This is a genomic window from Chitinophaga sp. 180180018-3, from assembly GCF_037893185.1.
Lineage (GTDB): Bacteria > Bacteroidota > Bacteroidia > Chitinophagales > Chitinophagaceae > Chitinophaga.
On sequence record NZ_CP140772.1, the window covers coordinates 57672 to 115342 of the forward strand.

General features: G+C 46.7%; 45 protein-coding genes (2 of these 45 cut by a window edge). 36 read left to right on the forward strand and 9 right to left on the reverse strand.

All coding sequences use genetic code 11. The features are described from left to right. The 12 genes from UNH61_RS00300 to UNH61_RS00355 form a co-directional block, all read left to right on the forward strand. Positions 1-2675 carry the 3' portion of a TonB-dependent receptor gene (locus UNH61_RS00300; protein ID WP_326990102.1) on the forward strand. It extends 547 nt beyond the left edge of the window, so only the last 2675 of its 3222 coding nucleotides appear in the window; the start codon falls outside the window, past its left edge; it ends in the stop codon at positions 2673-2675. Positions 2676-2706: 31 nt separating this feature from the next. Then, the gene (locus UNH61_RS00305; RefSeq protein WP_326990103.1) at positions 2707-4485 is read left to right on the forward strand and encodes a RagB/SusD family nutrient uptake outer membrane protein; all 1779 of its coding nucleotides are present in this window, start codon (positions 2707-2709) and stop codon (positions 4483-4485) included. Positions 4486-4628: 143 nt separating this feature from the next. Continuing rightward, positions 4629-6125, forward strand: coding sequence for an FG-GAP-like repeat-containing protein (locus UNH61_RS00310; protein WP_326990104.1), 1497 nt, complete (start codon positions 4629-4631; stop codon positions 6123-6125). A 456-nt stretch (positions 6126-6581) separates the two neighbouring features. Continuing rightward, on the forward strand, positions 6582-7484 hold the full coding sequence (locus UNH61_RS00315; protein ID WP_326990105.1) for an EboA domain-containing protein: 903 nt from the start codon (positions 6582-6584) through the stop codon (positions 7482-7484). A gap of 12 nt (positions 7485-7496) precedes the next feature. Next, the gene (locus UNH61_RS00320) at positions 7497-8483 is read left to right on the forward strand and encodes a TatD family hydrolase (RefSeq protein ID WP_326990106.1); all 987 of its coding nucleotides are present in this window, start codon (positions 7497-7499) and stop codon (positions 8481-8483) included. 54 nt (positions 8484-8537) lie between these two features. Beyond that, entirely contained in the window at positions 8538-9458 is a 921-nt protein-coding gene (eboC, locus tag UNH61_RS00325) for a UbiA-like protein EboC (protein WP_326990107.1), read from the forward strand. A 239-nt stretch (positions 9459-9697) separates the two neighbouring features. Then, positions 9698-10852 (forward strand): 3-dehydroquinate synthase, encoded by a 1155-nt coding sequence (locus UNH61_RS00330; protein ID WP_326990108.1) that lies wholly within the window; start codon positions 9698-9700, stop codon positions 10850-10852. After that, positions 10852-12066 (forward strand): metabolite traffic protein EboE, encoded by a 1215-nt coding sequence (gene eboE, locus UNH61_RS00335; protein WP_326990109.1) that lies wholly within the window; start codon positions 10852-10854, stop codon positions 12064-12066. The genes UNH61_RS00330 and eboE overlap by 1 nt, the downstream gene beginning before the upstream one ends. Positions 12067-12167: 101 nt before the next feature. Next, on the forward strand, positions 12168-13535 hold the full coding sequence (locus UNH61_RS00340) for an alkaline phosphatase family protein (RefSeq protein ID WP_326990110.1): 1368 nt from the start codon (positions 12168-12170) through the stop codon (positions 13533-13535). Positions 13536-13540: 5 nt separating this feature from the next. Then, on the forward strand, positions 13541-14134 hold the full coding sequence (locus tag UNH61_RS00345) for a hypothetical protein (RefSeq protein WP_326990111.1): 594 nt from the start codon (positions 13541-13543) through the stop codon (positions 14132-14134). Positions 14135-14248: 114 nt separating this feature from the next. After that, positions 14249-15586 (forward strand): Gfo/Idh/MocA family oxidoreductase, encoded by a 1338-nt coding sequence (locus UNH61_RS00350; protein ID WP_326990112.1) that lies wholly within the window; start codon positions 14249-14251, stop codon positions 15584-15586. Between the two features lie 250 nt (positions 15587-15836). Then, positions 15837-16619, forward strand: coding sequence for a sulfite exporter TauE/SafE family protein (locus tag UNH61_RS00355; RefSeq protein WP_326990113.1), 783 nt, complete (start codon positions 15837-15839; stop codon positions 16617-16619). A gap of 7 nt (positions 16620-16626) precedes the next feature. On the opposite strand, the gene UNH61_RS00360 is transcribed toward UNH61_RS00355, so the two are convergent. The 3 genes from UNH61_RS00360 to UNH61_RS00370 all read right to left on the reverse strand — a co-directional run bounded on the left by UNH61_RS00360 (position 16627) and on the right by UNH61_RS00370 (position 20532). Further along, on the reverse strand, positions 16627-16983 hold the full coding sequence (locus UNH61_RS00360) for an MmcQ/YjbR family DNA-binding protein (protein WP_326990114.1): 357 nt from the start codon (positions 16981-16983) through the stop codon (positions 16627-16629). Between the two features lie 282 nt (positions 16984-17265). Then, positions 17266-19050, reverse strand: a complete 1785-nt coding sequence (locus tag UNH61_RS00365) for a DUF885 domain-containing protein (RefSeq protein WP_326990115.1) — start codon at positions 19048-19050, stop codon at positions 17266-17268. Between the two features lie 114 nt (positions 19051-19164). Beyond that, positions 19165-20532, reverse strand: coding sequence for a DUF1080 domain-containing protein (locus tag UNH61_RS00370; RefSeq protein ID WP_326990116.1), 1368 nt, complete (start codon positions 20530-20532; stop codon positions 19165-19167). A gap of 312 nt (positions 20533-20844) precedes the next feature. On the opposite strand from UNH61_RS00370, the gene UNH61_RS00375 reads away from it, so the two are divergent. The 6 genes from UNH61_RS00375 (at position 20845) to UNH61_RS00400 (ending at position 29862) form a co-directional block, all read left to right on the forward strand. After that, entirely contained in the window at positions 20845-23823 is a 2979-nt protein-coding gene (locus UNH61_RS00375; RefSeq protein WP_326990117.1) for a TonB-dependent receptor, read from the forward strand. A gap of 20 nt (positions 23824-23843) precedes the next feature. After that, on the forward strand, positions 23844-25457 hold the full coding sequence (locus UNH61_RS00380) for a RagB/SusD family nutrient uptake outer membrane protein (protein ID WP_326990118.1): 1614 nt from the start codon (positions 23844-23846) through the stop codon (positions 25455-25457). 143 nt (positions 25458-25600) lie between these two features. Then, positions 25601-26182: a DJ-1/PfpI family protein gene (locus tag UNH61_RS00385; protein ID WP_326990119.1), complete on the forward strand. Its 582-nt coding sequence runs from the start codon at positions 25601-25603 to the stop codon at positions 26180-26182. A gap of 193 nt (positions 26183-26375) precedes the next feature. Further along, positions 26376-27260: an ATP synthase F1 subunit gamma gene (gene atpG, locus UNH61_RS00390; RefSeq protein WP_326990120.1), complete on the forward strand. Its 885-nt coding sequence runs from the start codon at positions 26376-26378 to the stop codon at positions 27258-27260. Positions 27261-27377: 117 nt separating this feature from the next. Then, positions 27378-28451 (forward strand): SMC-Scp complex subunit ScpB, encoded by a 1074-nt coding sequence (scpB, locus tag UNH61_RS00395; protein ID WP_326990121.1) that lies wholly within the window; start codon positions 27378-27380, stop codon positions 28449-28451. A 499-nt stretch (positions 28452-28950) separates the two neighbouring features. Next, a complete protein-coding gene (locus tag UNH61_RS00400; protein WP_326990122.1) occupies positions 28951-29862 on the forward strand; it encodes a hypothetical protein in 912 nt (303 codons plus the stop codon). A gap of 92 nt (positions 29863-29954) precedes the next feature. Here UNH61_RS00400 and UNH61_RS00405 read toward each other — a convergent pair whose 3' ends face one another. The 5 genes from UNH61_RS00405 to pheT form a co-directional block, all read right to left on the reverse strand. Next, the gene (locus UNH61_RS00405; RefSeq protein ID WP_326990123.1) at positions 29955-30569 is read right to left on the reverse strand and encodes a DUF1080 domain-containing protein; all 615 of its coding nucleotides are present in this window, start codon (positions 30567-30569) and stop codon (positions 29955-29957) included. A gap of 104 nt (positions 30570-30673) precedes the next feature. Next, positions 30674-32239, reverse strand: a complete 1566-nt coding sequence (gene rny, locus UNH61_RS00410) for a ribonuclease Y (protein ID WP_326990124.1) — start codon at positions 32237-32239, stop codon at positions 30674-30676. A 182-nt stretch (positions 32240-32421) separates the two neighbouring features. Then, positions 32422-32715 (reverse strand): cell division protein ZapA, encoded by a 294-nt coding sequence (locus tag UNH61_RS00415; protein WP_326990125.1) that lies wholly within the window; start codon positions 32713-32715, stop codon positions 32422-32424. A gap of 15 nt (positions 32716-32730) precedes the next feature. Further along, a complete protein-coding gene (locus tag UNH61_RS00420) occupies positions 32731-33039 on the reverse strand; it encodes a hypothetical protein (protein WP_326990126.1) in 309 nt (102 codons plus the stop codon). A gap of 31 nt (positions 33040-33070) precedes the next feature. Beyond that, positions 33071-35500 (reverse strand): phenylalanine--tRNA ligase subunit beta, encoded by a 2430-nt coding sequence (pheT, locus tag UNH61_RS00425; RefSeq protein ID WP_326990127.1) that lies wholly within the window; start codon positions 35498-35500, stop codon positions 33071-33073. A 567-nt stretch (positions 35501-36067) separates the two neighbouring features. On the opposite strand from pheT, the gene dnaB reads away from it, so the two are divergent. From dnaB to UNH61_RS00440, 3 genes are all read left to right on the forward strand, one after another. Beyond that, positions 36068-37636 (forward strand): replicative DNA helicase, encoded by a 1569-nt coding sequence (gene dnaB / locus UNH61_RS00430; RefSeq protein ID WP_326990128.1) that lies wholly within the window; start codon positions 36068-36070, stop codon positions 37634-37636. 141 nt (positions 37637-37777) lie between these two features. Then, the gene (locus UNH61_RS00435; RefSeq protein WP_326990129.1) at positions 37778-39133 is read left to right on the forward strand and encodes an MATE family efflux transporter; all 1356 of its coding nucleotides are present in this window, start codon (positions 37778-37780) and stop codon (positions 39131-39133) included. A gap of 41 nt (positions 39134-39174) precedes the next feature. After that, positions 39175-39876: a 16S rRNA (uracil(1498)-N(3))-methyltransferase gene (locus UNH61_RS00440; protein WP_326990130.1), complete on the forward strand. Its 702-nt coding sequence runs from the start codon at positions 39175-39177 to the stop codon at positions 39874-39876. Here UNH61_RS00440 and UNH61_RS00445 read toward each other — a convergent pair. Then, a complete protein-coding gene (locus tag UNH61_RS00445; protein WP_326990131.1) occupies positions 39873-40895 on the reverse strand; it encodes a quinone-dependent dihydroorotate dehydrogenase in 1023 nt (340 codons plus the stop codon). The two genes, UNH61_RS00440 and UNH61_RS00445, sit on opposite strands and share 4 nt — an antisense overlap. A 146-nt stretch (positions 40896-41041) precedes the next feature. Here UNH61_RS00445 and UNH61_RS00450 point away from each other — a divergent pair, with 146 nt between their 5' ends. The 15 genes from UNH61_RS00450 to glsA all read left to right on the forward strand — a co-directional run. After that, the gene (locus tag UNH61_RS00450; RefSeq protein ID WP_326990132.1) at positions 41042-41560 is read left to right on the forward strand and encodes an RNA polymerase sigma-70 factor; all 519 of its coding nucleotides are present in this window, start codon (positions 41042-41044) and stop codon (positions 41558-41560) included. Positions 41561-41659: 99 nt separating this feature from the next. Next, positions 41660-42637, forward strand: coding sequence for a FecR domain-containing protein (locus tag UNH61_RS00455; RefSeq protein WP_326990133.1), 978 nt, complete (start codon positions 41660-41662; stop codon positions 42635-42637). Positions 42638-42695: 58 nt separating this feature from the next. Further along, positions 42696-45341 (forward strand): TonB-dependent receptor, encoded by a 2646-nt coding sequence (locus tag UNH61_RS00460; RefSeq protein ID WP_326990134.1) that lies wholly within the window; start codon positions 42696-42698, stop codon positions 45339-45341. A gap of 10 nt (positions 45342-45351) precedes the next feature. After that, entirely contained in the window at positions 45352-46206 is an 855-nt protein-coding gene (locus UNH61_RS00465; protein WP_326990135.1) for a DUF4249 domain-containing protein, read from the forward strand. Between the two features lie 383 nt (positions 46207-46589). Further along, a complete protein-coding gene (locus tag UNH61_RS00470) occupies positions 46590-47432 on the forward strand; it encodes a hemin ABC transporter substrate-binding protein (protein WP_326990136.1) in 843 nt (280 codons plus the stop codon). A 13-nt stretch (positions 47433-47445) separates the two neighbouring features. Next, positions 47446-48498: an iron ABC transporter permease gene (locus UNH61_RS00475; protein WP_326990137.1), complete on the forward strand. Its 1053-nt coding sequence runs from the start codon at positions 47446-47448 to the stop codon at positions 48496-48498. Next, positions 48495-50342 (forward strand): heme ABC transporter ATP-binding protein, encoded by a 1848-nt coding sequence (locus UNH61_RS00480; protein ID WP_326990138.1) that lies wholly within the window; start codon positions 48495-48497, stop codon positions 50340-50342. The genes UNH61_RS00475 and UNH61_RS00480 overlap by 4 nt, the downstream gene beginning before the upstream one ends. A 202-nt stretch (positions 50343-50544) precedes the next feature. Continuing rightward, entirely contained in the window at positions 50545-51258 is a 714-nt protein-coding gene (locus tag UNH61_RS00485) for a hypothetical protein (RefSeq protein WP_326990139.1), read from the forward strand. A gap of 66 nt (positions 51259-51324) precedes the next feature. After that, positions 51325-51981 (forward strand): hypothetical protein, encoded by a 657-nt coding sequence (locus tag UNH61_RS00490; protein WP_326990140.1) that lies wholly within the window; start codon positions 51325-51327, stop codon positions 51979-51981. Positions 51982-52070: 89 nt separating this feature from the next. Next, positions 52071-52979 carry a hypothetical protein gene (locus UNH61_RS00495; RefSeq protein WP_326990141.1) on the forward strand — a complete coding sequence of 303 codons (909 nt, stop codon included), beginning with the start codon at positions 52071-52073 and terminating at the stop codon, positions 52977-52979. A 39-nt stretch (positions 52980-53018) separates the two neighbouring features. After that, on the forward strand, positions 53019-55112 hold the full coding sequence (locus tag UNH61_RS00500) for a TonB-dependent receptor (RefSeq protein ID WP_326990142.1): 2094 nt from the start codon (positions 53019-53021) through the stop codon (positions 55110-55112). An 11-nt stretch (positions 55113-55123) separates the two neighbouring features. Further along, on the forward strand, positions 55124-55822 hold the full coding sequence (locus UNH61_RS00505) for an HmuY family protein (protein ID WP_326990143.1): 699 nt from the start codon (positions 55124-55126) through the stop codon (positions 55820-55822). A 13-nt stretch (positions 55823-55835) separates the two neighbouring features. Next, positions 55836-56618 (forward strand): HmuY family protein, encoded by a 783-nt coding sequence (locus UNH61_RS00510; RefSeq protein WP_326990144.1) that lies wholly within the window; start codon positions 55836-55838, stop codon positions 56616-56618. Between the two features lie 217 nt (positions 56619-56835). After that, entirely contained in the window at positions 56836-57162 is a 327-nt protein-coding gene (locus UNH61_RS00515; protein ID WP_326990145.1) for a DUF6686 family protein, read from the forward strand. 274 nt (positions 57163-57436) lie between these two features. Continuing rightward, a protein-coding gene (glsA, locus tag UNH61_RS00520; protein ID WP_326990146.1) for a glutaminase A crosses the window boundary here: on the forward strand, positions 57437-57671 show its start. 767 nt of this gene lie beyond the right edge of the window; 235 of the gene's 1002 nt are visible here — the first part of the coding sequence; the start codon lies at positions 57437-57439; its stop codon lies beyond the right edge, outside the window.

Below are 57671 nucleotides of genomic sequence, written 5' to 3' on the forward strand. Positions count from 1 at the left end.
ATGGTGTACCGGTTTCCAATCTTACTGATGTAAATCCCAATGATGTGCAAACCATGCAGGTACTGAAAGATGCTGGTGCTGCTTCTATTTATGGCGCCCGTGCTGCTAATGGGGTGATCGTGATCACTACCAAAAGAGGCAACGGAAAAGTTAAAGTAACCTACGATGGTTACTACGGCCGCCAGGTGCCCAAAGGAGGAAATGTATGGCATATCCTCAATCCACAGGAACAGGCTAACCTTAAATGGATGGCTATTAAGAACTCCCCGGGAACACCATTCCAGGATGCTCAGTACGGTAGCGGCGCTACGCCGGTGCTGCCTGATTATATTGCGCCCGCCGGCTTGAAAGAAGGCGATCCAGGCGTGAACCCGGATTTGTATTACGTGGATCCCAACTATAAAGACCCTGCTGTATTGAAAACATTCTATCGTATCTCTAAAGCTAACAAACAGGGCACAGACTGGTTTCACGAAATATTCAAACCTGCTCCCATCACCAGCCATAATATTTCTGCTTCCGGTGGCGGCGATATCGGTAACTATTTCTTCTCTTTCTATTACTTCAATCAACAGGGAACGCTCACCAATACCTATAATAAACGTTATGCCGTTCGCGCTAACAGCAACTTTAATATAACTGATCACATCAGAGTGGGTGAGAATATGGAATATTCCATTATCAATAACCCCCAGATCGGTACCCTGGTGGAAGGTAGTGGTATAGGTATGGCATTCCGCGAACTGTCTATCATACCGGTTCGGGATATCAAAGGAAACTATGCCGGCTCCAGCGGTAAAGACCTTGGCAACGCCCGTAACCCAGTAGCTATACAAGACCGCTTTGGCAGAACAAAAGCAGTGGCAAACAGGCTGCTGGGTAACGTTTACGCAGAAGCCGACTTCCTGAAAAATTTCACTGTCAGAACAAGTTTCGGTGGTGAAGTATATTCATTCGATAATAATAGCTTTACACTACCCGAATATGAGAATGCAGAGAATAATACCGTAAACTCCTATACAGAAACAACCGGTAATGGTTACGACTGGACCTGGACCAATACACTTACTTATCACAAGAACTTTAGTGCAACACATGATCTGAAAGTTATGATTGGTACAGAAGCGTATGATAATTACTTCCGTACTTTAACCGGTACTACTACCGATTATTTTACTTTCGATCCTGACTTTGCCAACCTCAGCACCGGTACTGGTACGCCTACTAACGGAAGCAGCTTCGGCTCCGATGGTTTGTTTTCTCTCTTTGCCCGGGCCGACTATTCCTATAAAGACCGCTATCTACTGGGCGCCCTGATCCGTCGTGATGGCTCCAGCAGATTCGGCCCTTCCAACCGCTACGGTAATTTCCCGGCGGTGAGCGCTGCATGGCGTATTTCACAGGAAGAGTTCATGAGGAATATCCCCTGGATCTCTGACCTGAAGTTGCGCGGTGGATACGGTATCATGGGTAACCAGATCAACGTGTCGCCTGCTAACCAGTTTATCGCCTACGGCTTCGACAGAACATCTTCTTTCTATAGCATCAATGGAGCACCCACCACCAGCAAGGGTTTTATCAGACGACAGATCGGCAACCCCAACGCAAAATGGGAAAGCAACGAGAACTCCAATATCGGTGTGGATGCAACCCTCTTTAAAGGGAAACTGGAATTTACAGTAGACTACTACCGTAAGATAGTACGTGATCTGTTGTACAACCCCGAACTGCCTGGTGTATACGGCGCAGCTACAGTGCCTTATTCCAACGTAGCCAAAATGAGAAACAAAGGATGGGATATCAACATAACCGGTAATATCGATCTCACCAAAGATCTGAAATTGACTGCCACAGGAACACTGACAACGTATAACAATACGATCCTGGCCATTTCCGAATCTGCTCCATATTTCGATCTCGAAAGCCGACGCTTCGGATCTCCTATCATACGTAATGCTATCGGACATTCTATCAGCGAATTCTACGGATATAAGATCATCGGTTTCTGGGACAGTCAGGCAGAAGTAGATGCCGCTAACGCATCTGCCAAAGCTAAATTCCCCGACCTGAAAGAATACCAGGCCGGCGCCGGAATGGGCCGCTTTAAATATGCGGACGTGAACGGTGATGGTAAGGTGGATGCGAGTGACCGTACTTTCCTGGGTAATCCTAATCCTAAATTTTCTTATGGTCTGAACATCGGGCTTACTTACAAGAACTTTGATTTCAGCGCTTTCTTCTATGGCGTACAGGGTAACAAGATCTGGAATCAGGTAAAATGGTGGACTGATTTCTATCCTTCTTTCGTAAGTGCCAAAAGCAAAACAGCATTGTATGATTCCTGGACACCAGATCATAAAAATGCAAAAGCTCCCATTCAGGAAATCAGCTCTTACACCAGCACTTCAGGTGCCCCCAATTCCTATTATGTGGAAAATGGATCCTATCTGCGTGCCAAGAATATTCTCCTCGGCTATACGCTGCCGTCTTATATGCTGAAACGCATTGGCATAGAAAAGTTCAGGGTGTACGTGCAGGCGGCTAACCTGTTTACTATCACCAAATACACTGGTATAGATCCTGAAGTAGCTGGAAATACACAGTCATTCGGATTGGACGAAGGTGCCTATCCCAGCCAGCGTCAGTACCTGGTGGGTGTGAATGTTGTATTCTGATCCTTTTATTGAACTGTTAAAAAAGAAAGAAATGAAAACATTACGATATACAAGTCTTGCTGCAATTATGCTGGCCGGCCTGTTTGCCGCCTGCTCGAAGAGTTTCCTGGAACGTACGCCTAAAGGCACTTTAACAGAAGAAATCGTAGCCAACAAAGCCGGCGTGAATTACCTGCTGATAGGCGCATATGCTGTGCTCGACGGACAAGGTAACGGCGCTGCCGTAGGCGGTGGAAACCCCTGGGAAGCTTCGCCTACCAACTGGATCTATGGAAGCGTAGTGGGAGGCGATGCCCATAAAGGCAGCAATGCCGGCGACCAGGAGCCTATCAATGAAATCGCTAAAAGCACTTACACATCTGCCAATAACTTCTTCAACAGTAAATGGAAGGCTGTTTATGAAGGTGTAAGCCGCTGTAATCTTACATTGACCAAAATGCATCAGGCAACTGACATGTCGGCCGATGAAAAAAAATCAGTAGAAGCCCAGGCCCGTTTTCTCCGCGCGCACTATTATTTTGAACTGAAGAAATTCTTCAACAACGTGCCGTATGTATCCGATACTACAGCGGATCCCAGGGTGGCTAACGACAAAGATATCTGGCCATACATTGAGGCCGATTTCAAGTTCGCTGCCGATAATCTTCCTGCCGATTATGCTGCCAGTGGAGAAGTAAGCAGGGCGAATAAATCAGCCGCACAGGCTTACCTGGCAAAAACATATCTCTATGAGAAAAAATACCAGGACGCATTTACCCTGTTCCAGACAGTAGTAAATACAGGCGTTACCAGCGCAGGTGTGAAGTATGGCCTGCCTGCACGTTATGAAGACAATTTCGATGCTGCCAAAAAAATGGGGAACCCGGAAGCGGTATTTTATATAGAGATGACAGCGAATGATGGTACCAATACCATAGCCAATGCCAATTCCGGCGAAATGCTGAACTTTCCTTATGATCCCAGTCCCTTTGGCTGCTGTGGCTTCTATCAGCCTTCACAGGATCTCGTGAATTCTTTCCGCGTAGATGCAAGCGGATTGCCTTACCTGGATGATTACAACGATCATTCGGTGAAATCTGATAAAGGTATCAACAGTTCTCAGTCCTTTACGCCTGATGACGGTTTGCTTGATCCCCGCCTCGATTGGACAGTTGGGCGTCGTGGTGTGCCGTACCACGACTGGGGAAATCACCCCGGCGCATTATGGCAGCGTGATCAGTCGTACGGTGGCCCCTATTCACCGAAGAAAATGGTATACTGGAAAAAAGATCAGGATAAATACCACGATGCACACTCCTGGGCACCAGGTTCCGCGATTAACGTTCATCTGATTCGTTTTGCAGACGTATTACTCATGTATGCCGAAGCTGCCGCCCAGATAGGCAACCTGCCGGTAGCACTGCAGGCCGTAAATACAGTGAGAGACAGAATGAAGAATAATCCCACTCAGTGGCTGCATCAGTTCAATGATGCTACCCAGCAGTTCAGTCCCACCGTAATGGCAGCCAACTACCTGATCGGAGATTATCCGGTATTCCCGGATAAAGCCTACGCATTGAAAGCAATTTACTTCGAGCGTAAACTGGAGCTGGCAACTGAAGGGCATCGCTTCTTCGATCTCTCCAGATGGGGTATTGCTGATCAGGTACTGAATGCCTATTATGCTTCCGAGAAAAAAGCGGGATTCACTGACCTGAATGGAGCGATATTTACCAAAGGTAAAAATGAATACTTCCCGATTCCGCAACGTCAGATTGACCTTACATTACAGGCAGGAAAACCTGTACTGAAGCAGAATACAGGATACTAGTTAAGAATTGGTAATGAAGAATTAAGAAACAACGCGAAGGCCTCAGTGAATAGTAATAATTGCTAAGGTCTTCGTGCTGTTTCCTAATTCTTTTATCTTCGCTCTGTTGCTTAATTCCTCATTCCCAATTCCTGATTTTCTCTATGCGTATCTTCCTCCTCTCTTTACTACCTTTTTTATTTGGATGTCATCAGACTTCGCCGGATGCAAAAGGAAAAGCATTGGTAGAGAAATATTGTTCCGGCTGTCATTTGGCGGTATCACCGGATATGCTGGACAAAGAAACCTGGACAAACCATGTGCTGCCTGCTATGGCGCCGCGGTTGGGGATCAGGGTGTGGAGTGGTAACAAATATTATCCTCCTATGCCCGGAGAAGCGCCGGCACAGCTTTCCATTACGGAATGGACAGAGTTGGTGGCGTATTTCCAACGCTGTGCTCCTGAGAAGCTCATACCTGCCCGGCCGTCGGTGCCGTTGCAGCGCGACTGGGCCTGTTTCTCCCTGAAAAAGCCGGTAGTAAAGGATACGCAGACAGTAGCGGCTACTACGATGGTGGCCTTCCTGCCCGATGGAAACGGGATACTCAGCAGCGATGGAAATAATACACTTACCCGCTGGAATAAAGAGCTGCAACCGGTATATATCCGGAAATTGCATTCCCCGGCTGTAAGTGTCATTTATACACCTGATAGCACTGGCCAATCCCAGGCAGTGCTGACGGAAATTGGTCACCTGCGCGCACTGGATGTGCCCGCTGGAATTGTCACCAGGATTGATCTTGACAAACCGGATGTTAGCCAGACAGACCTCATGCCATTCCTGAAACGCCCGGTGCAGACGCTGGCTGCGGATTTTGATAAAGACGGACTTACAGATCTGCTGGTATGTGCTTTCGGTCATAACCAGGGTGGATTATACTGGCTGAAACAACTGCCCGGCCATCATTACAGGCAGATGCCGATATGGGAAGTACCCGGAGCAATTCACGCAGAACTGAGAGATTTTAACAATGACGGCTATACGGACTTTATGGTGCTGTTTGCCGCAGGAAATGAAGGAATATGGTTGTTTGAAAATGATAAAAAAGGTGGTTTTATATCCACAAATCTGCTGCGATTTCCGCCGCTATATGGATCTACAAGTTTCCAGCTGGCCGATTTTAACGGAGATGGTAAACCAGACATACTTTATACCTGTGGTGATAATGCAGATTTTTCCATGATCCTTAAACCTTACCATGGATTATATGTCTATCTGAATGAAGGAAATAACAAATACAGCCAGGCCTGGCATTATCCGGTCAATGGTTGTACTAAAGCTGTAGCGATGGATTTTAATGGCGATGGCAGACTGGATATTGTTTCTATCGCATTCTTCGCAGATTTCCGCGACCGTTCCGGGGAAAAGTTCATTTACTTTGAGGGAGGCAGCAAGCCGCTGCAATTTACACCACACTCGCCGCCACTGGAGCACGAAGGCCGCTGGCTTTGTATGGATGTAAATGATGTTGATGGAGATGGAGATCCGGATATTGTACTTGGAAACTATGCGCAGGGATTTATGATACTCGATCATTATAAGCCAGACTGGAAAGAGTATCAGCCGTTTATAGTACTACAGAATAATTCGAAGCGATAAATGCAGAGTTAAATGCAACGTAAAAATCGATTGTTTATTTGGAATAAAGGTAGAAATATGTATCTTACGGCCGTATTTTCTTTGCTACGCACAAAGGATACTTTTAGCGAGTCTTGGCTTATAGAGAACAGAGCACTAATATGTTAATGATCTTTTAAAGTACATCGTTCTTGTTCAGCGTTTTCCCGATATATACCTTATTTTCTGGCGTCCGCTGCTACAGCAGGGGGTGACATAAAGATATCCTGATGTATAATCAGGTTTTAGAATGGCGGAAGGAGAGGCAGTAATGCCTCTCTTTTATTTTATATAATATTGTCATTCAACAGCTGATGTGCACGGTTAGATATTCTTTTTTACCTTCTATCATAAAAAAAGCGCAGAATTCTGAAAATCCGGTTATTACGGATTAATTTTAGTCTGAAATAAGCATTATTATCTTAAAAGGATATCTCAGTGGCTGAATATGCATTCGATCAGATTAAGGTGAGCACGCTGCTTGGTACGATCATCAGGAATAATGGTAACGAAAAAGCCAACACCTGGCTGCAACAAAGGTTACAGCTGCAACAGGAAACCGGTGCCATTTCTCCCTTCAACCAGACTTTTACGGCAATTCCACGTTTCACAGGTAAAGCCATCATTGCAATTACCCGGGAAGAAGATGAACTGCTGCAACAGCTGTTGCCTTCTTTTTTCGTACATGGCTGGACGTTAGATCGTCTCACAAGGGTTTGGTGGTTGTTACAATTACCAACAACAGATAAAAGATTATATATAGATACAATAGAGCAATTGTTCAATGCAGCTGAAATGAATGAATTGGCTGCCTTGTATAGCGCATTGGCGCTTTTTCCATGGCCGGAAGAATGGACTGCCCGCACATCAGAAGGCATCCGCTCAAATATCGGCATCGTGCAGGAAGCAATCATGTTGAATAATCCTTACCCTGCCAGGTATCTTTCAGAGCTTGCCTGGAATCAGCTGGTAATGAAAGCAATATTCACTGACAAACCGTTGCACCTGATAACCGGACTGGATGAAAGGGCTAACGCCAACCTGGCTGCGATTCTGGTAGATTTTGCCCGGGAACGCTGGGCTGCAGGCCGCACCCTCGATCCGATGCAGTGGCGCCTGTTGGGAGATTATGTGAATGCAGAGAATTTTTTCGCCATCAAACGTGTGTGGGATTCCGAACATAGTGTGGAAAAAGAAGCGGCCGCATTGGTTTGTATGCAAAGCAATTACCAGCCTGCAAAAGAGTTGTTAGCTCAGGCGCCTGCTTTACTTGAGGAGATACAATCCGGCCGTCTTACCTGGAATACTATTGCAAAGAAAACATCAAAACAACTCATTTAAAACTGATCAGATATGTGTGGAATTCATGATTTAACAGAGAAAGATCTTCAACCGTTAACTTATACACCCGATTATCTTAATAAAATAAAAGGCATGCGTTTCTTTGATCCGCATGTGCATATGACCTCCCGTACTACCGACGATTATCAGGCAATGGCCGATGCCGGAGTGGTAGCACTCATTGAGCCCGCATTCTGGCTCGGACAGCCAAGAACCGGGGTAGATACCTTCCGCGATTATTTCAGCAGCCTGTTGGGTTGGGAGCGTTTCCGCGCTTCCCAATTTGGTATTAAACATTACGCTACCATAGGATTGAATTCCAAAGAAGCCAATAATGAAAAGCTGGCCGAAGCAGTAATGGAAATCCTGCCACAATTCATCTATAAAGAAGGAGTAGTGGGTGTGGGAGAAATTGGTTTCGATGATCAGACTGCACTGGAAGAAAAATATTACCGCGCACAATTGGAGCTGGCCAAAGAAGCCGGCCTGCCCGTGCAAATACATACCCCTCACCGCGATAAAAAGAAAGGAACCCAGCGTAGTATGGATATCGCCCTGGAACATGGTTTAGCGCCTCACATGATCATTGTAGATCATAACAATGAAGAAACAGTGAAGGAAGTACTGGATCGTGGCTTCTGGGCTGCGTTTACCATCTATCCGTTCACTAAAATGGGGAACGAACGCATGGTAGCGGTAGTGAAACAGTATGGAAGCGAACGGATCATGGTCAATTCCGCTGCCGATTGGGGTATCAGCGATCCGCTTGCCGTACCGAAAACAGCTGCCCTCATGCACGAAAGTGGTATTGACATGAATGACATTCATTTGGTAACTTACGCCAACGCTGTAAAAGCTTTTGCACAGAGCGGCCAGATTAACGAAGCGGATTTTGACTTAGCAGGAAATATCGATCAAAGTGAGAAATTTAACGGAAGCTCTATACTTCGGGGAGGACAACAGCCCCGGATCAATAAAAATACGACCATTATCCGGTAACAGCCAGACAGTATCATTTCTGCTGGCAATAAATCTTGAAAACCTGTTTACGCGGTGAGTTATATTGTTAGCAAATTGATAGGATATCTGCGCCTGATGAGGCCAGCCAATATTGTTACCGCCATCGCGGATATATTGGCCGGCGTGGCAATTTCCGGCTATTTCGTAAATGTTACATTCAGTACTGTTACACTCGATCTTACACTCCCCGTAGTTTGCCTTTGCCTGGCTACGATTGGTTTGTATGGAGGCGGTGTGGTGTTCAATGATGTATTTGATGCTGCACTCGATAAGGTAGAGAGGCCGGAAAGGCCTATCCCCAGCGGTGTTATTTCCAAAACGCAAGCCGTGATCCTGGGCGCTTACCTCCTGCTCGTGGGAATCCTCGCCGCATTTTCTGTTGGCCGCCTCACCGGCTGGGCCGGATGGCTGGCTATAGGCGTAGCCGCAAGCGCACTGGTATACGACAAATGGGGAAAACATCACAACTTCCTCGGGCCATTCAACATGGGACTCTGCAGGGGCCTCAACCTGCTGCTCGGGATCAGCATAGTACACGAAGCCCTCGCAACATACTGGTGGATGGGCCTGATCCCAGTCATTTACATAGCCGCTGTAACCAATATCAGCAGGGGGGAAGTACATGGTGGTAGCATCCGGAGCCTGCGCCTTACCGCATGCTGCTATGCCGGTGTTTACATCACCATGACCATACTCGCGATCTTACATGGCAAACTCCTGGCTGCATTGCCTTTTATCTTTCTGTTCGCAGTAATGATCAACAAGCCTTTGTTCCGGGCTATGAAAGATCCTTCCGGACCAAACATCGGCAAAGCCGTAAAAGGTGGTATCGTAGCCCTGATTGCCATGAACGCCGCCTGGGTAGCTGCTTTTGCCACCCAACCCTTTGCCATCGCCGTAATCCTGTTATTGCCGGTTTCCCTGTTGCTGGGAAAATTGTTCGCGATAACATAAAAACAGCGCGCCTATCGTAGAACTACGCAATCTTAAAATTCGTGGTTTCTACTGTTGCCACTATCCCATAAATTAAATTCCTTTGTATACCGATAAAGTTTCTATAGTCTAACCCCAAAAATAAGCTCCGATTCTTCGGAGCTTTATTCTTTATAGCAGCTTATTCTTTATGAAAAATCTCAATTTTCTGCGTACTTTTAGAAGCTATAGTTTTTTTGTCAGATGATGCGGAATTAGCCATGGAATATATTCAACAAAATTTCGATGTTAACTTTTCTTACGGGGTATTTTTTAGCAGCCACTTATTTGATCCTGCCAATAACTGCTTAGCTTCTTTCCTGGAGTCTAAAGCAGAAGATGCCTTTGTTAAGAAATTGCTTGTTGTCCTGGATGGCGGAGTAGCCGCTCACCACCCGGACCTGATCCAACAGATGAACACGTATTTCCGCAATGTGCGCGGATTTCAACTGGCACCGGAAATCGTTACCCTCAGCGGTGGCGAAAGCGTGAAGAACGACCTTGCCCATCTCTTTGAGGTGGTAGATGCGATCGATAAATATGGAATCGACCGCCACTCCTATGTGATCGGTGTCGGAGGTGGCTCTCTGCTCGATCTCGTGGGCTTTGCCGCTGCGATTTCTCACCGTGGTGTGAAACATATCAGGATTCCTACCACTGTGCTGTCGCAGAACGATTCCGGTGTGGGCGTGAAAAATGGGGTGAACTATAAAGGCAAGAAAAATTTCCTCGGTTCCTTTGCCCCACCCGCTGCGGTGTTCAATGATGAGGTATTCCTCACTACACTCGACTCGCGCGACTGGCGCTCCGGTATGGTGGAAGCGGTGAAGGTGGCGCTTATTAAAGATGCCGTATTTTTCCGTCGTATCGAGGAAAATGCGGTAATACTTACTGCCGGCGATATGCCTGCTATGAAAGAACTGATCTACCACTGTGCAGCCTTGCATGTACAGCATATCGGCGGCGCCGGTGATCCGTTTGAAAGCGGATCTTCCCGTCCACTCGATTTTGGCCACTGGAGCGCCCATAAGCTGGAACAACTCACCAACTTTGAACTACGCCACGGTGAAGCAGTAGCGATTGGTATTGCTGTTGATAGCGTGTACTCGTTCCTGTTAGGCTGGCTGCCGGAGAAAGATATGCAGCGGATTCTGACAGTGCTGAAACAAATGCAGCTGCCCATCTGGCATCCATTAATGGAAATGCAGGATGGCAAGCCATCTCCCGTGATAGCCGGACTGGAAGAATTCCGTGAGCATCTCGGCGGGCGGTTAACCATCTCACTGCTGAGGGCAGTAGGGAAAGGAGAGGAAGTCCATGAAATGAACCTGGAGCTACTGTATAAAGCAGTAGAAATCTGTAAAAATAATCAGTAATGAAAACAGCATTCGGGCATCTTAGCTATTGTACAAATATTCATCCCGGTGAAAACTGGGACGATCATTTCGCTCAGCTGAAGAAATATATACCGGCTGTAAAACAACAGGTATCGCCGGATCAGCCCTTCGGTATAGGCTTGCGCCTCGCTAACACCGCCAGCCTTGAGCTGAGCAAGGAACATAACCTGACCGCATTCCGGCAATGGCTGAAAGAAGAAGACTGCTATGTTTTCACTATGAACGGATTTCCTTACGGGGGCTTTCATAATGTAGTAGTGAAAGATCAGGTGCATGCACCCGACTGGACCAGCGCCGACCGTGTTGCTTACACCATCCGCCTGTTCAGGATACTGGCAGCACTGCTCCCGGAAGGGATGGAAGGCGGAATTTCCACCAATCCCCTGGGATACAAATATTGGTGCAACCGCTGTGAAGAAGAAAAAAACTCCTACACAGAAAGCGCAACCCTGAACATGTTGCTGGTACTGGAACAACTGGTACGCATACACAGAAATGGCGGCCCGCTGATGCACCTCGATATAGAGCCGGAACCAGATGGTATGATGGAAAATACCAGCGAGTTTATCAGCTGGTATTTCGAAAGTCTGCTGCCTGCCGGCATCCCTTTTTTAAAGGAGAAATTTAATGTAGACGACCAGGCAGCAGCTGATCTCATCAAATCGCACATCTGCCTGTGCTATGATGTATGCCATTTTGCACTGGTATACGAAGCCCCCCACAGGGTACTCGACCGCATCAGGCATTATGGTCTGAAAATAGGTAAACTGCAAATCAGCGCTGCGCTGAAAGCTGATATGCCCGCTGATCAGGACGCACGGCATAAAGTAACCGCCGCCTTCAGGCAGTTTAACGAGCCCGTGTACCTGCACCAGGTGATCGCCCGCCGCAATGATGGAACCTTTCTTCATTATCCCGATCTGCCCGAAGCATTGGCCGATGAAGAAAATCCGGATGTTACAGAATGGCGCTCACACTTTCATGTACCCGTTTTCCTCGACCGGTTCGATGTGTTGCAATCCACGCAGGAAGACATCAGGCAGGTGCTTGCCTTACAGCAGCAACAGCCGTTTACAGCACATATGGAAGTGGAAACGTATACCTGGGATGTATTACCTCCTGCATTGAAACAGGAAATGGCGGCGTCGGTTTCCAGGGAACTATTGTGGTGTAAGGAAACGCTCAACGCCTGAGCAGCCGGAAATAGCATCAGACTGTGCAATAGCATAAACCAGCTTGTTTTTTCCCGGGCTGAATTTTAGCTTTACGCCGGAATTGAATGGCCATAGAATCTATGAAAAAAACAGTAGTAATTGACGTTGTAGGGCTCTCTTCTTCATTGTTGGAGCACCTGCCTTTTTTAAAGGCTTATACACAACAACGGCACCTGGCAACGGTGAATCCTATGCTGCCTGCAGTAACCACTGCAGTACAGAGTACCTATCTTACCGGGCAATGGCCCAGTGAGCATGGTATTGTAGGCAATGGCTGGTACGACAGAACAGATGCGGAAATTAAATTCTGGAAGCAATCCAACAAACTGGTGGATGCTCCAAAAATCTGGGACCGCGCACGGAAACTGGATCCCTCCTTTACCTGCGCGCAAATGTGCTGGTGGTATAATATGTACGCCAATGTGGATTACTCGCTGACTCCCCGACCCAACTACCTCTCTGATGGTCGTAAAGTGCCGGATTGTTATACTACTCCATCCTCACTGAGAGATCACCTGACAGAACAGCTGGGACGCTTTCCACTGTTCAATTACTGGGGGCCTACCGCCAACATCAAATCTTCCCAATGGATAGTAGATGCTACTATCATCACCGATAAAATGTACGATCCTACACTCACGTTTGTATATCTTCCCCACCTCGACTACTGCCTGCAGAAATTTGGTCAGGATCCGGTACGAAATGCAAAGGAGCTGAAGGAAATCGATGATCTCTGTAAACAACTCATCTCTTATTACCAGCAAAAGAACTGTGAGCCCATCGTTCTCTCTGAATACGGTATCACCAATGTGAATAACCCGGTTCATCTTAACCGGATCCTCCGGCAGGAAGGCCTGCTGGCGCTCCGTGAGGAAAACGGATTGGAACTATTGGATGCAGGGGCATCCAAAGCCTTTGCAGTGGCCGACCACCAGCTGGCGCATATCTATATCAACGATCCTTCCTGCTATAAGAAAGTGCGCACCATACTGGAAAATGTTCCCGGTGTACAACTGGTGCTCGACCGGGAAGGGAAGAGGCAACATCAGCTGCATCATCCGCGTGCGGGGGATCTCATTGCGGTGGCCGATTCCAACAGCTGGTTTACTTATTACTACTGGCTGGACGACAAAAAAGCGCCGGACTTTGCCCGAATCGTCGACATTTTCCGTAAACCCGGATATGATCCGGTTGAGATGTTCATGAATCCGGCAGATCCATTTGTTAAACTGAAGGCTGGTTTTAAGCTGCTGAAGAAAAAACTGGGTTTCCGCTACCTGATGAACGTGATCCCGCTGGATGCTACCCTCATTAAAGGATCGCATGGCCGTTTGGAAGAAAACCCGATTTACCACCCGGTCGTGATCAGCCCCCGCGCGCTTTCCAAAACCAGTCTGGATGCAGTTGACGTATATGAAGTGATATGGAACCAGCTCACTGGTAAATAAATGGTATGTATAAATATAGCCTGACCCTGTTTACAGTATTATTGCTGGCGCTCAGCCTGCGGGCACAGGATACCGCCTTTCTCCGTTCCTTTAATCAGGAACGCCTGCAAACCACCCGCAATGCCATGCTGGTGCTGGGAGGCTGGTCAGTTGCCAATATAGCAGTCGGGCTCACGGCGATGGGCAACACAAGTGGAGAAGCGAAATATTTTCATCAGATGAACGCCATCTGGAATGGGGTGAACCTGGGCATCGCTATTGCCGGTTACTTCGGCAACCGCAGGCTCGATCCCTCCGGATATAATATGCAGCAAAGCATCCACGAACAAAATAAGATCGAGAAAATATACCTGATTAATGGTGCGCTCGATATCGCGTATATAATGGGCGGCCTCTACGCCCGGGAATACGGCAAAAACCAGTCGGGCAAAGAGCAGGACCGCTGGAAGGGATATGGTACTTCCATCATTTTCCAGGGAGGTTTCCTGCTGCTCTACGATATCGTTAATCTGAGCGTTCATCATCGGCACGGAAAAAAATTATACCATCGCTTTGATAATATGCAGCTGGGGCTGGGAAAGATTGCCGTCCGCTTCTGATAATAAGCAGTTCATAAAAAATTTTCCCCTTCCCTGATTTATTTTTCTACTTTCATGCAACCGATTGCTTTTTTGTCCAACCAACTATAAAACGAGTAAATCAATAATGTTGTTATGAAAAGAAGAGACTTTCTGAAAACCGGTGGTATGGCCGGTTTAGGAGCCGGACTGACGATCCTCAATTTTCCTGTTTTCGGGAAAAATGCGCCCAGTAACAAACTGGTGCTGGGTGTAATGGGAGTAAATTCCCGTGGTAACTGGCTGGCACAATGTGCAGCGAAGCTTCCCGGAGCGGAAATCGGCTATGTATGTGATGTGGAAGAAGGCGCTATTGCCAAAGGTCTCAAAGCTATAGCCGGCGCCCAGGACCGCAAACCGGAGGTGATTCGGGACATCCGTAAACTGCTGGAACGCAAGGATTTCGATGCCCTGTTTGTGGCTACGCCGGATCACTGGCATGCGCCTGCAGCCATCATGGCTACTGCTGCTGGTAAGCATGTGTATGTAGAAAAACCATGTGCCCATAATCCACATGAAGGCGAACTGCTGTTAGCTGCCGCAAAAAAATACAACCGCCTCGTACAAATGGGGAACCAGCGCCGCTCCTGGCCTAATCTGCAACAGGCCGTCAAAGAAGTCAAGGAACAACAGGTATTGGGTAAGGTATATTACGGGCGGGGATGGTATGTGAACAACCGGGCTCCTATCGGTATCGGGAAAAAAATACCGGTGCCGAATACCCTGAATTGGGATCTCTGGCAGGGACCTGCTCCGCGCCGCGATTACCTCGATAATATCGTGCATTACAACTGGCACTGGCGCTGGAATTGGGGCACTTCCGAAACCTGTAACAACGCCACTCATGAGCTGGACTGCCTCCGCTGGTTCATGGATGTTGAATTCCCGACCAAAGTTACTTCCGCGGGCGGACGCTATGCCTATCCTCAGGACGACTGGGAAACGCCGGATACGCAAACCCTCAACTTCGAGTTCGAAGGAGGAAAGGCCATCGCCTGGGAAGGCCGCAGCTGCAGCCCGTTTGAACTGGAAAACAGCGGCCGCGGATTCGCCCTTTTCGGCGAACATGGCAGCCTCTATAACTCAGGTGGCGATAGCTATAAACTGATTGATACAAAAGGAAAGGTTATCAAAGAAGTAAAACAGGCCGCTAATCCTAATCAGAGTGTAACCAATACCGTTAGTCCTGCCGGCGAATTTTACGATGCCGTTCACATCAACAACTTCCTGGAAAGTATACGGGGTAACGCTAAGCTGAATTCAGAAATCAATATCGGCTACCGCAGCAGCCTCCTTTGCCTGCTCGGAAATATCGCACAACGTACCGGTCATATCCTTCATACAGATCCCTCCAATGGTCATATCCTGAACGATAAAGACGCCATGAAGCTGTGGGAGCGGGAATACGAAAAAGGTTGGGCACCTAAGGTCTGACGACCGGCCTCATTCCGGTGGATTTTTTCAAAAATGATTGGAGATTATCCACCGGAATTATTAACTTTGCCTGCCTTGAAACCCCTTCTCCTATTAGGTTTATAGACTTTAAATAAATATAATAACTTGTTATGCCCCATAACTTTTAGTTATCTGTATTATTAATAATGTTCCCCTACTTTTGGCCAACTGTAATTTTTCGTAACCAACCACACCCACCAGCAATTTTACGTTCCGGAGGAATGAAAGAATGGAATTTATACACCAACCTGAACACCTGTCGGTATTACTGATAGGTTTAATCGTAGGATATTTGTCCGGTTTATTGGGCAAAGGCGGCAGCGCCATCAGCACTCCTGCGCTGCAGATCTTCGCGGGCGTAAACCCGTTTTATGCACTGGCATCTCCCCTGCCTGCATCTATTACGAGTACATTGTCTGCTACCGCGGTTTACAGCCGGGAAAAACTATTCAATAAGCGTGTGATACTGATAGGAGCCGGTTGCGGCATACCGGCAACGATAATAGGCTCCGTGCTCAGCAGCTACCTGCCGGGGAAATCCCTGATGATCATGACCGCCCTTTTCATTGTGTCTGTTGGTGGAACCCTGATGTATTCTTTTCTCAGGGCTAAAACATTGACCGAAAACCCGGTTAGCTGTGATGAAGTGCCCATGGGAAAACTGATAGCCGCTTCTTTGTTTATAGGCTTTTTGTCGGGGTTGCTGGCTAATGCAGGCGGTGTGCTCTTCAGCTCTTTCTTCATAAAAAAATTGAAAATGCCCATTAAGCAGGCTTTGGCCTGTGCAGTGGTGTTATCGGCATTGCTGTCGGTTCCCGGGGCGCTGACACATTGGTGGTTGGGGCACATTGATTGGAACATTGCGCTGCTGCTGGCGCTTACGGCGTTTCCGGCTTCCTGGCTGGGAGCAAAGACAGCCGTAAAAATGAAAACACCTGCCCTGGAAAAACTGTTTGCACTTACCCTGATCGTATTCGGCTTATACGATATCTTCTTTACTATCTGGAAATAATCAGCGCTTATGCGTGCGCTTTCATCTTATGAATGACTTCCTGCTCATAAGGAGGCAGGGTGCTCACGATGATTTCATAGGCGTTCTGCAGAAATGTTTCCAGTTCCTGCGAAGGCAACATATCTTCCTGTTTTAGCTGTACCCAGTGATAGCGGGCCAGATGAGGAGCCGGTACTATGCCAGGCCGGGAAATCAATTCATGAAACTGGCGCTGATTGCACTTGAAGGAAACCCGGTGTGGGGGATCCATGGAAATCATACAAAACAGCTTTTCGCCTACGTAAAAGCGCAGCTCATTGTCCCACTTTTGTTCAGTGATGACAGCCGGTAGCGAACGGCACATTTCAAGGGTGTGATCAAACATAGCAGCAGGTTTTTAAGAATATTATCAGATGCCGTTTTTTTACGACGGCTTGTGTCAAAAGTTTACTTGCACAGACTAACATATTTAAATATGAAGTATGTGTGGTTAACGCAATGCTGAGCTGTAAATAGTGAATGAAACTGCTCTATAAAAGTAGGAAATAAAAAGCAATACTGAATGTTAAAAAGAAGCGAAGCTTTTTTTCAAAAAAAGCTTACCCGGAACTGTATTAGATCTGTAGGAAGTTTGTTAATCATAATTTAATTCCGGGTAAGCGGAGGGTTATTGCCGGGCAGCCCAGCGGGCCATTTTTTGTTCCAGTACTGAAAGCGGCACACAGCCATCTTTCAGCAACTCGTCGTGGAAAGACGAGAGGTGAAATTTGTTGCCCAGCTCCGTAGTATACTTATTCCGTAGTTCACGGATCTTCAGTTCTCCGATCTTGTACGATAATGCCTGCGCCGGAATAGCCATATAGCGCTCTATTTCGGCGGTAGCTTCCTGTTCGGAGAGGGGTTCGTTATCCATCATGTATTTGATGGCCTGCTCCCGGGTCCAGCCTTTGGCATGCATACCCACGTCTACTACCAGGCGGATGGCGCGGTGTATTTCATCCGTCAGCCGGCCGAAGTACATGTAAGGATCTGTATAAAGACCCAGTTCCTTGCCCAGGCTTTCACAATAAAGGGCATACCCTTCGCCATAGGCCCCGATCCAGGAGAAGCGACGGAATTTAGGCAGGGAATCGTTTTCCTGCTGCAGCGAGATCTGGAAATGATGGCCGGGAATGGCTTCGTGCAGGAACAGGCATTCCATACCGCTATAGGGGAATTCCGCTGCATTCAGGATCGGTACGTAGAATACACCTGGACGGGTACCATCTGCACTGCCCTGTATGTATTCCGCGGAAGCAGATGCAGCCCGGTAGGCCTCTGTCTGGCGTATCTCGAAAGGCGTTTTAGGCAGATGTCCATACATTTTTTTCACGCCGGGCATGATCTTGTTTTCAATGGCTTTGAAAGAATCCAGGATGGCTGCCGGGGTTTTGAAGATGCGTAGTTTTTTATCACTTCTTACAAAAGCAAAAAAAGCTGGCAGGTCTCCTTTAAAGCCGGCATCGCTTTTAACCGTTTCCATTTCCCCGCGAATACGCGCCACCTCTTTTTCGCCGAGGGAAAATATTTCTTCCGGGCTAAGATTGGTGGTTGTCCAGCTTTTGATCAGAAACGCATAGTAAGGCTTTCCATCCGGGATGCCCTCTATTCCGCTGCTGGTGCGGGCTTTAGCCAGGTATTCGTCTTGCATGAACTGGTGCAGCTTCGCGTAGGAAGGCAGTATATATGTTTCAATAGCATTGGTGTAATCCTTTACCAGACCGGCTTTGTCGGTTCCGCTGATAGCCGCTGGTATGGCTTTCAACGGAGAATAATACACGTTGGCGGCGGTATCTTTTTTTGCCAGATCGGCCAGCTGCGGCAGGGTTTTCACCACCAGGCTTCCTGGCAGTACATATCCGGTTGCCATACCACGGCGCATATTAGCGATGGCGGTATCGGTCCAGGCAGCGAAGCCTTTCATGCGACTGATGAAGTTGTGGTAATCCTTCACTGTTTTGAACGGCTGGGCAGAGGTGCCGGAGCCATACTGGGCCAGTGTCAGCGGCAGGCAGGTGAATTGTTGTACCGGCATCAGGTTGTCGTGGAACGAAAGGGCTTCCCGGTTGATATCAAATTCCCGCCTCAGCATATCGTAGGTGATACGGTCGTTGCCGGAAAGTGCCGCTGTATCAACTGTCTTGATAGCCTGCTGATAGCGGGCATAAAAAGAATCCAGTCTGGCCCGGTAGCTGTCGCTGATATCAGCCGGCAGCTGATCGTTGTATTGATTTTCCCCGTTTTGGGTGGCCTGCACGGGATTGAGTGCCATGTTTTCGTCGTAGTAACGGGCGGCCAGGTGGTGCAGTGAATCCTGGGTAGCGCCGGAACCGCCGTGGCCGGGCTGCTGACAAGCACCCGCCAACATAGCTCCCAGTAGCCAGAAGTAGCCTTTTTGTTGTAACATGTTCATATAGAAGGGTTGTGTATCCTTAGTAAATTACCGCTTTCCGGAAGAAAAAAAGCATTCCGAAGAATCGGAATGCTTATTTAGAACAGTGAACAATGAAAAAAAAGATAAAAAATATTATTTAAGGACTTTTATCTTGATGCTTTTGAAAGAGACTTCGTTACCATGGTCCTGTAAAAGGATGTGCCCTTCAGGCCACAGGCCAAAATTCTTCCAGTTTTTGTACTTGCTGATAGCTATCAGATCCTTGAAAGCCTGGGAGCCACGCTCATATTCAAGTACTTTGAATCCGTTTAACCAGTGCTCTACGTGGTTATTTGGATACACAATAATACGACCTTTGTTCCATTCTCCAATGGGATTAATAGCCCGTTTTTCCTGTTTTCTTGTCATGAGGTCGTAAAGACTTGCTAATGTGCGGTTTCCATCGCGTCCCAGCTTCGCATCCGGATGTTTTTCATCATCCAGAATCTGGTATTCCAGGCCTATCGCCGACTTGCCACCGGTTTCATATGTTTCGCTAACGAAGTATTTGACACCGCTGTTAGCGCCCGGCGTGAGTTTGAACGTAAATTCCAGCTCGAAAGCGCTGTATTGTTTATCAGTGATGATATCGCCACCACTGCCTTCTTCATTTCCATTGGAATGCTCAATGGTAAGTATACCATCCTTCATCACCCATCCGGCGGTCGGGAAATCCTTTTTATACACGCCTCTCCAGCCTTTGCTGGATTTTCCATCCCAAAGCAGCTGGTAGCCGTTTTTCTTTTCCTGACCAGAAACATCGTTATCCACATTATTCACTACGAAAATATTGTCGTAGGGAGAATATTGTGAGGCAGCAGGGTTTTCGATGATACGGAGGTTTTTCCAGTAGATGTTCTTGTTATCATCAGCTGCATTTTTCCCGATACCATGTACCTGGAGGGCAATAAAGCCTTTGGGCAGCGCGGTATCCACCAAGTGGGCGGCAGGCACGCCGTTCACCCAGGTGCGCATCTCATTGCCCCGGCACTCGATACGGTACTTGTTCCAGCCATCTTTCTTAAAGGCTTCTTTCGCAGTCGGGTTCAGCTCCAGCGGATACTGCCAGCCCCTGCGGCCTTCTTCATAAATACCCCCGCTCCATTTGCGGTCGGATGGATCAATTTCCATCTGGTAGCCAAACACACGGCCATTCTGGTAGTCGGACCGGCTTTGGCTGCGGAACTGGATACCGGAATTGAATTCCTTACCCAGCTTAAATTCCAGCTCCAGGATAAAGTTGCCATACTCCTTGTCTGTGGCCAGGAAGGAATTAGGCGTATTCATCACCGTGGTGCCCACAATTTCACCATCTTCTACATGGTACTTCGCTTCACCTCCCAGCTGTTTCCAGCCTTTCAGGTCCTTACCATTGAAAAGCTGCTTCCACTGCGCTTTCTGCGCAAAAAGGCCTCCGTACATACACAGCAGGGAGCCACATAAGAGAATCGTCTTTTTCATAAAAAAAAAGGAATGAGGTGACCAAAATAAACAATGAAAATGATTTTTACAACCGATTGCAAAGAATTGATCTTTTTATTTTTTTAAAAAAAGAAGCTACTCCCCACAAGGTCGCCTTTTAGACGTACTATAAATAAAAATATTCATGCAAACGATTGCAAAATTCCAAAATTGTATTATTTTGTTACCCGAAGAACTAAGTAGCGAATTGCCAAAATCTAACTTGGATCCAAAATCTGATTTTAATCCAGCCCTTTAATCCACAATTACATAAACAACGTTATGAAAAAAACTTGTTCACGTCTTCTATGTATGATAGCATGCTTGCTATTTTATCAATTTTCCCCCGGACAGGGGAAGCCCATTACCGTTGAAGGCAATGTACTCGATGCCCAGAAAATGCCATTGGTAGGGGTAACTATTGCTATTAAAGGCAAAAATAGCGGTACCCAGTCGGACCCCAAAGGCCATTACCGGCTCCAGATAGCCGATCCCGCCAATGCCGTACTGGTATTCACTTTTATCGGTTACGCAGCACATGAAGAACCTGTTAATGGTCGTGCAATCGTTTCCATAGTAATGGGAGAGGATCATAAAAAACTCGACGAAATTGTAGTAGTCGGATATGGTCAACAGCGGAAGAAAGATGTAACCGGCGCCATCTCTACCGTAAGCGCAAAGTCGATACAGGATGTACCTGTAACCAACCCCCAGCAGGCTTTACAAGGCCGCGCACCCGGTGTGGAAGTTATTAATAACAGCTCCAAGCCTGGAGATGAGCCACAGGTACGTATCCGCGGCTCCCGCTCCCTCAACGCCGGAAACGATCCCCTCTATGTAGTAGACGGAATTCCTTACGCCGGCAGCCTCAATGATATCGGCACGGGAGTAATACAATCGATGGATATTTTGAAAGACGCCTCCGCCACTGCCATTTATGGATCCAGGGGCGCCAATGGCGTGATCCTCGTAACTACCCAACGTGGCAAAGAAGGAAAACCCATGGTGTCGTACAGCGGATCCTATGGCATCGTTCATCAGCTGGGCGAAACGGATATGATGCATGCTTCCCGCTTCATTGAAATGCGCCGCGAAGCTTACCGCACTATCGGGAAATATGATAATAGTAATCCGGATGCTTCCGATCAGAAAATCTTCAACTCAACGGAATATGCCAATATCAAGAAAGGTGTGGATGTAGACTGGCAGAAACTCATGATTTCACAGGGATACCAGACTAACCACGGCGTAAACGTTTCCGGCGGCTCTGATAATACCAGGTATAACATCGGCCTGGGATACTTTAAAGACCAGGGTGTATTGAAGCTGCAGAGTTACGAACGTTACAATTTTAATATGTCCCTGGATCAGCGTATAGGCGACAGGGTTAGAGTGGGAGCCACCTTGCTGGGTTCATACAGTCTTCGCAATGGTGAAACTTACAACGGTATCGACAACGCGCTGAAAATGCTGCCTATTGCGGCGCCATATGACGATAACGGTAAACTGATCACCTACCCGACCGGCGATAACCAGCAGCCCAACCCGCTGCTCGACTATGTAGATGGTAACCGTGTTGAACTGATGAAACGTTTGCGTGTATTCACCAGTTTATACGGAGAAGTGGAAATTATCGACGGATTGAAATATCGCCTCAATGTGGGGCCGGATATTCAATCCTATAACTATGGCCTGTTCCAGGGGAAAAATAATACCAACCTCCTGATCGGCGGCGGCGATGCAACTGCTACCAAAAGCAATGCCTCCGTAATTGCCTACACGATTGAAAATCTCCTTAATTATAATAAACTGGTGAAGAAACATAATATCGGGGTAACCGGCCTGTATAGCGTACAGCGCCAGACTACCGATATTTCAGGCGCCAACGTAAGAGGTATCCCCATTGAATCCCAGCAATACTATAACCTCGGACAGGCACTCAATGTGACCGGATTGAACAGCAGTCTTAGTACATGGACGATCCTCTCTTACATGGGCCGCGTGAACTATGGTTACGACGATCGTTACCTGTTAACACTGACGTTACGTGCCGATGGTTCTTCCCGTTTTGCACCCGGAAAGAAATGGGGGTATTTCCCTTCCGTGGCAGTGGGCTGGAACATCATGAATGAAGCGCCTTTCAAAGGTCAACATGTGATGGATAACCTGAAACTCCGTGCCAGCTACGGCCGTATAGGCAACACCGGTATTAATCCATATGCTACACAGGGCGCCCTGCAAAGGATTCCGTATTCATTCGGAAATAAAGGCGTACTGGGCTATGTGCCCTCCGACCTGCGTAATCCTTCCCTTACCTGGGAAACAACTACTTCTGCAGACATTGGGCTCGATTTCGGCTTTTTCAATGGCCGTATCAGTGGTGTGATAGAATGGTATAATCAGCGTACTACTGATCTGTTGATGCCGCAAACGCTGCCTTACAGCAATGGTTTCAACCAGGTACTGATGAACCTGGGTACCAGCCGGAACAGGGGCCTGGAAATTGGCATCTCTGCTACCGTGATCGATAATCCCAATGGATTCTCCTGGAAAATGGATGTTAACTATTCCCGCAACCGGTCCAGGATTTTGTCGCTCGGCGATGGAAGATCAGCGGATATTGGTAATGCCTGGTTTGTTGGTCAACCTACCTATGTATACTACGACTTTAAAAAGATCGGTATCTGGCAGGATAAAGATGCTGCACTGGCCGCCAAATATGGGGTGAAGCCAGGGGAGATAAGATTGGAAGATGTGAATAAGGATACCGTAATCGATGCCAAGAACGATCGCCAGATCCTGGGTGCTCCTGAAGCGAAATGGCAGGCAGGAACTACACAGCGTTTTTCCTATAAAGGTTTTGAATTATCGGTGGTGGCGTTTGCACGTTGGGGAAGTATGATTAAGAGCGATTTCTACTCCAACTACAACACCCTGTTTGGTCGTTATAATAACCTGGATGTTAATTATAACACACCATCCAATCCTTCCAACGATTTCCCGCGGCCGAATGCCAATCAGGAAAGGCCGAGCAACTATCAATCGCTCAGCTATTTTGATGGTTCATTCTTCAAGATCCGTAACATCACCCTGGCTTATTCCTTGCCGGATAAAGTGGTTCGCAACTGGTCGATGCGGGATCTGCGCTTTACCGTAGGTGTGAAGCAGCCATTGATCCTGGCGCCTTATCGTCAGAAATGGAAAGGAATTGATCCGGAAGATGTGAATGTGATCGGTATCGATGCACCTGCCACCTGGATGCTGCAATTCGGTATAAATGCGAAGTTTTAAATCTCTAAAAGAAAAACGTTATGAAATATATAATTCCCGCCATGTTGCTGCTGTCGCTGGCCACAGCCTCCTGTAATAAGATGCTGGATGAAAAGGTAGTGACCAATGCAACAGACGATTTTTTCAATACCAAAGCTGGTTTCCTGACAGCCGTAAATGGTTCGTATGTATCTATGCGCAACTTTTATAGCACAGAAAGAGGCATCACGCTGACGGAAACAGGTACCGATATCGTCACCAACGGATCCGATGGTAACTACAAATTTACCAGTCAATATACCTCGCAGCTGGATTCGCGTTACGATCACGTAAGAGAGGTGTGGAACAGCTTTTATCAGACCCTCAATACCTGTAACGTGGCGATCACCCGTGCAGATAAGATCACGGACCTCGACGATGCTTCCAAAAAGAAAGGAGTAGCAGAAGCTAAATTCTGCCGTGCGCATTATCATTTTGTGCTGATGGAGATGTTTGGTGCTATTCCTTTAAGTCTGAAGGAAAATACCCAGATATTGCGGGACGCGCATCGCGACTCCGTATCAGCTGTGTATAACGCCGTAATCAACGATCTGCTGGATGCAGAAAAGGATCTGCCCGTAACGCAATCAGAATGGGGGCGTGCAACGAAACCGGCCGCAGAGCACCTGTTGGCCAGGGTATATCTCACCAGGGCCTCTTCATCACAGGCACAGGCAACAGACTATGCGAATGCGGCCAAATACGCCGATATGGTGATCAAAAATTACGGCTTCAAACTGTTGGACGATCCGGGCCAGGTATGGGCGCAGGGTAAGGAAAACAATAATGAAACCATCTGGGCTGCGCAGTACACTACCGATCCGCTTTATAATTCCAGTGATAATAATGCCTGCCGCTTTTTCCTGATGCAATACGATGTGTTGCCCGGCATGAAGCGCGATCTGCCCAATGGTACGCCATGGAAGCGTTTCAGGCCAACGCGTTTTTTGCTGGACACACTGTACAAAGACCGTGTGCACGATACGCGTTATGAAAAATTCTTCACTACCGTATGGTTCACCAACGCGCCTACTTCTACGCTGAACCTGGGCGATACAGCTGTTTACCTGCCGGGATACGATGTACCGGCATCCGTTATTGCCAGCAAAAAATACATGCTGGTACCACCGAGATTATATACCGAAAAGCTGTATCCGTCTCTGAACAAATTTGCAGACGCCTTGCGGCCTGATAACCAGGCATCCGGTGTACGGCCGTTTATCTCCTTCCGCCTGGCGGAAACATACCTGATAGAGTCGGAGGCGATGCTGATGCAGGGCAATGCCCAGGCAGCAGCCGATCTGGTAAACGTAGTGCGGTTAAGAGCGGCACGCGTGGGCGCCACTGATGCTGAAACGCAGGCAAACCGCACTGCCATGAAAGTTGGCCCTGCCGACATGACGATCGACTTCCTCCTGGATGAAAGAGGCCGTGAGCTGGTGGGAGAGGAAATGCGCTGGTTTGATCTTGTCAGAACTAACAAACTCCTTGAAAGGGTACGCCTGCATAATGATGAAGCCCGCGCCAACATCAAGCCTACACATGTACTACGCCCTATTCCGCAGGATCAGATTGACAGATCTGTGAATGGGTTCCCACAGAATCCGGGGTATTAATAGAATTACGAATTAGGAATTACGAAAATGCCGGGGAGATAGTAGCGAAGTTGATCTTCGCATTTACTATCTCTCCGGCATTTTCGTAATTCCTAATTCGTAATTTCTTAAATTCGGATCCTTGAACCCAAAAACTACCTTTTATGGCACAAAAGAAAATTCTCCTGCTGACCGGCGATTTTGCAGAAGATTATGAAACCATGGTTCCTTTCCAGATGTTGCAGATGGTGGGCCACGATGTACACGCTGTTTGCCCCGATAAGGCGGCTGGCGATAAGGTGAAGACGGCTATCCATGATTTTGAGGGAGATCAGACTTATACCGAGAAACCCGGACATGGTTTTGTACTCAATGCCACTTTCAATGATATTTCAGGAAAAGATTATGACGCACTGGTAATTGCCGGTGGTCGTGCGCCGGAGTATCTGCGGCTGAATAAAAATGTAATTGAACTGGTAAAGCATTTTTTTGCTGAAAATAAGCCAGTGGCAGCTGTTTGTCATGGTATTCAGATTCTTACCGCAGCAGATGTGGTGAAAGGCAGAAAACTGACGGCTTATCCGGCGGTAGGCCCCGAAGTAACTGCCTCCGGCGGCACCTATGTATCCGTAAACGTTTATGAAGCGGTGACCGATGGCAACCTGGTAACAGCTCCGGCCTGGCCAGCTCATCCGCAGTGGATCGCTGCGTTTCTGCAGGTATTGGGTACTAATATCATATTATGATAATCTATATAAATAATTAATTACGAGCTGGATAGCGAAACTTGAAATTATCTTTATTGGGATTTTCAAATTAAGTGGCCTTTGCTTACCTTTGCAGCCAAATTCAGGAGGCTATCCCTGTATTTAATTATGACCCCGGGAAAATCCGGGTAGATCATTCATAATTTTTAATTCGTAACTCGTATTAATATTTATGTCCGGACAGCTTAAAGAAGTTCGTAACCGAATCAAATCCATTCAATCTGGTCAGCAGATTACCAAAGCCATGAAAATGGTGAGTGCTGCGAAATTAAGACGTGCCCAGGATGCTATCCTGCAGATGCGTCCTTACGCGGTGAAGCTCCAGGAAATGTTACAGAATATTGTTTCCAACAGCGAAGGCAATATCGATACACCGCTGGCAGCACAACGTCAGATTGAAAAAGTGTTGATCGTGGTAATTACGTCCGACAGAGGTTTGTGTGGTGCTTTTAACTCTAACCTGATTAAAACAGCCAAACGTCTTATCCGTGAAAAGTACCAGGATCAATTCGAACAGGGCAATGTAGAAATACTGCCTATTGGTAAAAAAGGTTACGAAAACTTTGCACAGAACGGCTATAAAGTGAATGATAAATTCTGGCAGCTGTTTGGCAATCTGACTTTCGAACATGTGAAAGAAGCGGCAGCCATAGCGTTGAATGGGTTTATCAGTGGTACGTACGACGCAGTGGATATCGTATACAGCGAATTCAAAAATGCGGCTACTCAGGTATATGTTACAGAACAGTTCCTGCCTATCGCAAAAGTAGAAAACCAGGATAAAGGTGGTCTGAAGGCCGACTTTATCTTTGAACCAGAGAAGGATACACTGATTGCAGAGCTGATGCCTAAGATCCTGAATACACAGTTCTTCAAGGCTGTACTGGACTCTCATGCTTCTGAGCATGGCGCCCGTATGACTGCGATGGATAAGGCAACAGAGAATGCGAGCGAATTACTTCGTAACCTGAAGATCTCTTACAACCGCGCCCGTCAGGCTGCTATTACTACCGAGTTGACAGAAATCGTGAGTGGCGCTGCGGCATTGGCTGGTTGATAAAATCACTAGGATTTATTCAAAATCAACAACTGAATTAAATATTTTCAGATTAGGGTCAAAGACTGTATTTTCGGTCTTTGACCTTTTTTGTAAATCTACTACTTCTGTTATTGTATGGAAATATCACAGATCATTCCGCACGTGGAAGCATTAATTTTTGCCGCCGACAGGCCATTGCCTTTGCTGGAAATAGTGGATTTGCTTAATAATGCCCTGGCTTTCCTGGAAGACCGTACCAATCTTGACCAGGTAGAAGCCGCTATGGAGGCCATCCGGGAGAAATACAGCTCGGAATTCTATGCTTTCGAAATACGCAACAGCGGTGGTGGATACCAGTTCCTTACCAAGAAAGACTATTACCAGACAGTAGCTCAGCTGAACGGAGATAAATTCCTGAAACGATTGTCGACCGCCGCACTGGAAACACTCGCCATTATTGCCTACCGTCAGCCTATTTCCAAAGGGGAAATAGAATACATACGTGGTGTGAGCACTGATTATTCCATCCAGAAACTCCTGGAAAAAGAATTGATCGTCATCACCGGACGAAGTGAGGATCTGCCCGGAAAGCCTTTGCTATATGGGATTTCCCGCTCCTTCATGGACTATTTCGGGATCGCTTCTGCAGCCGATCTTCCCAAACTGAAGGAAATCTTCGATGAAGAGAGCGTACAGCCAACCCTGATCAACGATGAAACAGCTACCCTCGGACGCGGGGAGCATGGAGGTCATACAGAAACAGCACATTCGCTGATGGTGTCGGAAGATGGGGAATTGCTGGATCCGGATCATCAGTTGGATCAGATCACTTCCTCCCCCGATGAAGCCGAAGAAACTCCTGCTTCAGAAGATGAAGAGGTAGAACCAGATGATGAAATCGTGCGTTTTGAGAATTATGCAGATAAAGAAAATGTGGATGACATCATAGAAGATGCACTGGATGGAAAAAATACTGATACCTCCGATGCTGAAGCTGATGAAGATGGAGATGATGTGGTGGAAGATGCGATTAAAGGAGAAGTGGAGGAAGAGGACGAAGAAGAAGATGATGATGAGGAGGAAGATGAGGATGGAGATGGGATAATGGAAGATGCAATTGATAGTGAAGAAGAGGAAGATGATGAGGAAGATGATGATGGGGAAGAAGATGGAGATAATGAAACCGATGATGCTGATCACAAGAAGTAGTTTGAAGAGACTATCAGGCACTTAGTGTTACGACTGAATAGCTGGCTAGAATTGATGTATGTGTTTATCGGTAATTAAAAATTGATAAAATATGAGTTCTGGAATTTTTGTTTTTTTATATAGATATAATGCGACTAAATAGAAAACTTAGAGGATTAATGTAGCCAAAGAAAGAAGCCGTCAATGAGAGATGAAGATGATGCTACGATAGCATTATAAATGCTATTCGGGAGTGTAAAACTGCTATGCTGTCCTGGGCATTTTACCAACCATTTCTATAAAAGTAAGTAAACCCTTTATTAATACTGACTATATCTATATTGTTTGAAAAGCTAATTATTTTAGTATTTAATACTAAAATTAATTAGTATATTGTTATCGAAAAACTTAGAATGAGATGTTTGTTATAAGCACCCCTCGATAGAAAAGTATTTTTTCTTTTTAAGTAATCCCGCTGCTATTTTCAAGAAAAGATTATTAAACCAGTGATATTATACTTATGAAAAGAATCCTTTTGTCCTTTACTGTACTATTAGCAGTTAACTCCCTGGTCAATGCCCAGAGTACGCTCAGTATTCCTGACACCAGAGATGTGGCCACTACGCCAATCAGTTATTCAAAATTATTTGGACTTAATTTTAAATGGAGTGAGACGATTGGTTTGACAGGCAAGCTCAGGCCGAGTTTTGTAACATTAATGGGAATGAGAGGCTGGCTTGCCGGAGATGATAGTGGAGGTAAGTCTCATGAACTGGCTTTTACGGATGACAACTTTATTTTTATCCGCTCCGGCTATAGCCCCAGATGGGAGCCCTGGCGGAGGATTATTACAGAAGATACTTCAGGGAACATTATGGGAGGCCTCAAAGCAATCGGGGCGCTTACCAGTACGATTGGAGGAAACGACATCGGTGGTGTTATATCAATCGATAACCCCAACAAAACAGCATTGGGAGCAGCCAGCAGCTGGAAAATATTTAACATGACCGGAAGTACATACGGCAACAGTCTTCAATTCTGGGCCTATGATAATAAGGTCTGTGATGGAGGGTTGCTGTGTCAGGCCAGGCTGATATTAATGGATAATGGAAACGTAGGAATCGGTGCATCGCCAGGTAGTTACAAACTTGCAGTGGAAGGCACTATTGGTGCACGGAAGATCAGAGTACAACAAGGTGCATGGTCTGACTTTGTATTTAATCATGATTATCAATTGCCCACTCTCCAATTTGTCGAAAGTTACATTAAAGAAAATAAACACTTACCGGATATCCCTTCCGAGAAGGAAGTAATGGCAAACGGCATAGATCTGGGAGAAATGAATAATAAACTGTTACGGAAAGTAGAAGAGCTGACGTTGTATATTATTGAGATGAAGAAGGAAATTGAAGCGTTGAAAAAGAAGCACTGACCTTTTCCTTTGCCAGCAAAAGCACCAGCTCACGGCCTATGCCGGAGCTGGTGCCAGTGATCAGCATTACCTTATCAGTAAAGGACGATTGATTAAGACTTCAATGGTACCAGTCTGATGTTTTTCCATCTTACTTTAATACCTCCGCCAGAGTGGATCTGTAATGCGATCTGGCCATTGACGCTTCCTATTTTCTCATCTTTCAATGTAATCATTTCATGGCCATTCAGCCAGGTAGTTACCTGATCGCCCTGTACACGAACCTTCATGGTATTCCATTCTCCCATCTTCAGGTATTGTTCTTTTTCCTTGTCGGGCTGTATGAGCCATCCACGGCCGTAAGATTCGTAGATACCGCCGGTATGTAAGCCAGGAGGCGCTACTTCTGCCTGCCAGCCGGTGATCTTGGTACCTTCAAGGGATGAATGGAAAAATACGCCGCTGTTGCCGTCAGCTTCCTGTTTGAACTGCAGGGTGAGCTCGAAGTTTTTATACTGGCCGTCTGTGCCCAGGTAGCCATATTCCTTATCCGGGCCACTTTCGCAAACCAGTTCTCCTTTATCTACATACCATTTTTCAGTTCCATAGATTTTCCAGCCATCCAGGTTTTTCCCATTAAATAATGATTGAGCCTTCTGGGCGTAAGCGCTGCCCGTACCTGCTAACAGGGCAACGCCCAATAAGCATTTGAATAAGGTTTTTTTCATAACACTGCTAACATTTTGTAAATGAACTATAAAAAAGGAGTCCTCCGGGCTTAGCCGGAGGACTCCAATATAAGGTCTAATTTCTGAATTTCTAAATCGGGTGCTTATCTTGCTATATTCACTGCTCTCTTTTCACGGATGACAGTTACTTTAATCTGGCCAGGATACTGCATTTCTGTCTGTATCTTATTGGCTACTTCAAAAGATAAACGGTCGGCATCACTATCGGAAACTTTATCACTTTCTACAATGATACGAAGTTCCCTGCCCGCCTGGATGGCATATGCTTTTTCCACGCCATCGTGTGCCAGGGCCAGGTTTTCCAGGTCCTTGATACGTTGCAGGTAGCTCTGCATGATCTCGCGGCGGGCACCTGGACGGGCACCGCTGATGGCATCACATGCCTGAACGATCGGAGAAATAACATACTGCATTTCCATTTCATCGTGGTGGGCGCCAATGGCGTTCACTACTGCTGCATGTTCACCATATTTTTCAGCGAGCTTCGCACCCAGCAGGGCGTGGCTCAGTTCTGTTTCTTCATCAGGTACTTTGCCAATATCGTGCAGAAGACCAGCACGTTTGGCAAGTTTCGGGTTTAAGCCCAGTTCTGCAGCCATAATGGCACAGAGATTAGCTGTTTCTTTAGAGTGCATCAGCAGGTTCTGACCATAAGATGAACGGAAGCGCATCTTACCAACCAGGCGCACCAGCTCTTTATGCAGGCCGTGGATACCCAATTCAATAACGGTTCTTTCACCGATATCCATCACCTGTTCTTCCAGTTGTTTCTTGGTTTTTTCCACTACTTCCTCAATACGGGCAGGGTGGATACGGCCATCCTGTACCAGGCGCTGGAGCGACAATCGGGCGATTTCGCGGCGCAGTGGATCGAAAGAAGACAGTACAATAGCCTCAGGAGTATCATCCACAATCAGATCCACACCGGTAGCAGCTTCAATGGCGCGGATATTACGGCCTTCACGACCAATAATCTGACCTTTGATTTCATCGCTTTCAAGGGTAAATACAGTGATGGTATTCTCGATGGTTTGCTCAGCCGCAGTACGCTGGATAGATTGTATGATGATCTTTTTGGCTTCCTTGTTGGCTTTGGATTTGGCGTCCTCAATGATCTCCTGGATATGAGACAGGGCCTGTGTGCGTGCTTCTTCTTTTAAGCTCTCTACCAGCTGGTGTTTGGCTTCTTCAGCTGTTAAGCCGGCTACTTTTTCAAGACGGCGGATATGCTCTTCCTGGTGCTTCTCGAGTTCGGTACGTTTGATGGTAACCAGTTCCATCTGACGGTTCAGGGTTTCCTTGATCGCGTCGTTTTCATTTATTTGTTTCTGTACCTGCTCATTTTTCTGATTTAATGCCTGCTCTTTCTGTTTGATGCGGTTTTCAGATTCCGCCAGTTTCTGGTTGCGTTGCAATACGTCTTTGTCGTACTCGCTTTTTAACTGGAGATATTTCTCCTTTGCTTCCAGCATTTTGTCCTTCTTGAGATTTTCCGCACTCACCTGTGCGTCTGCAACGATCTTTTTTGCCTGCTGCTCGGCTTCTTCCAGTTTATGCTGTGTATTTTTGGCAAAGATCACCTTCCCCAGCAAAATCCCAATAATCAATGCCACAATTGCAGCTATTGTCGTGATTAGTGTAACATCCATATGAATTATTTATACTTTATTTATGTAGTATCCTCATCCCCAGTCCGATGCTAAAACACAACAGGGGCGAGAACTGACCCGCGAAAATACAAAAAAATAGCAGTTAAAGCGTCTTTGGTACGTGGTAACTAGCTAATTGTAACAGAAATCAGCAATTGGCTGTTTAGCAACGGGTAACGTGGTCAACCCAATGCCTGGTTGATAACTTCTTCCAGCTTTTCCAGTTTCTCCTGTAAAAACGGAGTTGTGCTGGCCTGGGCTTTACCACCGCTGGTTACAGGGTGCGTGGCGTACATAATAAGGGCCATAGCTATATAGTCCTGCAGGTCTTTTCCGGCATAAGCCGTTTTGAACTCGACAATCTTCTCGTTTACTTCCTTCATAATACGGCGTACTTCTTCCTCTTCTTCCGGCTTGATCTTAATGCGGTAAGAGCGGTCAGATACTACTATATTAACGGGAATGAGTTGTTCCATCGCGTATAAGTTTTATCAGCTGTTCAGCAGTGCGATACAACGGTCAATTTCCTTGATGTAATCATTGATTTTGCCGCGTATTTCCTTTCTGAACGCATCATCTTCTGCTGCTATATGGGTGCCTCCCTGGGCGGTAGATGCAATTTTCATCAGTTGCAGTCTTTCCTCCAGGTTTTGTAGTGCCTCCTGCTGCTGTTGCAGTTCCTGTTGCTGTGTTTTTACTTCTTCCTTCAGCAATACATTCTCCGCCTGCACCTGCTGTAACTTCTTTACCAGCAAATGTAATTTTTCTTCTATGCGTTGAATGTATTGCTCCAGAATCATATTTAAAGTTACAATTAACGGATTTCTTACCTTATTTCCTTATTTCTGCCTGTAATTGTGTTTCAAAAGTTTTGACAAGCTTATCCATTACACTGTCGATCTCTTTATCAGTAAGCGTTTTCTGGGGGTCCAGGAATGTGAAACTTACAGCATAAGATTTTTTATCTGCACCCAGTTTTTCGCTCTCGAATACATCAAACAGGTTGACCTGTTGTAACAGGCCGGATTTCACGCTGCGGGCGGCTGCTTCCACCGCGGCAAACTTAACCTGTTTGCCCAGTACCAGCGCCAGATCCCTGCGAACGGCCGGGAACCGTGGGATTTCCCTGTAAAAATTATCACTTTTTTGTAAGAGCCCCACTATCTTATCCCAGTTAAAGGTGGCATACCAAACCGGTTGTTTGATATCGAACTGTTTCAGTTTGGCAGGTGTAACACCACCCAGAGTTACCACTACCTGATTTTTTACCTTGATATCCCAGGATGGCTGCAGCGCCGGTTCTGCACTCTCTGCCCAGGTAAGCTGGTTGTAACCCAGCTGCTGCAGGATATTGATCACAAAGCCTTTCAGGAAGTAGAAATCAACCGGACTGGATTTATGCATCCATGTTTCAGCTGTTTTCTTCCCCGTAAGATATAATACCAGGTGATTATTTTCCGCAAATCCTTTTTCGAGCACCCGGTAGGTTTTACCGAATTCGAAGAACAACAGGTCTTCGTTTTTCCGGTTCAGATTGTGCGCAATGCTTTCCAGGCCGGTTTCCAGCATGGAGGGGCGCATGATATCCAGCTCTACTGTGAGGCTGTTCATCATTTTAACAGCATGTTCCAGTACTTCCGGCGTATAGTATTGACTGTTAGTGATGGAGTTGGTAAAGATTTCATTGAAACCGTTACCAGCAAGGTAATCTGCTATTTTTTCCTTCACCCGTTCACCGTCCGGCTGTGCGGAAAGTGCCGGTGAAATGCTGATCTTTTTAGGGATCTCGATGTTATCGAGACCATCAATCCGCATGATTTCCTCCACCAGGTCGGCTGGCAGACTGATATCCGGTTTGCTGAAAGGAACAGATACTTTCAGTCCTTCAGTGGTTTCATGCAATATTTCGAAGCCAAGACTGCGCAGGATATTTTTGATCTTCGCTTCCGGGTAGTTACTGCCACTAAGCTTGCGGATGTAGCTGTAGCTGGTTTCTACCTGGGTTTTTATTTTAACGGAAGGATATACATCGATGATATCCGACGCGGTTTTGCCGCCGGCGATCTCGCAGATCAATGCTGCTGCGCGTTGCAGGGCGTATGTTACATTGGAAATATCCACACCTTTTTCGAAGCGGGTGGCAGCATCGGTACGCAGGCCATGCCGGAAGGAAGTGGTACGGATACCACCGGCGCTGAAGAAAGCGCTTTCCAGGAATAGGTTTTGGGTAGTATCGCTCACGCCCGAATGCAGGCCTCCGAATACACCTGCAATGCACATCCCTTCACCGGCGCCGTTACAGATCATCAGGTCGGAAGCATCCAGTTTCCTTTCTTTTTCATCGAGTGTAACGAAAGGCGTGCCCTGGGGCAGGTTTTTTACGATCACCGCATTGCCTTTGATAGCAGTAGCATCGAAGGCATGCAGTGGTTGCCCGGTTTCGTGGAGCACGAAATTGGTAATATCCACGATGTTGTTGATAGGTCTTACGCCGATAGCGCTGAGCCTGGATTTCAGCCATTCAGGGGAGGTGGTCACTTGTATGCCGGTGATGGATATCCCGGTGTAACGTGGACAGGCATCCGTATTTTCGATGGTTACGCTGATGGGCAGTGTAGCATCTGCCTTTGGCAAGGTTCCAATTTCCGGAACTTTAACCTGGTATTGCAGTGTGTTTTCGCGGTTGTTCAGATACGCGCAAACATCTTTTGCCACGCCGATATGGCTCATGGCGTCCATACGGTTGGGCGTCAGCCCGATTTCGTAGATATAGTCCTGTGCAGGTTTAAATACTTCGCTGGCAGGTGTACCTGGCTGCAGGGAAGCGTCCAGTACCATGATCCCGTCATGGCTGTGGCCGAGTCCTACTTCATCTTCCGCACAAATCATTCCCTGGCTTTCTTCGCCGCGGATCTTCGCCTTTTTCATGGTAACGGGTTCTCCGCCAACAGGGTAGATCGTGGCGCCGATAGGAGCTACTACTACTTTTTGTCCAACTGCCACATTGGGCGCACCGCAAACAATATTCAGCGGTTCGCCGTTACCGGTGTTCACAGTGGTTATCCTGAGCTTGTCTGCGTTGGGGTGTTTTTCTGCTGTCAGCACTTCTCCAATCACCAATCCGGCCAGACTTCCCTTTACAGCTTCAAATTTTTCAAGACTTTCTACCTCCAGTCCGATGCTGGTTAATATGGTAGACAGTTCCTCCGGTGTTGGCTTTACCGGTAAATAATCACATAGCCAGTTGTATGAAATCGTCATTTATCTGCTCGGTTTATTATAAGTGGCGTAAAGTTAGTGTAAAGCGCGTAAAGCGGAAAGCCTAATACAAAAAGCTGTTGAAGCCGGTAACAGCGCGGAATGCCCGGGTGCAGGTCTTTTTGATATATTATCTTTTTAGATATTGTTTATTCTTTTAACATAGCGGTTAATAACATGGGCTAAAGGGGCTAATTGCCTTCAAACCGCTGCTGGGAAGGCATTTCAGGTGATGTGGAAAATCTTTTTACACAATGTGTGTGAATAATCGGACCTTAGCGTAGGAATTTCCGGTATTTTCGTGGATAACCCGGGTGGTGTCAGTGGATAACTGACATTTTGCTTGTGGATAAGCTGTGTACCAGGCTTAATAAATTTAGTACAAACCAAGGGGGATTAAATTAAAAAAATGCCATTACCTTAGTTTGTACGGCTTGAAAAAGTTTACAATTTCTTAAAGTAGCTTACCCCTATTGAATGCGGGAAAATGCAGATATCGATTGTAAAAACAACTGGAAAGGCCCATCGACAGTACCCTTTTATTAACTTTTTTTAATACACTAACCATAAATGGATCTCAATCTTAAGAAAGACCGCAATGTGCGTAGAAAACCGTCCATTGATGTGTCGTCCTTGGTGTATGGCAAGATACCACCACAGGCAAAAGAATTGGAAGAAGCTGTTTTGGGAGCCGTAATGCTGGAGAAAGGTGCATTTGACACCGTTGTAGAGATATTGAAAGGAGAGTGTTTTTATGTAGAAGCTCACCAGATTATTTTCAATGCGATGACCCGCCTGGCGGGAAAATCGATGCCGGTGGATATCCTTACTGTCACGGAAGAGCTGAGGTCTATGGGATCACTTGAACAGATTGGTGGTCCGTTTACGGTCATGAAGCTTACGAACATGGTGGTATCGTCCGCCAATATCGAAGCACATGCCCGTATCATTCTGCAGAAGTTCATTCAGCGGGAACTGATCCGTATTTCGGGAGAGATCCTGACAGAGTCTTATGAAGATACAGCTGATGTGTTTGATCTGTTGGATAGTGCGGAGTCGAAGCTGTTTGAGGTAACCAATAACCACCTTCGTAAGAACTATGATTCGATCGACCGGGTATTGGTGAATACCATGAAGCGTATCGAGGACTTACGTAATAAGGGAGATGATATTACGGGAGTACCTTCCGGATTTCCGTCGCTCGACAAGGTGACTTATGGCTGGCAGTCTACGGATCTGATCATTATTGCGGCCCGTCCTTCTGTGGGTAAGACGGCCTTTGCACTGAACCTGGCGCGTAATGCGGCGCTACATCCGCGTTTCCCGAAAGGGGCAGCGGTATTTTCGTTGGAAATGTCGTCCGGCCAGATTGTACAACGTATTCTCTCGGCCGAGTCTGAAATAAAGCTGGAAAAGATTTCCCGTGGTAAGCTGGAAGAGTATGAGATGAAGAAGCTGATGACCCACGGTATCGAACGGCTGGCCAAGGCGCCCATTTTCATTGATGATACGCCTGCGCTTAACATCTTCGAATTAAGGGCTAAATGCCGGAGGCTGGTACACAATCATGGAGTGGGGGTTATTATCATCGACTACCTGCAGCTGATGAGTGGTAGCGGCGATGGAAAGGGCACTAACCGTGAACAGGAAATTAGTAAGATTTCCAGGGATCTGAAAGGTCTGGCGAAGGAGTTGCAGGTACCGGTAATTGCACTGTCGCAGTTGAGTCGTGATGTGGAAAAACGTAAGGATGGGAACAAGATGCCGCAGTTGAGTGACCTTCGTGAATCCGGAGCGATCGAGCAGGATGCGGACATGGTAATGTTCCTTTACCGTCCTGAGTATTACGAAATCAACGCCAATGAAATGGGCGAATCCAATAAAGGTGAAACCCACGTTCGTATAGCGAAACACCGTAACGGTCAGCTGGATACCATCAAACTGAGGGCAGTACTGGAATTCCAGCGTTTCGAAGATGATGGCAGCCTTGAAAACCCGGGTGGTGGCGGCAGTCCTTTCGCTGGCATGAGTCGCCCGCAACATGGCGGTGGCAATGACGAAGCGAAGTTGTATATCCAGAAAGGATCCCGCATGAACGACATGAATTTCGATGAGGGATTTGAAGATGCTCCCTTTTAGCAGGTAACATGAAAAAGATATTGCTAAAGAGCCGGCATCGATATCAGATGCCGGCTCTTTAGGTTTAACCTATAGCCATTGACTTATGGTAGCAGCTACTGATATACAGTAGCCGGTGGTTTAAAAACAACAGATCGATCTATGAAACAACTGTTAGCAAAGTACAAATGTCATTACAAAGACAATTTCAGTCTGGCCTATCCGGTAGTTATTTCACAATTAGGACATACCCTGGTGGCGTTATCAGACAGTATTATTATCGGGCATACAGGTAAAGTGCCATTGGCGGCGGTATCGTTGGGCAACGGATTGTTCAACGTATTTATGGTAGCAGGGATTGGTATGTCGTATGGCTTAACCCCGTTGATCGCGCAGGAGAACGGGCGGGGCAACAAGGGAGCCATCGGCCACTTACTGAGTCATAGCCTGATCATTAACATGATAGTAGGCGTACTGTTATCGGCAGTGATCTATATCGGCAGTGCGCATCTGGGAGTGTTGCACCAGGAAGGAGATGTGGCGGAACAGGCCAGGCCTTTCCTGCGTTTCCTGGGCTTTTCCTTTATTCCCCTGATGTTGTTCCTTTCCTTTAAGCAGTTTGCGGAAGGGCTGGGATTTACCCGTCAGGCGATGAACATCAGTATTATCGGGAATGTGCTGAATATCATAATTGGCATAACCCTGGTTTACGGGTTGTTTGGCATGCCTAAAATGGGAGTTATCGGTGTGGGGATAGCCACCTTTACCGACCGGCTGATCATGGGAATTACCATGGCGTTTTACGTGCTGAAGGCGCCCCGTTTCAAACCATATCTGCATACATTTGGGTTCAAACATCTGCAGTGGGCATCTATAAAAAAAATATTAGGAATAGGCACACCGGTAGCGTTACAGTATCTCTTTGAAGTAAGCGCATTCAGCGGCGCTGCTGTAATGGTGGGCTGGATGGGTGCCGCGGAGCTGGCTGCGCATCAGATTGCGCTGAGTCTCGCTGCTATGACCTACATGATGGCAAGTGGTATTTCTGCTGCTGCCGGTATTAAGAGCGGTAATAATTTTGGCAGGAGAGATTTTAAAGAACTAAGGCTATCGGCTATTGCCAGTTATCACATGGTGCTGTTGCTGATGGGAATTGCGGCGCTGATTTTTACAGTTGGCAAACATATCCTTCCGTCTTTCTACATACAAGACCCACAGGTAATAGATATCGCTTCCCGCTTGCTGATCATAGCTGCCTTTTTCCAGTTGTTTGATGGTATGCAGGTGGTCGGGCTCGGGATATTGCGAGGGCTGGGAGATGTACGCATTCCTACCGCCATCACACTGCTGGCTTACTGGGTATTGGGTATTCCGCTGGGGTATTTGCTGGGTATCAAAATGGGCTATGGTGTGGAAGGCGTCTGGTGGGCGTTGTTACTGGGGCTGCTGGCTGCATCGTTGCTGTTATTTGCGCGCTTTCATAACAAAACAAAGAAACTTGCCGGCGAGCAGCTTTAATGTTAAAAGAGTAGTTTTGCCGGGAATTATAAAATCAACGTATGGAGTTGCCGGTTTTTTATGCGCCTGATATCCGGCCGGATCAGGAAATATATACGATGAACGAGGATACATCCAAGTATTGTATACAGGTATTGCGGCATCAGAAGGGAGATCAGGTACTGCTGGCCGACGGCAGGGGGCAGAAGTTTACCACGGAGATAACGGATGATAACAGGAAGAAGTGTGTGGTAAAGATAACCGGGAGTGAAACGGTACCTCCCCCTGCGCGCGCTTTGCGGGTAGCTATTTCATTCACAAAAAATATCTCGCGCATAGAGTGGTTCCTTGAGAAAGCAACGGAAATAGGCATTCAAACCATTATTCCCCTGGTGACCCGGCGTACGGAAAAGGAGAAGATCAAGGCAGAACGTCTGCAGAATATTCTGGTATCGGCTATGCTGCAATCGCAGCAGTTTTATCTGCCTGACCTGCAGGAGCCGCAGCAATTCGATGATCTGGTGAAGCGCAGCAACGATCCGCAGCGCCTGATCGCCCACTGTCTGCCCGATCAAAAGATGGAATTACAGCAGGTCATGCAGGCGAACAAGGATACTATTATCCTGATTGGTCCGGAAGGAGATTTTACCCGTGAAGAAATAGATCTGGCCCTGGCGCAGGGTTTTACGTCTGTGTCTTTGGGCAATACGCGTTTACGCACCGAAACTGCCGGGTTGGTAGCCGTGGTGTTAATGAATGCTTAACTCAATCCTTTGCAGATCTTTTTCGCAATGGTGGGCCCTTCGTAAATAAATCCTGTATAAACCTGTACGAGAGCAGCGCCTGCATCGAGTTTTTCCCGGGCGTCTGCTGCAGTGAAGATACCACCTACAGCAATAATAGGAATGCTGCCCTGGCTTTTGGTATGAATGTACCGGATCACTTCTGTAGCTTTTTTCTTTACAGGCAATCCACTCAGGCCTCCGGCGCCAATGTCGTTCACTTCTTTGGCGGGAGTTTTCAGGCCATCCCGGCTGATGGTGGTGTTCGTAGCCACAATACCAGCCAGCCTGGTTTCTTTCACAATTTCAATGATATCGTCGAGCTGCCCGGTAGTGAGGTCCGGTGCAATTTTCAGCAGTATAGGTTTTTGCTGCGGTTTTTGGGTATTGAGCACCTGCAGGTGATGCAGCAGCTGTTTCAGCGGCTCTTTTTCCTGTAATGCGCGCAGGTTGGGGGTATTGGGTGAGCTGACATTGACCACGAAATAATCTACAACTTCATAAAGCGCGTGGAAACATTTTTCGTAGTCGCTTACAGCTTCTTCATTGGGTGTTACTTTATTCTTCCCGATATTACCGCCTACGATGATACCGGATTTTTTCCGTTGCAGTCTTTTGGCAGCAGCAGCAGCGCCTTCATTGTTGAAGCCCATTCTGTTGATAAGGGCCTTGTCGTCCGGCAGGCGGAACAACCGTGGCTGCTCGTTGCCTGGCTGCGCCAGTGGCGTCACTGTACCAATCTCAACAAATCCGAATCCCAGGCAGGATAGTTCATCAATGTATTTGGCATCCTTGTCGAATCCCGCAGCTAATCCAACCGGGTTCGAGAATTTCAGTCCAAATACTTCCCGTTCCAGTTCTTTTGTTTTGACGCCGCAAAAAGCTTTTAACATAGTTTTACCAAGCGGCAGCGAGTAAATTGTTTTGACACCACGCATCACGCTATGGTGGATGTTTTCCGGCGGAAAGCGGAAAAGGAAATTTTTGATCAGATTATACATTGGACGCAAAGATATGTAGAGAATTAAGAATATAGAAAGAAGAATTAAGAAACAGTGCGGAGATTTAAGCGAATCAACTAAAGTCTTCGCACTGTTTCTTAATTCTTCTTTCTATATTCTTAATTCTCTACATATCTTTGCTCCTCATGCTGGAGCTCCGAACATTTGAAGTATTATTCAGGGAAAACCATGCTCATTGCCTGGCCTTTGCCACCCATTATACGGGGGATCCTCATGTAGCGGAGGAAATAGTTCAACAGGTATTTCTCCGGATATGGGAAAAGAGGGAAACTATTACCATTACAGGCCCGGTAAAAGCATATTTGTTTTCTGCTATACGTAATACTGCCATCAGTCAATGGCGGAAGGACGTGGTGCGTTCAGAAAAGGAGAATGGATACGGAAAAGGAATGGAAACAACCACCAGAGCCGGGGAAGAAGTAAAGGAACTGGAGCGATTGTACCGGCAGGCGTTGGAGCGGCTACCGGAGCGCTGCCGGGAGGTGTTTATCCTGAGCCGGCAACAGCACATGAAATATGCAGAAATTGCTGCAGCCATGAATATTTCCGTGAAAACGGTTGAAAATCAAATGGGTAAGGCCTTGAAGATCCTGCATCAGGAGCTGAAAGAATACCTGCCTTTGCTGACAGGGTTGCTATTTTGAAAATATTTTCCGGCGCATGGGGGCGTTGGGGTTTTCTATGCGTCTTATAAATAACCACCCGGAAGGGTGGCGACTGTAAAATTTACAACAACTGAACTAATGACACTATCTTTACCCAAAGAGGCAATGCCTGATGAGGCACTGTATACCTTGCTCTGCAAGTACCTGCTGAATGAAGCAGATGCTACGGAGCATGCATGGGTGGAAGAATGGAAGGAGCTGGATCCGGGTAATGCCGCTTTGCTGGCTTCTCTTGGTAAGGTGCTCGAAACGGCTGTCACCAATGAAACCAGGGTGGCTGCAGATACGGAGCATTCCTGGCAGCAGCTGAGAGAGAAGATCGGTGAACAGCCCGTTTTGGTGGCGCTCAGGCCCAGGTCGCGCTTCCTGTGGCTGAAAGTGGCTGCAGTGCTGCTGGTGGTGATCAGTGCCGGTTGGTGGCTGCTGGTGGGAAGAAAGCCGCAGCAGATTTTTGATGGCCCGGTAATGGCCAGTCTGCAGGATGGGAGCCGGGTACAGTTGTCGGATTCCGCCCGGCTGGAAATAGCCAGGGGATTTAATGAAAAGAACCGGAAAGTGAGCCTGACCGGCAATGCTACATTTGATGTTAGAGGAAGTGCCGAAAATCCGTTCGTGATTGTACTGGGGCGTACGGAAGTAAAAGTACTCGGCACACAGTTCAGCATTAATTACAGGCCGGCTACTGCTGCATTGAAAGTACATGTAAGTAGCGGGAAGGTGATGGTGATCGATCATGATAAGGCGGATAGTGTGTTACTGACAGATGGCATGTTGTTGCAGAAAGAAGGCGACAGGCCGGTTTTTCGTGTAGCCGCTCATGTTAGTGACATCACTAAAAGATCGTTATCGTTTAAAGACGTTCCATTGGAAGAAGTGCTGCATACAGTTACCGAAGTGTATGATATCAAAGTGGAAGTTGCAAATATGGACCTGTTAAAACTTCCTGTAAAGGCCGACTTTACAGGTGAATCTGCTGAAGATGTAATCAGGTCGCTTGCATTGATGCTGAATGCCGGCTATGAGAAAGTAAATGATCGTCAGTATAAATTAAAATAGGCTACCGGCGCCGTAATGCCCGGCTGCCAAATTCACACTTTTAATATAACAGATAGCTATGTCGTTAGCCGTAAAACTGCTGACGGGAATATTATTACTAGGTTTTCCCCTTAAGGTATTTGGGTGGGATTGGCAGACAAGAATTACCATAGTGGTGAGCAACCAGCCTGTTGAAGTGGTTTGCGGAATGCTGGAGAAAGAATATGGCATTCACTTTTCCTATAGTAAAGAACTGGTCAGTTTATCAAGAAGGGTAACACTGAATGTTCGCCAACAACGTCTGAAAAAATTCCTGGACGACTTATTTGATCCGGACGATATCCGGTATACCCGTGTGGGAGAGCAGGTAGTATTGTTGCCTGTTCAACGGAATATCCGTACCATCAGTGGCTATGTAAGAGACTCCGCCAGCGGTGAAAACCTTATCGGCGCTACTATCTATTCTCCCGGGCTCAGGCAGGGTACTGTTACCAATCAATATGGCTTTTTCAGTCTTACCACGGCAAAGGATAGCGGCCGGCTTGTATTTTCCTATATCGGATACCAACCCATGGTGAAAAGCATACCTGGCAGAGGCGACAAACTGATCAACGTTGAGTTGTCGTCGTTAGGCAGCCTGAAAGAGGTGGTGGTAGTCAGCGGAAAGGAACATACCAAACTACAGGAGCAGACGCAGATGAGCAAACTAAACCTCAGCACGACTGAATTGCAGGCGATGCCCCGGCTGCTGGGGGAGGTGGATGTAATGCGCACATTACAGTCGCTGCCCGGTGTAAGCGGTGGTATGGATGGCGCCGGCGGTCTGTATGTAAGAGGCGGTGGCCCCGATCAGAACCTGGTGCTGATAGATGGTACACCGGTGTTCAACTTCTCCCATTTTTTTGGCGTCTATTCCCTGTTAAATGCCAACGTGGTTAAAACAACGGACCTTTATAAAGGCGCTTTCCCGGCCCGTTTTGGCGGCCGCCTTTCGTCGGTGGTGGATATTGCCATGAAAGAGGGCGATATGAAATCCTGGCATGGAGATGCTTCCATTGGTCTGATATCCACGAAGTTCAATACGGAGGGGCCAATTGTGAAAGACAAAACCTCATTCATGTTTTCAGCGCGCCGTTCCTATCCTGATCTTATTCTGAATGCCCTGATGAAACAGGATCATACACTCGGAAAAGGAGGGGATTTTCAGGCATATTTTTATGATGTTAATGCTAAAATCAATCACATCTTTTCGCCTAAGGACCGTGTTTTTCTCAGTTTTTACAAGGGCGAAGATAATCTGCTCATTAAACAAACCATCGACGACAGTACACAGATCGGCAGTTCCCAGAAATATATCGGGGAAAGTACCAAATTCAGGATGACATGGGGTAATACAATTGCAGCATTGAGATGGAATCATATCTACAGTCCGAAATTGTTTTCCAATATCACCCTGAATTATTCGCAGTACGCTTTTTCTACCGACTATGAGCACAAATATGTGCTGCCGAATACAGACGAAAAATCGGATGTATCTGGCTATTACAAGTCACGTATGGAGAATAGCGGAGGCCGGGTTGATTTTGATTACCGGCCCAACCCTCGTCATTCCGTGCGCTTCGGCGTTGTTACTACCCTGCATACATTCAAGCCGGGTAGCTCCTCTTTTCAGGACAAAGACAGCCCGGTGACTCCGCTGGATACGTCTGGAAATGCCAACCGGATTACTGGTGCTGAACTGTCGGTTTATGGAGAAGATGACTGGCAGCTGAGGCCTGATCTGTTTGCGAATTTAGGGGTACATGTTTCTGCTTTCCTGGTGGAAGGCCGTTTTTATTATTCGGTACAACCCAGGCTGGGACTGCGTTATATGCTGCCTCGTAATTGGGCAATGAAGGCGGCCTATACACATATGAATCAGTATATTCACCTGTTGTCGAGTAACGGCACCGCGCTCCCCACTGATATATGGGTGCCCTCCACTCAGCGTGTGGCGCCGATGTTTTCCAGACAGGTTGCATTAGGAATCGCTAAAACTTCCACTAACCTGAAGTATGAATTTTCGCTGGAAGGTTATTTCAAATCCATGAACAACATGATTGAGAACATGGAAGGTAACAATATCGTTGGGCCTCAGGTAGCCCGGTGGGACGAGAAGGTAACTGTAGGGAAAGGATGGAGTTACGGGGCCGAGCTGATGCTGCAAAAGAAGAAGGGACCTGTTTCCGGGTGGATCGGCTATACATTGTCGTGGTCATCGCGGCGATTCCCGGGGATCAACAACGGAGATATCTTTCCTGACAAATATGATCACCGGCACGATATAGAAGTAGTGCTGGTACAGCAACTGGGCAGGCGCTGGGAAATTTCGGCTTCGTGGCATTATAATTCAGCAACGCCGTTTACGTTGCCGGTGGCCAGTTATGGCGGTTCCGGTACCGCTTCGCCTTTTGAACCGGGAGGAGGTATTGTTCGCATCGACCGTTATGATAAATGGAACAACTATCGTGGTGCTGATGTACACCGGCTGGACATAGGCATCACCAATACCAAACAGCATAAAGGATGGAGCCGTAGCTGGAACGTTAGCGTGTTCAATGTATATAACCGGAAGAATCCTTTTTACTATTATATAGGAGAAAATACGGCAAACAACAAGCGTTACCTTACAAGAGTAACGCTGTTGCCGATTTTACCAAGTGTTACCTATTCAGTTAAATTCTAAATAGATGTGTATGAAATATATTTTCGTAGTAGCGTTACTGTTAGGTGTTTTTCTGATAGCATGTGAACGGAATGAAGATATTAAGATGCCCTATGAAGGAGATAAAATAGTAGTGAACTCATTGATTCAGCCAGATAGTGTAATATACATCCGGGTAACGCGCAGCATACCTTCTAACAAATTTGATGATGCCGGTTATGCTGATATTAAGGAAGCAACAGTTTCTCTTTCGGCCGATGGAGTACCGGTGGCGCCTCTTACTGCTCAGCAGATAAATGGTCGTTACTATTATGTGTCAGCACAAACGGCTGCATTGGGAAGAAAGTACACAATACAGGTAGCCGCACCAGGACTCTCACCCGTAGCAGGTACTGATACGCTGCCCGCTGCTCCTCAGGCAGGTAATGCAGCCGGACAGAGTAACAGCAGTCGTATTCAGTTTACGTTGAAGGATAATCCGCTGTCGAAAGACTACTACAAAATCCGGCTTTATAAAACAGATACTTCCGGTAATAACGGAAGTTTCCTGAATTTCCGGCTGGATCCTGCTTTTAATAATAATCTCGTCGATTTTTTTACGAAGGGCGACTACAGTATGCTGATCATGGACGACGAGCGCTTTGACGGCAAGCGCGTAAATTTTGTGTTACAGACGGAGAACCTGCTTACTGGTCCGGCTAAAATAACAGTGGAAGTAAGTGCGCTGACGTTTAGTTCCTACCAGTACTTCAACAGCCTGCAGGCACAAAAGGAATCAGGCAGGGGAGTGGTGCCATACCCTATCCGCGTGTACTCCAATATTACCAATGGCTATGGCATTGTTGGAGGAATTAATACTAAAAGGATGACATTCAATATACAGTAGTTACTGTTCCCGGAGCGGGAACCGGAATTTCCCGATTTGTCATAAAATTTCCCGATTTGATCATCTGGTTACAATTTTATGACGTAAGTTTGTTCCAGCATAATTTACTCCGCTACAAATAAATCCGGATGCTTCATCACCCGTGAAGCAGTCGGTGTTTTCATCACAGTTAGAATAAATATTCACAAAAGAAATTGACCGGCGCTTTTAAACGGGCGTTTCCGGAAGGGGATATTTTGTCCCTGTTACTTTAACCTGTAGGAACATGGCGGAGTAAAGATTGTTCCTGCGGGCCATGGTTGCCCTATCCCGGGTAGGGCAATCTTTTTTCCTTTTATCATCGCAAACCAATTCATACTACATAATTAAAACATAAACCGAACATGAAATTGTTGTTACGGTGGAGCGCCGTATTGCTCCTGCTATGCTTTAGTGTAAGCGTGCACGTTAGTGCGCAGTCAACTGCGTATAAAAAAATCGTATCCCTGAATGGTACAGTAACCGAGATTCTTTGTGAGCTGGGTTTTTGTCAACAGATAGTGGGAGTGGATGTAACGAGTACTTTCCCATCGGAAATAGCGAAAGTGCCGAAGGTTGGCCATAACCGGAATATTACCGCAGAGCCGGTATTAGCGTTGCAGCCGGATCTTATTATATCTACCACTAATTTTCTCAGTCCGGCTGTGGTAGCCCAGTTTAAACAGGTGGGTGTACATCATGTGATGGTAGAGCAGGAATACTCGGTAGCGGGAACAAAGAAACTGATTACACAAATTGCGGCGGCGCTGCATGTTCCGGAAAAAGGGGCCGCCTTGTGTAAACAACTGGAACAACAGCAGCAGGTGCTGAAAGTAGTGCCACAACACAAGAAAGTACTGTTTATCTACGCGCGTGGCGCGGGCACTATGATGGTGGCCGGTGCGGCAACTCCAATGGATAAAATGATTACGCTTGCCGGTGCAGAAAATGCTGCCACAGGATTTAATGATTTCAAACCGTTGACAGCCGAGGCCATGGTGGCAGCCAATCCTGATGTAATACTCCTTTTCGATTCCGGCCTGCAAAGTTTGGGTGGGATAGATGGGTTACTGAAAGTGCCTGGCGTTGCACAGACCAATGCCGGAAAGAACCGGAAAGTGATAGTGATGGATGGGCAACTACTGACAGGATTCAGTCCGCGTGTGATTACAGCCATTAAAGAATTATCGCAAAAGATCAGTGGATAAAGAAAACGTGTTGATGCAATTATCAAAGAATTACAGCATACCAGGCATACTTGTAATAGTACTGATTGCCGCTGTGTTTCTGGCTACAGGCAGTGGCGCTATGCATATCTCTCCCGCACAGATACTGGCTATCCTGTTGCACAGGATACATATTGATATTCCTGTGCATTACGATAATAGTATGGAGGCCGTGTTGATGATCATACGCCTGCCGCGGGTAATATTGGGCGTATTAACAGGTGCCGGTTTAGCTACCGCCGGCGCCGCGTTGCAGGGGTTGTTCAGGAACCCGATGGCTGATCCCGGTCTTATCGGGATCAGCTCCGGAGCGTCAGCAGGGGCTGTATTGATCATCGTTTTTCAAGCCAGCCTGCCGCTCTGGCTCAATACGGGCTGGGTACATTACTATGCAATGAACATCGCTGCTTTTGCCGGGGCATTTATAGCCGCCTGGTTAATTATTCGTATAGCCGGTACCGGTAGTGGTTCGATGGTGATGCTGATGTTGCTGGGGGGCATCGCTATTAACGCGCTGTGTATGGCATTTACATGGCTGATGGCGTATTTGTCGACCAACGAACAGATGAGGAGTATCATATTCTGGACAATGGGCAGCCTGGGCGGCGCTACCTGGGAAACGGTGACGGCCGTATTTCCCTTTCTGCTGCTGCCTTTGATACTACTGCCCCGCACAGGCGCGGCGCTGGATATTTTTTCTTTGGGAGAGCAGGAAGCCAGGCATATAGGCGTGAATATTCAACGTCTGAAAATGCAGCTGCTGTTATTATCTACGATGGTGATTGCTGCCAGCGTAGCAGTGGCAGGCGTAATTGGCTTTGTAGGCCTGGTTGTGCCACATATTGTCAGGCAATTCACCGGACCATCCTACAAATTATTGTTTCCCTGTGCAGCACTGGCCGGTGCTATATTACTGACCTTGGCGGATCTTATCAGCAGAACAATTGTAGCTCCGGCAGAACTGCCGGTAGGGGTAGTGACAGCTATATTGGGTGCTCCGTTTTTTATATGGTTGATTCTGAAAGAAAAACGCACATTGATGATATGATGTTAGATATAGAACATATTTCCCTGAAGCTATCGGGCCGGCTGGTATTGGACCGGATCACCCTTCAGGCTGCAGGCGGCGAGCTGTGTGTGTTGATGGGCGCCAATGGTGCAGGAAAATCATCGTTGTTGAAGGTACTTGCCGGCGAGTATACCAACTATTCAGGGAAAGTATGGCTGAACGAACAACAGCTACGTGAACAATCACCGGCAGAACAGGCGGCCTGCAGGGCCGTATTATCGCAACGTACCGGGTTGACGCTGCCTTTTACTGTACGCGAAGTAGTTGCTATGGGCAGATATATTCATCCGCCCGACCCGGTATTGAATGATGCTATTATTACCTATGCCATGCAGCGGCTGCAGGTCAGTGATTTAAGCGATCGCAGCTGGCTGCATCTTTCCGGAGGGCAACAGCAGCGGGTGCAGATGGCGAGGGTATTGGCCCAGTTGCTGGATGCTCCCGAATTGAAACACCGCTCCGGCGGAAAGATGCTGCTGCTTGATGAGCCGGTAACGGGAATGGATATACGCCATCAGCATATCGCTTTACAGCTGGCCAGGGAGCTAAGCAATAACGGTGTACTGGTAGTGGCTGTATTACACGACTTTCAGCTGGCAGCAGCCTATGCCGATCGTGTTGTTATGCTACATCACGGACGTTTGATGGCTGTTGGAGATGTAGCTGCTGTATTAACCGAAAACAATATCAGACAATGCTTCGGAACAGATGTAAAAGTGCTGGAGCATCCTGATTACGATCATCCTATTATTATAACTTCTTTTAACACTCATCTCAAAAAAAAATATTACCAGATGGAAACAATTATCACTCCGCTTAAAGCGCAATGGCTGGCTTACCAGCAACAACATCCGAAAGTACGCATCCGTGACGCTGCAAAAGCATTGAACGTAACAGAAGCCCGGATAATAGCAGCGTGTACCGGAGACCTGGTCAGGCATATGAAAACAGACTTCCCTGCCTTGCTGCATAAATTGCCGGCGCTTGGCCGCGTAATGGTGTTAACGAGAAATGAGAGCTGTGTGATAGAACGAAAAGGCACATTCGAAAACGTCAATACAGAAAGTAAACATGTGGCATTGGCAGTAGGAAAAGATATTGACCTGCGCATGTTTATCAATAAGTGGACAATGGCCTTTGCATTGGAGAATGATACTGCTACGGGTTTTAAAACATCCATACAGATATTTGACAGCGCAGGCGATGCCATCATGAAAATATATGCACAGCCGGAAACGGATATGCAACAATGGAACGGGTTGGTACAGGAATTTACGGCAGCAGCCCAGTCTGATACAATACAGGTAACCGCCCGGGTACCACAACAACGGGGCATGACCGGAAATGTAGATCGGGAAGCATTCCTGAGCGATTGGGCAATATTAAAAGATACACATGATTTTTATCCTATGTTGATGAAATATCGTATCGACAGATTACATGCATTGGAGCTGGCCGAAGGTCGTTTTTCCCGCCGTATTTCTTCCGGTAGTGTAAAAACCATTTTGCAAAACGCAGCTTCAGGTGGTCTGGAAATTATGGTGTTTGTGGGAAATCATGGGAATATAGAAATTCATACCGGCCAGGTTCACAGGGTATTGGAGATACCGGAATGGATCAACGTCATGGATGCAGATTTCAACCTGCATGTTAAAACAACTGATATCGCTTCCTGCTGGGTAGTAGACAAACCAGCGGAGGGCGGCGTTACTTCTGTGGAAGTGTTCGATAAAGCTGGTGAAATGATCATACAGTTTTTCGGAAAACGTAAGCCCGGAATACCGGAACTGCCTGAATGGCGGGCTTTGCTGGCGCAGTTGTAATTTACGGGTTGCGCAATAAATTTTCCCGATCCGATCAAATGGATAAGATCCAACCAATTATTTTTGCATTGCATTTTTATTTACTCCGCCCGTAAACACAACCCGGAAAAACATTTGTTTAACTGACCGATGACTGATAGTAACGCCTGAAAACAGGTGTGGATAGCTATTGCTGATATATAACTATAACGACTATACGGAAATGAAATTACGTACTTCTGTTCCATTACTGTTGCTGATAGCAACGGGCATGATACTCTATGCCTGCAAGAAAGTGACTGATGCGCCGCTGTTGCCGGAGAACCGTATTCTTCAGTTTACTGTAACCAATGCTGCAGATGGGCCTATACAAGGAGTGATCAATAATAACGACACCTCGATAGTATTGTATATCCCTTACTACACAGCACTGATTACCATACTCCCGGATATCAAACTGCCCACCGGCGCCACTGTTACACCTGCGAGTAATACCCTGCTGCAGAACTGGATGGTGAAGCAGGCCATGGATACTCCTATCATCTACACAGTAAAAGCCGGTAATGGTAACACTGCGGCGTATCGGCTGAAAGTAGACGGGCAACAACCTGATATGATAGTGAATGAATTTTCTACTGATGCCGCTAATCCGGTAGTGATCACACATCGTCACAAATCTGAAAGCGACATGATGGGAATCAGTGGCGATAACCTGGTACCTAATACGAAAACTAATTTCATTACGCTGGTGAGCGAATCGGGCCGTGGATATACGCTGGAAACGAAACCTAATAGCGTAATAGGGTATAAGTATTTTACCGGTTCCATTCCGCCTGACTCTAATGCACTGCCTTCCGGCAAATATTATATCAGGGTTACCTGTTTTAGCAAGACAGCAAAACTCAAAAACCCGGTTATTATTAAACAGTTGCCATAGTAATCCAAGTATGCCTGTAACGGCTTTTCGTAACAGCATTTTATCATAAATAAATCCTTGAAAACAATGACAAATTTGTTGAAAAAAATAGCAGCCGTAGCAGTGGTTGCATTCGTAGTTGCCTCTTGTCAGCGGGAAAATTCTGTACAGCCGCTGAGAGGCAATACACAGGAAACCCTTGCATCGAAGCAGGCTTCAGGTAGCGTTGCCTTGCTGGCACGCACTATTGACGTCGGAGATACCGCGCAGATACGTAACCTGAAAAGCGACAGCGTTATTCCGCCATCTACCCCTGCACCCTTCTATTACAGCCTGAGTACAGAGTCGAAGGTGACCGCGGTGAGCAGTGCAAGAGCTGTATTGTTCGATGGCTACTTTAACGCAGATATCAGTGGCGTGAACGGCTTTCAGCTCGGATTCATTGATGCTGTTTCATATGCCGGCATTACTGCTTCCAATGCCATCAGCAGCATGACGGCTGCAACCGGAAATAAGATGGGATATAACAATGTTAATCCCGGATGGTATAACTACTATTTTAACGATAATCACAAAGTACTGCCAGTTGCCGGCAGAACGCTTATTGCTTACAAGCAATCCGGCGGTACTGTAACAGAGATCTACAAAATAAAGATGCTGAGTATTTACAAAGATATGCCGGCTAATCCTACAGGTACTGAACCTATTCCTTACCTGTCGTTTGATTACCAGCGTTTGCAATAAAAAAATACCGGCCCGTTTAAAACAGAACACCCTGGGAAGTGTGATGTAATAAAGGCCGGTACAGGCATTTTGGATAAAATTATTATAAAATGAACACTTTGAATAAATATTTTCTGGCTGGTTGTGTTTTCATGCTATGCGCTTGTAAAAAGGAAACGGCCAGGTTGCCTTATAACCAGATCACGTCTTTCGTGATTCCAGATGCAGATGGAAAGTCACTGGAGGCGGCGGTCAGCGGCCAGGATATCATTGTGTACTGGCCATTCGGACAAGCGCAGCCCGCAGAGGTCAGTCCGCAGATTACGGTCACTGAGAAAGCTACTGTTAAACCTGCATCTGGTGAAAAAATATCCTTCAACGGCGATGCTATTTACACAGTAACCGCTGAAAGCGGTGCTACAGCTACCTATCGTTTAAAGATTGTTTCCAATCAGCCTGTTCCTGTCATACGAGGTATGGATGGAGGTTCAGAGCAGATAGGACCAGGTGGAACGCTGTACACCGGGCATCTTTATTTATTGCAGGATAAATCCCGTAATAAGATATCGCTGATATCAAAAAGCGGTGAGCAGCTTCCCTGTACCATAAAAGAAATTACCCGCGACAGGCTCGCCTTTCAGTTTCCTGCAAAGCTGGATACCGGAAGATATAATCTCCAAATCACTTCCGGAAACTATACAACGATCGTAAAAAAGATATTTCTCTACCGGCTTGGGAATCCGGAGCTATATGATTACGGCCAGCTGACGGTAAAGCGTGGACAAACTTTTACAGTAAACGGAAATTATATATCAGCAGTAACGAAAGCTGTGTTGTACCTGGATTTCAGCAGGAGCCTTCCGATAGAAGTAGTAGGTAATACAGCCACTACCATCACCCTGCGGATTCCGCAGAACTTCCCGGTAGGTACCTGTCAGGGTGGGATGTTACTCACCAATACTTATTACAACATAACAGATGATTTTGGATTAGATGTGCCTGTCACCATAACTGAATAAAATTTGATGCGCTACTGTCGACTCTTTAGCCTATGCGTTTTGTTGCTCAGCACAACAGTCTGCCGGGGTCAGTCAGATTCCGGTGCTGTTCGTAGTTTGAGAGGAGTAGAGGTTACTGCCTTAAAACCTGCCACCGAAAGTTTGGTGAGCAAGGCTGCTATGCCCGTTACCATTATCTCCCGTAAAACATTGGATATGATGGGCAGCCGCCGCCTGGATGAGGTATTGCGGGAGCAAACAGGATTGGCGGTCGTCAATGATATTAAAGGAGGCGCGCGGGCAGTTGGTTTGCAGATGCAGGGATTCAGCGCTGCCTATACGATGATATTGATAGATGGTCAGCCTATGATCGGGCGAAATGCCGGCGACTTTGATCTGTCACGTATAACCGTTTCCGATATAGAGCGGATTGAAATCATTAAAGGAGCTTCTTCCAGCCTGTTTGGAAGCGAGGCGCTGGCAGGCGTGATCAACATTGTTACCCGGCAGCATATTACCCGCGCGCAGGCGCTGGCAGCAGTTCGTTATGGCTCGCTGAATAATGCCGATGCTACACTGGAGGGAGAAACGCCCATCCGTAAAGGGAAAGGGGCAGCTTACCTTTCAGGCAACTACTATCATACTGATGGATTCAGTGTGAATCCCTATCTCACAAAGGGAGCAACTGTTCCTCCCTATAATAGTTTTACACTGCAGGGGAGAGCAAGATATTCGCTGAGTTCCGCAACATCACTGAGTTTCGCCGGCAGATTTGCCAACAGGAAATCTGTAGCGGTGAACAGCTATGGTAAAGAGGAACAACATACCAGCAGAGACGCATTGGATGAAGGCGATATGAATGCTTCTCTGATGATGAATAATAGTTTCAGGCATGGTATGCATTTGAAAACGCAATACTACCTGACACGCTATGCTTCAAATCAGACCACTACCATGATGGAATCGGGTGTGGTGAATGCCCGGAATATTTTTACGCAATACCTGCACCGGCTGGAAGTGCAGGGCTCCAGGAAATTCGACGATGCGTGGAATGTTACTGCAGGAGCTGGAGGTACGCTGGAAACCATGAATAGTGAAAACTATAAAGGCACCGGTAATATGAACAGCGTATTCGGATATGTACAGGCCGACTGGAAGCCATTGGAAAAATTCAATGCCTTGGCTGGTGCCAGGTATGATTATCATAACAATTTTGGCGGACGATTGAATCCCAGTTTCGGGTTGAGATATACACCAGCTTCATTTATTACATTAAAGGCATCCGTCGGCACTGGTTTTAAAACACCCGATTTTAAAGAACGTTACCAGGTTTTTACCAATCCCCAACAGGGATATACAGTATTGGGTGCCGCGGTATTGGATGCCACTTTAAAGGAAATGAAGGATGCCGGACAGATCAGCGAAATAAGGCTTGTTGCCGATCGCATAGCCAGAGAACTGAAGGCGGAAACTTCTGTGTCTTATAATGCAGGTGTGGCTGTTAGTCTTCCGGGAGCAGTGAAGATAGAAGTCAACGGCTTCTATCATAACGTACATAACCTGATTAATACGATTCAGGTAGCAACTAAAACCAATTACCAGCAGGTGTTTTCTTACATGAACCTGAACCGGACTTATATGACAGGGCTGGAAGCCAGTGCCCTGTGGAAGCCGCTGGAGGGCCTGGAAGTATCAGCAGGGTACCAGTTACTTTATGCGAAAGACAGAGGCGTAATGGATTCTATTCGTGCCGGTGTATGGCCATATAAGAACATCAGGAATAATAATACGGGAGAATCAAGACAGGCGAAGGTATCGGATTATTTCGGTCTGGAGAACAGATCGCGCCATATGCTGAACCTGCGCATATTTTACGAATATGCTCCCTGGAGCATCACTGCTTCTGTCAGGGCTAATTACCGCAGCCGCTATGGTTTTGATGATGCTAACGGCAACCGTTATATCGACCGGTATGATACTTATGTAAAAGGCTATTGCCTGCTGTTTGCCTCTGTGGAAAAGAAACTTTTTAATAAACATTTATCTATACAACTGACAGCTGATAACGTATTCGACTATACGGATATGTTGATGCCAGCGCAGCCCGGACGTATTATGATGGCCGGGTTTTCCTGGCGGTTTTTCAGGGATTAATCATTATCACCATGAAAATGAAATGTATTGTTTTACTGGCGCTGGTGGCAGGAATGGTTTCCTGTAAGAAAGATGATAACAGCGCGCCGGGTCGTTCTTATGAAGACGGCAAAAGCACAGTTATTTATGATATGGCCGGCGATACCCGGGCGTCAGTAGGAGATGGCATCGATGGTAAAGAAAAGCGCCCCTTTGCCACCTTTTTGTTCAGTCTGAAAACCGGCAGGCAATCGTGGGATACTACTGCTGCGAATCTTCGTAGCAATAGTTGGGATCTGGCATTTACTGATCTCTATAACTCGCTTTTAATCGTTAACAATGGCACTAAGACCAAAAGCCCGGGTCGCGGCGGAAACGGACAAGGTGCTATTGTATTGGTGGATAAACCATATGCCAGCGTCACCGTTGCTCCGGACGATGAATACTTCAGCACCAACGACCTGGTAAGTATAGGCTGGGATGGATATCCCCAGCCGACAAATAAAGGCTGGTATTTTTACAGTCTTACTACCCACCTGGCCAGGGCCATTCCCAATCGCACCTTTGTATTGCGCACCGCTGAAGGTAAATATGCAAAGCTGGAATTGATCAGTATGTACAAGGGCAACCCTCCGGCTGTAACAGACCTGTTATGGCCGGCACCTTATTTCACGATCAGGTATTTTCTGCAGGAAGATGGAAGCCGGAACCTGAATACTCCAACTAAATAAAAAACAAATAAATATGAGATACTATTTTCCAATAGCCGTTGCCGTTATTTCACTACTGGCAGCCTGCTCCAAAAGTAATGACGATAAAACCACGCCTCAGCCACCTGCTGGCGACGATGTGAAAACAGGCGTATATGTGATCAGCAATATGGCAGCTGATACTTCGGCAACTTCAGCTGTAAATGCTACCACCATTTACTATAGTCTTGAACAGAATAAAATAGTACCCGCATCGCTTGCACAAACCAGCAGCTGGGACGTAGCTTTTACGGGAATATACAATAGCAGTATTGCGGTTAATAATGGAAAGGCACCCAATAGCCCCGGATTCGGAGGCCCTGGGCAGGGGGGCTTATATCTTTACAGAAACGATGGAGTAGAAGCGGCATCCTTTGATAATAATACCTTCAAACCGCTGAGTATTCCCATTGATCAAAACCTGTTCAATACTTCCTTCAACGCCGTGAAATCCGTTACCATATCAGATGCGGATTTTGTGGCAAACGATTTTATCGGCATCGATCATTTTATGGGAACAGGATACGGCTACGCCTACTATGATTTCTATGGAGCCTTCTTTCCGAACGATAAGAAGAAAGCACATATCGTATACACGCTGCCGCGCACTATTATCGTTAAAACAGCAAAAGGGAAATACGCGAAGCTCCAGATTACCAGTGTCTATAAAAACAGCCCGCAAAGCCCCAGCCGCGACGATAAAACCGGCTATCTTTCCTTCAGATTTGCCATTCAAATGGATGGAACAAAGAACCTGGACATAGCAGTGAACCGTTAGTATTCCTTAATTTTCCCCTTTGCGTAATTCCTTTTCCTGATCTGATCATTACACGCAGCGCCTCTTATCTACATTTGTACCTGTAACGATGCCCGGAGTATTTAGCTGTACATAAAATAAGTCCGTTGTTTGAAACTGCCAGATTAATAAGAGTGATGAATTAAGTCCTGACGGCGGCCATCCAATGGCCGCCGGAGGCACAACAAACCCAACGCAGATGTGTAATTACCAGACATTGTATCACGGAAAGTCAGGATACGTTATCCGCTGTCCGCATTGCAAAAGTATCCAGATTGCATTCGGTACTACTGTTGTTAACCTTGATGCAAACGAATTTGAGTACTTCAGAAAAATGACCATTCATATGGCCAATGATCATCATTATCTATCCGATCATGAAAAGATAGTGTGTGTGCCTTTACCGGCCGATCATGTAATGATGTTGCTGACACCGGCGGAGGTGGTGGAATTGGCCGGCATGACGTCGGAAGTTCAGGCCTTGCTCGATACTTACGAAATCCTTGAGAAATTGCCAGGGCGTTAGTGCCAGCGGCTCCCGATATAAACCTGTGATCACCCTATTTTAATTTTAAAGCCCGGCAGGCCACCTGCCGGTAAACCGGATACACCAGATCTGAATATCCGACGGCATTTTAAAGAAACATTCTATACAACTCATTGTTATTTTATTTCTTTTTTTGAAATTGCAGCTGAAACCATATACCGGCCCCAGGAAACATCAACAATAAATCCGGAGATGATATCAGGAGCTGCTTAGTGCATTTTTTAATTCTGACTATCTGCAAAAATCAAAAAATATGAAATTCGTAGCGCCATTGCTCCTTCTTGTTCTGGGAGTGTCGACCCTTTATGCCCAGAAACATAATAAACCCGCTGATTTTAAGACCGTCGTCAACGAAGCCTATAGCTTCTTCAAAGATGAAAAGTCAGGAAAGAACGCAGACTATATCCCTTACCTGGCCGATGTTAAACCAGATCTGTATGGTATTGTAATTGTAACCAGAGATGGGAAAATATACCAGGCGGGCGAAA

Coding starts and splice junctions, on each gene's coding strand:
- UNH61_RS00415 (WP_326990125.1), bottom strand. CDS start 32,715: ATGGAACAACTCATTCCCGTTAATATAGTAGTATCTGACCGCTCTTAC.
- UNH61_RS00485 (WP_326990139.1), top strand. CDS start 50,545: ATGAAATTACGTACTTCTGTTCCATTACTGTTGCTGATAGCAACGGGC.
- UNH61_RS00330 (WP_326990108.1), top strand. CDS start 9,698: ATGGAATATATTCAACAAAATTTCGATGTTAACTTTTCTTACGGGGTA.
- UNH61_RS00345 (WP_326990111.1), top strand. CDS start 13,541: ATGTATAAATATAGCCTGACCCTGTTTACAGTATTATTGCTGGCGCTC.
- UNH61_RS00370 (WP_326990116.1), bottom strand. CDS start 20,532: ATGAAAAAGACGATTCTCTTATGTGGCTCCCTGCTGTGTATGTACGGA.
- UNH61_RS00400 (WP_326990122.1), top strand. CDS start 28,951: ATGAAAAGAATCCTTTTGTCCTTTACTGTACTATTAGCAGTTAACTCC.
- UNH61_RS00365 (WP_326990115.1), bottom strand. CDS start 19,050: ATGAACATGTTACAACAAAAAGGCTACTTCTGGCTACTGGGAGCTATG.
- scpB (WP_326990121.1), top strand. CDS start 27,378: ATGGAAATATCACAGATCATTCCGCACGTGGAAGCATTAATTTTTGCC.
- pheT (WP_326990127.1), bottom strand. CDS start 35,500: ATGACGATTTCATACAACTGGCTATGTGATTATTTACCGGTAAAGCCA.
- eboE (WP_326990109.1), top strand. CDS start 10,852: ATGAAAACAGCATTCGGGCATCTTAGCTATTGTACAAATATTCATCCC.
- dnaB (WP_326990128.1), top strand. CDS start 36,068: ATGGATCTCAATCTTAAGAAAGACCGCAATGTGCGTAGAAAACCGTCC.
- UNH61_RS00515 (WP_326990145.1), top strand. CDS start 56,836: ATGTGTAATTACCAGACATTGTATCACGGAAAGTCAGGATACGTTATC.
- UNH61_RS00385 (WP_326990119.1), top strand. CDS start 25,601: ATGGCACAAAAGAAAATTCTCCTGCTGACCGGCGATTTTGCAGAAGAT.
- UNH61_RS00440 (WP_326990130.1), top strand. CDS start 39,175: ATGGAGTTGCCGGTTTTTTATGCGCCTGATATCCGGCCGGATCAGGAA.
- UNH61_RS00305 (WP_326990103.1), top strand. CDS start 2,707: ATGAAAACATTACGATATACAAGTCTTGCTGCAATTATGCTGGCCGGC.
- UNH61_RS00435 (WP_326990129.1), top strand. CDS start 37,778: ATGAAACAACTGTTAGCAAAGTACAAATGTCATTACAAAGACAATTTC.
- UNH61_RS00490 (WP_326990140.1), top strand. CDS start 51,325: ATGACAAATTTGTTGAAAAAAATAGCAGCCGTAGCAGTGGTTGCATTC.
- UNH61_RS00495 (WP_326990141.1), top strand. CDS start 52,071: ATGAACACTTTGAATAAATATTTTCTGGCTGGTTGTGTTTTCATGCTA.
- UNH61_RS00475 (WP_326990137.1), top strand. CDS start 47,446: ATGCAATTATCAAAGAATTACAGCATACCAGGCATACTTGTAATAGTA.
- UNH61_RS00460 (WP_326990134.1), top strand. CDS start 42,696: ATGTCGTTAGCCGTAAAACTGCTGACGGGAATATTATTACTAGGTTTT.
- UNH61_RS00465 (WP_326990135.1), top strand. CDS start 45,352: ATGAAATATATTTTCGTAGTAGCGTTACTGTTAGGTGTTTTTCTGATA.
- UNH61_RS00310 (WP_326990104.1), top strand. CDS start 4,629: ATGCGTATCTTCCTCCTCTCTTTACTACCTTTTTTATTTGGATGTCAT.
- UNH61_RS00340 (WP_326990110.1), top strand. CDS start 12,168: ATGAAAAAAACAGTAGTAATTGACGTTGTAGGGCTCTCTTCTTCATTG.
- atpG (WP_326990120.1), top strand. CDS start 26,376: ATGTCCGGACAGCTTAAAGAAGTTCGTAACCGAATCAAATCCATTCAA.
- UNH61_RS00375 (WP_326990117.1), top strand. CDS start 20,845: ATGATAGCATGCTTGCTATTTTATCAATTTTCCCCCGGACAGGGGAAG.
- UNH61_RS00455 (WP_326990133.1), top strand. CDS start 41,660: ATGACACTATCTTTACCCAAAGAGGCAATGCCTGATGAGGCACTGTAT.
- UNH61_RS00450 (WP_326990132.1), top strand. CDS start 41,042: ATGCTGGAGCTCCGAACATTTGAAGTATTATTCAGGGAAAACCATGCT.
- UNH61_RS00320 (WP_326990106.1), top strand. CDS start 7,497: ATGTGTGGAATTCATGATTTAACAGAGAAAGATCTTCAACCGTTAACT.
- UNH61_RS00510 (WP_326990144.1), top strand. CDS start 55,836: ATGAGATACTATTTTCCAATAGCCGTTGCCGTTATTTCACTACTGGCA.
- UNH61_RS00405 (WP_326990123.1), bottom strand. CDS start 30,569: ATGAAAAAAACCTTATTCAAATGCTTATTGGGCGTTGCCCTGTTAGCA.
- UNH61_RS00360 (WP_326990114.1), bottom strand. CDS start 16,983: ATGTTTGATCACACCCTTGAAATGTGCCGTTCGCTACCGGCTGTCATC.
- UNH61_RS00480 (WP_326990138.1), top strand. CDS start 48,495: ATGATGTTAGATATAGAACATATTTCCCTGAAGCTATCGGGCCGGCTG.
- UNH61_RS00470 (WP_326990136.1), top strand. CDS start 46,590: ATGAAATTGTTGTTACGGTGGAGCGCCGTATTGCTCCTGCTATGCTTT.
- UNH61_RS00420 (WP_326990126.1), bottom strand. CDS start 33,039: ATGATTCTGGAGCAATACATTCAACGCATAGAAGAAAAATTACATTTG.
- UNH61_RS00445 (WP_326990131.1), bottom strand. CDS start 40,895: ATGTATAATCTGATCAAAAATTTCCTTTTCCGCTTTCCGCCGGAAAAC.
- UNH61_RS00350 (WP_326990112.1), top strand. CDS start 14,249: ATGAAAAGAAGAGACTTTCTGAAAACCGGTGGTATGGCCGGTTTAGGA.
- rny (WP_326990124.1), bottom strand. CDS start 32,239: ATGGATGTTACACTAATCACGACAATAGCTGCAATTGTGGCATTGATT.
- UNH61_RS00505 (WP_326990143.1), top strand. CDS start 55,124: ATGAAAATGAAATGTATTGTTTTACTGGCGCTGGTGGCAGGAATGGTT.
- UNH61_RS00355 (WP_326990113.1), top strand. CDS start 15,837: ATGGAATTTATACACCAACCTGAACACCTGTCGGTATTACTGATAGGT.
- UNH61_RS00380 (WP_326990118.1), top strand. CDS start 23,844: ATGAAATATATAATTCCCGCCATGTTGCTGCTGTCGCTGGCCACAGCC.